The organism is Luteimonas granuli (assembly GCF_007795095.1).
GTDB lineage: Bacteria > Pseudomonadota > Gammaproteobacteria > Xanthomonadales > Xanthomonadaceae > Luteimonas > Luteimonas granuli.
Map to the genome: position 1 here is coordinate 2,644,019 of NZ_CP042218.1, position 55,472 is coordinate 2,699,490.

The following is a 55,472-nucleotide window of genomic DNA, read 5'->3' on the forward strand; positions in this document are numbered from 1 at the left end:
GAGCATCCAGTGGAAGTGGGCCAGCAGCGCGGCGCCGGCGAAGATCAGGATCGCGCGCAGCACGATCGCGCCGAGGATGCCGATCACCAGCACGCGCTGGCGCTGCTCCTCGGGCACGGCGAAGTAGGTCATCAGCATCAGGAAGACGAAGATGTTGTCGACCGCCAGCGCCTTCTCCACCAGGTAGCCGGTGAGGAACTCTAGGCCCACGCGCCGGGCCTCGTCGGGGCCGGCGGTCTGGCCGAGGTACCACCACAGGGCGAGGTTGAAGGCCATGGCCAGGGCGACCCAGCCCAGGCTCCACCACGCGGCTTCCTTGAACGTGACCCTGTGCGCGCCGCCGTGGCGCATCAGCACCAGGTCCACCATCAGCGCGACCAGCACCAGGCCGGCGAAGCCGGACCACAACCAGGGATTGCCTATCGTTTCCATCGGGGTTTCCGGGCAAGGGGAGGGGACTGCCGCGGACTCGGGCGGCACGGAACCCTTGCTCGGAGATCCGGGGACGCACCTTCGCCATCGCGGCGAAGGTCTTGCTCACAGCCCGGTGGGCTGCCGTGGGACCGGAGCATTGCTGCTCGAAATGACGGCCTGCACGTCGGGAGCTACTCCCCTTCGGCGGGCATTCTGCGGTCGGCTGCCAGGACCGGTCAAGGCCGCACGCGCTGGCGCCGGCGAGGCCTGCGCGTGCTGCCCTGGACCGGCCTCAGGGCACGATGCGCAGCACTTCGCCCGCCATCGCAGTGACGCCGCGGTTGCTGACATACAGCGCGCCGTCGGGGCCCACGGCCAGGCCGGTCGGCCGGTCGAGGCCGCCGAGCACCAGGCTGCGGCTGCCGTCGGGCGCGACCCGGATGAGCTGGCCGGGGCCGGCGAAGAACATCGGGCCGGTCGCGTGCTGCAGCACGTAAAGGCTGCCGTCCTCGCCGAAGCCGATGTCGATGATGGTCTTGAAGCCGGTGGCCCAGACCGTGGGCGCGGCGCCTTCGACGACGCGGAACACGCTGGCGGTGCCTTCGATGAAGGGCGCGCCCGTGAGCTGGCCGACGTACAGCGCGCCGTCGGGACCGCGCACGAAGCCGGTGGGTACGGCATCGGTGGGGGCCGCCGGGCGCGAGTCGAACGTGGCCACGGTGCGGATGCGGCCACTGGCGGCCACGCGCAGCAGCGAGTTGCCGGCGGCATCGGTCACCAGCCGCGCGCCGGGCTCGGCGAGCACCGCGAAGGGGTTGGTCTCGATGGCGCCGCCGGCCGGGTTCTCGGCCGCCTCGTGCGCCGAGATGTCGGCGATGACATGCCATTGGCCGGCGGGCGTGACCTGCAGCAGATGGCCCAGCGCGCGCCCAGCCGTGCCCAGCTCGGCGCGCCGTTCCGGCGCCACGCCGGCGAGGCCCACGGTGACGTAGCCCACCCCGCCCTGGAAGGAAATGTCGTTGGGGCCGCCGACCTCGGCGCCGGCCGGATCCGACAGCGAGGGCAGGCCGGTCGCCACGCGCTGCTGGCGTCCGTGGCGCAGACGGCTGATGGCACCGGTGGGGCCGTAGCAGAACGCCACGCCGCGCACCTCGAGGCAGGGATGGGTGCCACCGCGGCCGGCCTCGGCGACATACAGGTCGCCGTTGGCGGCGAAGGCGAGGCCACGGGGGTTGTCGAGCCCGGACATGACCACGTCGACCGACGTCGCGGCCAGGACGGGGGCGGGCAGGAGCAGGCTTGCCGCAAGGAACAGGGTACGCATGGCGGAACCTCCAGGGGGACGCGCGGCGGGGGATGCCGCGCAACGGGGCAAACGCCACCCTGCGGACGCAGCGGCCACGGCGTGCAGCGGCGCGCGGAGTCCAGCTCATGAGCGACGGTGGACTTCGCATCATCCAGTTCACATGGTGGGCGCGACCGCTGCATGCGTGCGCGTCACGTCGAGCACGAACGCCCCGACATCGGCGAACTCGTCCTTCTGCGCGTCGGCCGTCGAGCCGACGCCATGTCCGCTGGCGTAGTCCAGCCGGTAGATCACCGGCTGCCCGCTTGCAGCGTGCACGTCCTGTTCGATCGGCGTGCCGACGCGGTGCAGCCAGGCCTGCGAGTCCAGCCAGGCTTCGGCAGCTGGCGTATCGGGAGCCGCTTCGTTGAAGCGGTGCACCAGCATGCGCTCGTCGGTTCGGAGCCATTGGGCGCAATGCCCACGGCGACGCGCCGGCCGCTCGGGGAGGGCGCGACGCGGCCGACGCCATGCGCGCCTGGGAGGTCTCGGACATCCGGATGCGATCCCCGAACGCGCCGCACTCCGGGCCGCGCTCGGAACGTGCGGTCCGCGGTGCTGCGCTGGTCGAACAGCAGGCGCCCGGTGCCGCTGTCGCCCCAGCACGCGGCGGGCGTGGGCGGCCCGGGCCTTCATCCAGGCCTGCGTGTCCGGGTCCTTGAGATCCTCGAGGTTGCGGTACGGATCCGTGAGGTCGAAGCCGGGGTAGTGGTCGGTGGCGGGGACCGATTTCGCGGCGGGAGCGGTGGCGGACGGTTCGGCGTCGTGGAGGGTGGCCACGAGGGTCGCGGGCAGGCACAGCGTCAGGGCGGCAGCGGCAAGGCGGGGGTGGGCAGTGGACATGCGCGGCGCTCCGTTGGCAGGGCGGGGCGGAACAGGCTCCGGGACCCCGCGCAAGGGGGGAACGCTAGCGGTCCGCGGGTTCGGACACGTCGGCGTCACCCGTGCGCATGTGTCGTCTTCACGCCAACCAGGCGCCGCCTGATGGACTGGGGTGGGCGCATACTCGCTGGTGGACGGTGCAGGGGACGCTGGTCGGACAGATGAGAATGATCACGCTGCTGACGGCCCTGGCGGTTGCCGCGGGCTGTGCCGGGGTTCCTGGTCCCTTGGTCAACGACCGCAGCATGCGCGAGACCGTGCAACACCGGCTCGCCGGTGGGTCGCCGCGCACCGTGGTGCGCACGAAGGTACAGCCGGCCGGCGCTGCTCCGGCGCCAGTCGTCCCGAAGTTCGAGTACGCCTACGCGCCGCCACAATCGCCCGGCCTTGAGCAGACCTACGTCCGCGTCCGCGACGCCGACCTCCTGCGCCGCCTGCCGGAAGTGCAGGCGATCGACGGCATGTTCGTACTCCCGCGACGCCTGCGCTATGTCACCGCCGAGTGCGGTGAGTTCGGTTCCTTCTACCGCCCGGACGACACCGAGGTGGTGCTGTGCTACGAGACCCTGCACACGCTCTACGAACGCGGTCGGGCCCAGCAGGACCAGGGCGGACTGGATGACGGGCATGCATTCCGCTATGTGCGCGCCAACATCCGCTTCATCGTGCTGCACGAAACCGGGCACGCGCTGGTGGACCTGCTGGACCTGCCGGTGACCGGCCGCCAGGAGGATGCCGTGGACCAGCTGGCGGCGATCCTGATGCTGCGCTTCGCCGGCCTGGACGAGACTTCGGAGCAGGTGATCGGCAACCTGCGCATGGCGGCGGACTGGCTGCTGTCACGCAGCACCGGCGCCTACAACCTCGACGCCTATGCCGACGAGCATGCGCTGGGCGAGCAGCGCTACTTCAATCTGCAGTGCCTGATCTACGGCACCGACCCGGCCGCGTTCGCCGGCATGGTCGATGCGGGCGACCTCACGCCGGCACGCGCACGGGGCTGCGCGCGCGAGATGCGGCGGGTGACCCGGGCCTGGCTGCGCCTGCTGCTGCCGCACCTGGCGCCGGGGCTGGAACCGTACGAGGAGGAGGCGGCCCGCTACCTGGAGCGGAAGGGGTGAGCTATTCGGCTGGGGGCGCATACTCTCCCTGCGCGCGCATCCTGGAGCCCCGACATGATCGATCCGCAGCAAGCACAGCCACCGGGCCCGGAGCGGCCCGCGCGCGCCGGGGCGGGGGAGGCGGGCGGCGTGCCGGGGCGGCGGATCGCGGCCTTGGCCGGCATCGGCGCGATCGCCCTGGCGGGGGCGGCGGCCTTCGCCTGGACCGCGGGCTGGATCGGCCCCGAGCGGCTGACGTCGCAGCGCTTCCTCGACACCATGGAAGCCGGCGGACCGGGCCACCCCGGCTTCCGGCGCGCGCACCCGAAGGGGGTGTGCGTCAGCGGACGCTTCTTCGGCACGGCGGCGGGGCGCGCGCTGTCGCGCGCCGGGGCGTTCGCGGGCCCGCCGGTGGCGGTGACCGGGCGGCTGTCGATCGGCGGCGGCGATCCCCTCGGTGACGATGCCGCTGCGCGCGTGCGCAGCCTGGCCCTGCAGCTCGGGGGCAGGGGCGAGACGCAGTGGCGGATGGCGATGAACAGCTTTCCCTTCCTGGCCGTGGCCACGCCGCGCGAGTTCCATCGCCAGGTGGTCGCCAACGCGCCCGACCCGGCCACCGGCAAGCCCGATCCGGCGGCGGTGGCGGCCTTCCTGGCCGCCCATCCGCGCGCGCAGGCGTTCCAGGCCTGGGCGAAGTCGGCGCCGTGGTCCGACAGCTGGGCCAACACGCAGTACAACAGCGTCAATGCCTTCTACTTCATCGACGCCGACGGCCAGCGGCGCGCGGTGCGCTGGTCGATGCGGCCGCAGGCGCCGTTCGCCGCGCTGGATGCCGGGGCGCGGGCGGCGGCCGGGCCCGACTTCCTGGTCACCGATCTCGAGCGCCGCCTCGCCAGCGGACCCCTGCGCTGGGACATGGTGGCCACGCTCGCCGGACCGGGGGATGCCGTCGACGATCCCTCGCGGCCATGGCCGGAGGATCGCGAGGAGGTGGTGGTGGGCGTGCTGGAACTCGATGCCGCCACGCCGCAGGCCACGGGTGCCTGCCGCGACATCAACTTCGACCCTCTGGTGCTGCCGGCCGGCGTGGCGCCTTCGGGCGATCCGATCCTGTCGGCGCGCTCGTCGGTGTACGCGCGTTCGTTCAACCGTCGCCAGCGGGAGATCGCGCTGGGCGATGCCGACCAGGCCACGCATCCGGAGCCGCGCCCATGACCACGTCCGACACCACTGTCGCGCGCGCCGCGGGGCGCTTCGATCCGCTGGCGCGCGCGTTGCACTGGGCCATGGCGCTGATGATCCTGGCCATGCTGTTCGTGGGCGCAGGGATGGTCGCGTCGCTGTCGGGGCGGCCGTGGCTGCTGGACCTGCACCGGCCACTGGGCATCGCGATCCTCGTGCTGGCGCTGGTGCGGCTGGCGCATCGCCTGCGCCACCGGCCGCCCCCGCTGCCGGCTTCGGTGCCTCGCTGGCAGCAGCGGGCCGCGCGCGCCTCGCACTGGCTGCTGTACGGCCTGATGCTGGCGATGCCGCTGCTGGGCTGGGCCATGCTGTCGGCTGCGGGGGACCCGGTGCGGATGGCCGGTGACTGGGTGCTGCCACCGATCGCGCCCAGGGACACTGTGCTCTATGCCGCGCTGCGCTGGGCCCATGGAGCGCTGGGGTATCTGCTGTTCGCGACCGTGCTCCTGCACCTGTCGGCCGCCCTCCGCCACGCCTGGGTGCTGCGGGACGGCGTGTTCGAGGCGATGGCTCCGGTCGCACGTGCGGTCCGCCCGGGAGCGTCCGCTCCACCGCCGGGTTGACGGGGGCCCGTCCGCCCTCAGGTCGGCGCAAACACCTTGGGCGCGTTCTTGTCGCGCTTTTCGGCCCGCTTCTCTTTCAAGGTCTTTACGGGTTTCTTCTTCTGTTCTTTCTTCTGGTTCAGGCCCTTGGCCATTGGATCCTCCACGCGCGTTGGCGCCGACTGCGGTTGCAGTGGTTGCGCGGAGTATGCGCTTTTTCCTGCCTGCGCCGGCTCAGCCCTGTGCGGGCTTCCAGCTCTCTTCCGGAACGGTGTTCACCATCCACGGCACCCCGAACCGGTCCACCAGCGCACCATAGCCGGGCGACCAGAAGGTCTCGGCGAACGGCATCACCTCGCGGCCGCCCTCGGCCAGCTGTCCGTACCAGCGCCGCGCCTCTTCGATGTCCCCGGTGTGCAGGGTGACGTCGAAGCCGTTCTTGGGCTTGTCGATGCCGGGTGCCCAGCCGACATCCATGTCGGCGCCCATCAGGGCCTGGTCGCCGACTTCGAGCCAGCAGTGCATCAGCCACGACCTGTACTTCTCGTCGGTGATGGGCATGTCGGGCGGGGCGTCGCCGTAGGGGTAGGCGGCGGTGATCCTGCCGCCGAGCACGCGGGCGTAGAACTCGAAGGCTTCGCGGCACTGGCCCTGGAAGCTGAGGCTGGTGACGATTTTCATGGGTGTCTTCGCTGGCAACGGGCGGGCGCCCACAGGTACTCCGCGGGTCGTGACGCGGGCGTGTCAGCGGCGGCTATGGATCGAACCTCACCCAGCGCTGGAGTGAGGTGTCGTAGACGAATCGCCCGGAGGCGTTCTCCGGGACGAGCATCGCGTCCAGGAAGTCGTTCCAGTCGACGCCGCCGCCGTCGTTGGCCTGCAATTCCATGGCAGCCTCGATCAGGTATTCGCAGTAGTAGCCATCCGCGGCCTCTGCCGGCATGCAGCCCTGTTTCTGGAACTGTTTGATGGAAAGCACACTGCGGGCCACGCCGTTGTCGATTCGGGTCTCTCCGTTGCTGGCGTACATGGCGTACTCCAGCGCCGCGCGCATGTCCGCCTCCGAGGGCTCCGGCCCCCGGAGCTTCACGGCGACCGCGTTGCTGGCGCGCTCGGCGGCGTCCAGCTGCCGCAGTCGTTCGTCGATCTCGGCCAATCGTTGCTCGCCGGCGGCGATCTCGGCCTCGTTGCGGGCGAGCGCGTCGGCACGCACGTCCCCCTTTTCGGTCTCGTCATTCCATTGCGCCGCCGCTTCAGCCGAGTCGGTCCAGTCGGTGACGTCGGTGATGTCCGCGGGGTCGATGGGGTCTGTGGGTGGATCGGTGGGGTCAGTCGGCGGTCCGGATGCCGGTGCCGGCGACTGCGCCATGGCGTGCTGGGGCGATGCCGGGTCGCCGGATTGACCGCAAGCGGCCAGAAGGGCGCCGCCGAGCAGCAGCGCGAACGTCGCGATCGCAGGGGACTGCATGGTGCCTCCGGGTCCGCCACGGGGCTGGCCGCTTCGTACCGGGACGAACGCGGGCGGTGGCGGCGGTCGGACAGGTCAGGGACTGGCATGACGGCAGTCACGGTGACGAACCGCCCGTGCCTGGCACCGGTCACCTGTCTACGCTCACGCCCATCCATCTCCCGGGCCGGGCCATGCGCGTCCTGACGCTGCTGCTGTGCTGTCTGATTCCACTCTCCGCCTGCGCGCAGGACGCCCGGTTCACGCCGGATCCGGACGCGGCCCGCCTGGTCACCGAGGACCTCGATCGTTTCTGGGCGGCCTGGGACGCGGCCGCGGCCGTCGACGGCACCGAAGCGCGCAGCGCGGTCTTCCAGGCGCAGTACCTGGACGCGGGTTCGCCGGGGCTGGAGGCTTTCGCCCGGCTGCGCATCGGCGACGGCGCCAAGCTGCTGAAGGCCATCGACAAGCACCCGCGTTACTACGCATCGCTGCGCGCACGCACGGCCGCACTCGCCGCGGAGCTGCCGGACATCCGCGAGACGCTGGGACGCATGAAGGTGCTGTATCCCGAGGCCGTGTTTCCCGACGTCTACTTCCTGATGGGCCGCATGAACTCCGGCGGCACGCTCGACCGCACCGGCCTGCTGATCGGCGTGGACATGTTCGGCGGTGGTCCCGGGGCGCCACTGGAGGAACTGGGCGACTGGCACCGCGCGGTGGTGGGCGAGTCCGGCAACCTGCCGGTGATCGTGGCGCACGAATGGGTGCACTTCCAGCAGCTCTCGGACACGGGATCCCAGCCCACGCTGCTGCAGGCGGCGATCGGCGAGGGCGTCGCGGACTTCATCGCGGAGCTCGGCGCCGGCCGGCACCTCAACGACCACGTGCACGCCTGGGCCGAGCCGCGGGCGGCCACGTTGTGGACGGAGTTCCGGGGTCGCATGAACGGTACGGACTACGCCGGCTGGCTCTACGACGCCGGCGAGGGCGGCACCGACGGGCGGCCGGCGGACCTCGGATACTGGATGGGCTATCGCATCGCCAGCGGCTACTACGCGCGCGCCGCCGACAAGACGGCCGCGATCCGCGAGATGCTGCGGATCGATGATTTCGATGCATTCCTGAAGGCGAGCGGCGTGCCGGAGGAGTTCGAAGGCCGCGGCGGCTGACGCTGCCGATGCTGCCGACCGGTTGCACATACCGGTGGCCGCGCCTCACCTCTCCTCGATCAAGTCCGACGCATCCTGTCCTGCCGCGGCCCGGTCGTCCGCCGCGCCTCCGGACCACCGCCATGCACCTCGAAGGCTCCTGCCACTGCGGCAAGGTCCGCTTCCGATGCGAAGCGTATGCGCCGGTCCCGTTCCAGTACTGCTATTGCTCGATCTGCCGCAAGACCGCCGGGGGAAGCGGCAGCGCGATCAACCTCGGCGCGCGCGCCGACACGCTGGAGGTGGAGGGGCGCGGGCACCTCGGCGTGTACCAGGCGCGGATCCGCGACGACGGCGGCGGGTGCCGCGTCAGCTCGGGCCACCGGCACTTCTGCACCGGCTGCGGCAGTGCGCTGTGGCTGTTCGATCCGGAGTGGCCCGGGCTGGTGCATCCGCACGCCTCGGCCATCGACACGCCGCTGCCCCCTGCGCCGGAGCGGGTGCACATGCTGTTGGACTCGAAGCCGGACTGGGTGGTGGTGCCCGACGGTCCGGACGAGACGCGACTCGACGGCTTCCCCGACGAGTCGCTGGAGGACTGGCACCGTCGGCACGGCCTGCTGGACGGCTGAAGTGAGCGGCCGATCTGTCTGCACGCCGTGGCGCGGCCGCCGGCGTGACGCGTCGCTTCAACCCGCCGTGGCGTCCCCGCCGCCGCCGCCCAGCCGGTTGATCGCATCGTTCTCCACGACCGCGGGCGGCTGCGGCATGGCCGCCAGCGCCAGCATCGCGCGCCCGAGGTGGGCGGTGCTGGTCAGCAGGGCCGGCATCGCGCGCACGCCCAGGCCCATGACCGGGGCCGCCAGGGCGTAGAAGGGGCGCATCCAGGCGTGAGGGCTGCGCTCGCCGTGGGCGGGCTGGATGCCGCCGGGGCGCAGCATCACGGTGGTGATGGGCAGCGCCTGCAGGGCGGCTTCGGTCTCGCCCTTGATCCGCAGCGGCATGAGCACGCTGGTGGGGTCGGACTTCGCGCCGGAAATGTAGAGGAAGCGCCCCTGCGGATTGCGCGCCGCGAACACGCGTGCCACCTGCAGGGTGAGATCGAGCGTGACGTGCCGGTAGTGCGCTTCCGGTGTGCCCACCGGCGGCGCGCCGGCGCAGTAGAAGCAGGCATCGAATGGCGCGAGCCGGTCGGCCACCGGCGCCAGGTGGTCGAAGCCGCCGACGACGATGTCCTCCACCCGCGGATCGGCGTGGGCCAGCGCGCGGCGGCCCAGGACAGCCACCTTCGACACGCGGGCATCGGCCAGCGCCTCCACCAGCACGCCCTGGCCCACCAGTCCGGTGCCGCCCGTCATCAGGATGCGCATGCCAGCCTCGTCGGATGGGGTGTCCGGGAGTCTAGCGCCATTGGCCGGGCGGGTCGGGCGCGCGACCCTCCAACGGCCTATGGTGCAGGCCATGCCCACCTCCCCTCCGCTCGCCATCCGGCCGCTCGAGCCGGCTTCCATCCCCGCCGCTGCAAGACTGCTGGCCGCCAGCATGCGCGACAACCCGCTGCACCAGCGGGTCTTCGCCGGGGAAGGCACCCGCCTTGAACCGCTGTTGGCGGACGCCTTCATCCGCCTGCTGCGCCGGCAGATGCGGACCGGCCACGTGCTGGCTGCCTGCGAGGGCGACGTTCTGGTCGGGGTGGCGGCCATGGTCCCGCCCGGGCAGTGCCAGCCGGACCTGCGCGAAAAGCTGGCGATGCTGTCGATCCTCGCCCGGGGGCGGGCGCTGCGGCACCTGCCCCGGATCGCGCGCTGGCTGCGGGCCTGGGCGCGGCACGATCCGGAATGCGCGCACTGGCACCTGGGCCCGGCCGCGGTCGATCGCGCGCGCCAGGGGCAGGGCATCGGGAGCCGGTTGATGGAGGCGGTCTGCGACCGGCTGGATGTGAGCCAGGGCGTCGGCTATCTCGAAACCGACACGCCCGCGAACGTCCGCTTGTATCGGCGCGGCGGCTTCGAAGTGGTCGCCGAGGAGCCGGTCCTCGGCGTGCCCAACTGGTTCATGCAGCGGCAGCCCGGGGTATGCTCAACCCCATGCCCGGCCCGGACAACGCCCGCCTCGACCGCATCGTCGCCGACGCCCGGCGCAGCGCCGCAGAGCGCGAAAAGGGTTATCGAGAGCGCGCGCTGAAGCTGTACCCCTGGATCTGCGGCCGCTGCGCGCGTGAGTTCACCCGCGCCAACCTGCACGAACTCACCGTGCACCATCGCAACCACAACCACGACGACAATCCGCCCGACGGCAGCAACTGGGAGTTGCTGTGCCTGTACTGCCACGACAACGAGCATTCGCGGCAGCTCGACCACACCGGAGTGGGTGCGCTGGATGCCGAGGATGCGCCGGCGGCCGCGACCTCCAGTCCGTTCGCCGGCCTGAAGGATCTGCTCGGGCGCGACCGCTGATCCCGTCGGACACTCCTGGCGCGATGGTGCCCGCCCACATCCCCGGTTCTTCGTCGGGCGGGATCATTGCGGCCCTCGACCATCTGGCCGGAAATCACCAGGCCGGTATAGGCGGGATCGTTCGAGTTCGGGTTGCGGTCGAACAATGCGGCCCCCGTTCCCGCAGCCAACGGCGAAAGGTCGGCGCGGCGGCCATGGAGGATCGCGCGGCGGCGCGCGGTGGCGCGGGGAGGCGTGATTGAATATGCCTCGACGCCGGGCCGCTCCCGGCATCCAGGCTGACGACGGACATGCCGACCCTCTGGATTCCGATCTTCGCTGCCCTGCTGGTGGTGGGAACCGCCGTCTGGATGCGACACCGCGGGCGTCGTGGCCGTGGCACCGTACCGCCGGAGTCCGCGCCCGGGGCGAGTCCGACACACGCGGTTCGCGTCGAAGGCACGGACGTCCCCTCGCTCGAACCCGAGCGGTTGATCCTGCAAGGCCTGTGCGCCCGGGCCTTCGCGGGCCCGCCGGCAGCGCCCGCTGCCGCGTCCACGGCGGCGCAGTCGGCCGCGGCGACCGCGGCCGTCGAAACGCTCGAGCGCATCCACGCCCATCCGCGCTACACGCCGCGCCGCCCGCAGCTGCTGCCGCAGCTGACGCGGGCCATCAACGATCCCGACGCCAGCGCCCACTCCATCTCCGCGATCGTGCGCCAGGATCCGGCGCTGGCCGGCAACCTGTTGCGCATCGCCAACAGCGTGGCCTACCGGCGGCAGGCGGCGCCTGTGGAGCACCTCGAGCGGGCGGTGGCGCTGCTCGGCACCGAGGGTCTGCGCCGGACGGTGATGGCGGCCCTGCTGCAGCCGGTGATCCCCGACGACGGCAGCGTGTTCGCGCGCTGCGCGACCCTGATCTGGGACCACACGCTGCTGTCGGCGGACATCGCCGCGCGACCGGTGGACGGCGCGGGGCGCGACGACCTGCATGCCGCGCAGCTGCTGGCCCTGCTCCATGGGCTGGGCTCGGTGGTGGTGCTGCAGGTGCTGCGCGACAGCTGGAAAAAGAGCGGCGAAGGCGACCCGGACCCGGGCACGCTGGTGTCTCTGCTGGACACCTGGTCGGTCCCCTGCGCCCGCGCCATCTCGGTCGACTGGGGAGTGTCGGAGCGGCTGCGGCATGCGCTGGAGGAGCTGGCCGACGGCACCGACGGGGAAAGCCCGGGCAGCCTCGGCCGCTCGCTGCGCATCAGCCGCACGGAGGCCGCCGCCGCAATGATGGTCCTCGAGATCACGGACGTCCCCACCGCTTGCGACATGACCAACGGCACCGGATGACTTCCGACCGGTGCGTGGCCGGGGCGGTTCGGGAAGTCTGGGATATACGGTCCCCACCAGGAGCTCCCTCATGCGCAGGCTCTCTTCCTTCGCCGCCGTCTGCCTGTTCCCGCTGCTGTTGCTGGCGGCACCGGCATCGGCGGGGATCCGCATGGATGCCGACAGGATCGGGTCCAGCTGCAGCATCGACAGCAGCTACGGCCTGCAGATCGACGCACGCGGTCTGCGCCTCCATGCCGATGCCGATGCCGATGACGCGCGGTTGCGTCGGATCGAAGTCAGCGACGGCGCCCTCCGCATCGACGGCGAGCCGCGCGCGGTATCGGCGGCCGACGCCGCACGGCTGCGCGGCATCGAGTCGGGGGTGCGGGGCTTGCTGCCGGACATCGCGGCCATCAGCCGGGAGGCCATCGCGATCGCCTTCGACGCCCTGGGCGGGGTGAACCTGGCGCTGAACGGGAACCGCCGGGAGGCGCGCGATTTCGAGCGCATGCGCGAGCGTGCGCTGCTGCGCGTGGACGGGATGCTGGAGCGCGGAGAGTGGTCGTCGGACGCGTTCGGCGACGATTTCGAGGCCGGGATCGAGGAGGCGGCCGAGGCGATGGTCGCCAGCTTCACGCCGGTCCGCGCGATCTGGATGGTCGTGAGCGGCGGCGTCGGCCGGCTGGAGCGGCGCATGGAGAAGATGGAGAAGGAGCTCGAGCGCTCGGTCGCCGCGCGCGAAGCGGTGCTGGAGGGCCACGCCATGGCGCTGTGCGGAAAGCTGGAAGCGGTGCAGCGCCTGCAGGACGCGATGGAACTGCGACTGGACGACGGCAAGCCGCTGCGGGTGTTCGAGGTCCGTCGCGGCGAGGTGGTGATGGCGGATCGCGGATCGGCGCCGCCGCCGGGCTGACCGCGCCGGGAGCCCCCGGGCTGGCTTCAGGGCGGGTTTCCTGCCTTATGATCCGGCGACGACCTGGACAAGGATGAAGCATGGCACTGCCGGATTTCCTGAAGAGCTATCGCAAGCAGACGTCCGAACTCATCGCATCCAGCAAGCACCTCGACGCGGCGATGAGCGCCGCGGTGGGAGGCGACTACCTTGCCGTCGGGAAGCTGGAGCACGCGCTGCTCGTCCAGCACGGGCTGAAGCCGGAGCATCGCGTCATCGACGTCGGCTGCGGCAGCGGCAGGCTGGCGTCCCGGCTGGCCGGCCAGCACGCAGGGGAATACATCGGCATCGACGTGGTGCCGGAGCTCCTCGACTTCGCCAGGGAAAAGTGCGGCCGCCCGGACTGGCGGTTCTACGAAGCACCGGGGCTGACCATCCCCGAACCGGACGACTGCGCGGACTTCGTCTGCTTCTTCTCCGTCGTGACCCACCTCCTGCACGACGAGTCGTACAAGTACCTGAAGGAGGCGGGCAGGGTGCTCAAGCCCGGCGGCAGGATCGTCTTCTCCTTCCTGGAATTCCACATTCCGTCGCACTGGGCCATTTTCGAAGGCGTGCTCGCCGACGACAGGCCGGAGCGCGTGCTGAACCAGTTCATCAGCCGGGACGCGATCCTCGCGTGGGCGCAGTACCTCGAGCTGGACGTGCTCGGGATCTTCGATGGCGACAAGAACCACATCGAGGTCGACGAAGTGGTCTGGGACGACGGGCGGACGATGACCGGGTCCGGCACGCTGGGGCAGTCCGTCTGCATCCTCGGGAAGCGGGAGCGCGCGCGCTAGACTGCGCGGATGGAGACGACAGGCCGCGCCGCCCACGGCGAGTACAAGATCCCCGGCGGCAAGCTGGTGGTGGTCGACCTGGTGGTCGCCGGCGGCCGGCTCGCGGCCGTGCAGGTCAGCGGCGACTTCTTCCTCGAACCCGCGAGCGCGCTGGACGCGATCAACGCCGCGCTCGAGGGCCTGCCGGCCGCGACGAGCGGGGACGGGCTGGCGGCCGCGGTCACCGCGGCGCTGGACCCGGACACGCACATGTACGGCATCACCGCCGAGGGCGTGGCGGTGGCGGTGCGCCGCGCGGTGGATGCGCTGCCTGCGCCGGCCATCGGCGACGCCCCGGAGGCGCGCCCGTGAGCCGCAGCGACTGGCAGGACCACGCCTGGCACCTGGTCCACGCGGAACCGCAGGCGCCCGCGCTGCACATGGCCCTGGACGACGTGATGCTCGACGAGGTCGCCGCCGGGCGGCGGCCGCCGACGCTGCGGGTCTGGGAGTGGGCCGGCCCGGCGGTGGTGATGGGCCGCTTCCAGTCGCTGCGCAACGAGGTCGACGTGGAGGCCGCGGCCCGCCACGGCATCGACGTGGTGCGGCGGATCAGCGGCGGTGGCGCGATGTTCATCGAGCCCGGCAACACCATCACCTATTCGGTCCTGGCACCGCTGTCGCTGGTGCACGGGATGTCCTTCGAGGAGGCCTACGCGCACATGGATGCATGGGTGATCGAGGCCCTGGCCGGACTCGGCATCCGGGCCTGGTACCAGCCGTTGAACGACATCGCCTCCGAGGCCGGCAAGATCGCCGGCGCGGCCCAGACCCGGCGCCGCGGCGCGGTGCTGCACCACGTCACCATGGCCTACGACATCGACGCCGGGAAGATGATGGAGGTCCTGCGCATCGGCCGCGAGAAGCTGTCCGACAAGGGCACCACCAGCGCCGGCAAGCGCGTGGACCCGCTGCGCAGCCAGACCGGACTGCCGCGGGCCGAGGTGATCGCGCACATGGTGGAGACCTTCGGCCGGCGCCACGGCGGACTGGTCGGAGACATCCTGCATCCCGACGAGCTCGGGCGCGCGCAGGCGCTGGCCCGGGAGCGGTTCTCCACGCCGGAGTGGACCGCGCTGCTGCCCTAGGCGGGTCGGAGGCGGCGCGGCCCGGGACGGGCGGTGGGCGATGATCCGGCGTTCACGAGCGCCGGGTGCATATGGCAGTCCTGGACACGCCGGGAGACTCCCATGAACGCTGCGATCCGCGGTATCGCCCTGCTGCTGGCCACGGCCCTGCTCATGCTTGCCGGCTGCGCAAGCCCGGGCGGCCGGGACTATCCGGGCGGCGGCTACGGCTATCCCGATCCGGGCTACGGCTCGCCGTACGGCAGTCCGCTGCTGGGCACCGTGGATGAGCTGGACCCCGGCTACGGGCGCATCCTCCTGCTCGTGGACGATCCGCGCACCGGTCGCGCGCAGCGCATGGACGTGCGCTACGACCAGGGCACCCGGCTGTACTACCAGGGGCGCGAGTACGCGGTGGAAGGCCTGGAGCGCGGAGACCTGATCCGGGTCGACGTCGTGGAGTCCGGGCGCGATCTGCTGGCGCGCTCGATCGAGGTCGTTCGCAACGTCCGCGACGGCGGCGCCGGCGGCTATGACGGTGATTACGGCGGCGATTACGGCTACGGGGGCGACCTGCGCGGCTCGGTGGTCCGCGTCGACGCGCGGGCCCGTCTGATCCGGCTGGAAGGCGTCGGTCGCGCCTATGGCGACGACATGCAGCTGGCCTACGACGATCGCACCACGGTCGAGTACGACGGCCGGCGCTATCGCCCCGAGGATCTTCAGCGTGGGGACGTCGTGCGCATCCGCGCGCGCCAGGTCGGCGATGGCCTGTGGCTCGCCGAGCGCATCATCGTGGAGCGCTCGGGGCGCTAGCCGCTAGCCGCGCCGGTCCCGCGCGTGTGTGGCGTATGCCCGGATTGCGCTGTCGGCGCCGGACCGTTGACCCTCCGGCTACGCCAAACGTAGTGTCTGCGTGGCTACGGGAAACGTAGACATGGCGTGACCCAGGCCTGCCGGACGAACGCGAGCGGCGGGCGGGAAACGACAAGGGGAGCAGCAGGCACCGGTGGCACCACCGCTGCCTTCGGGGACACCGGACCAGTCACGGGCGGACACGCCGGCATGCGGCTGTCCGGGCTTCGGATTGCCTGTCGCTTCCCCGCCGCAGGCCGGCGCGGAACCGCCGCCGACAACCGGAGGAATCGCATGTCGAATGAAAGGGAGCTCGTCGTGGGCCCGTCGGTCCGCGAAGAGGTCACGGAAGAGCCCGCGGGACGTCGGCGGCGGCCGCGACGCCGCCGACGTCCCGGACCGCCGCTGGTGGGCAGCATGCTTGCCGCCGCTCTCGCATCCCTGCTGCCGGTGCACGGGGCCGCGGCGCAGACCGCAGCGGTGGAACGCGAGGTCCCGGACGAGCCGCCGGCCGACGCCGCCGATCCGGGCGCGCCGCCGGTCGAGCTCGAGACGGTGCAGGTCACCGGCACCCGCGTGAAAGGCGGCACCGTGCCGTCGCCGGTGGTGGTGCTCGACGCGGAGCGGATCCGGGAGGAGGGCTTCCACGACCTCGGCGAGGTGGTCCGCAGTATTCCGCAGAACTTCACGGGAGGGCAGAACCCGGGGGCTGCCAGTCTCAACATCGCGGGCGCGGGCGCCCGCAACCAGAACGTCACTGGCGGCTCGAGCCTGAACCTGCGTGGCCTCGGGCCGGATGCGACGCTGACCCTGCTCAATGGGCGACGGATGGCGTATTCGACGACCTTCCAGACCGTCGACATCAGCGCCATTCCGGTCGAGGCCGTGTCCCGGGTCGAGATCGTGGCCGACGGGGCCTCCGCCATCTATGGGTCGGATGCCGTGGCCGGTGTCGGCAACGTCGTGCTCAAGCGCGAATACGAGGGCGTGACTCTGGGGGCGCGCTACGGCGCCGCCACCGAAGGAGGCCTGGGAACGCGGGAATACACCGCCACGGCGGGCACGACCTGGGGCAGCGGCGGCCTGATCGCCACGTACAAGGACGCCTCCGTCGATCCGATCCGTGCGGACGATCGCGACTACACGCCGCGGATGACTCCCCCGGCCACCCTCTATCCGGGGAGCGACCTGGGCAGCGGGCTGGTGAGCCTGCACCAGTCGATCGGGTCCAGGACCGGGTTCACGCTGGACGCGCTGAGGACCCGACGCCGGCAGGTGTACGACGTCGCCTTCCCGGGCCTGCACATGCATGCGGCGCCCACGACGACCGTCTCGTTCGTGGCCCCTGCCATCGAGGTGTTCCTGGGCGACTCCTGGTCGCTCTCCGCCGGTGCGGCATGGGGCAGGGACCGCCATCGGCAGTACCAGACGCGCGGAAACATGATCACGCCGGACCATGTTCCCGCGCTGGACGTGTGCTACTGCAACGACAGCCGGGTCTACGAGGTGGGCGTCGAAGGCCCGGTCGCTTCCCTGGCTGCCGGAGAGGCGAGGATCGCGGCAGGCGCGGGATACCGGAGCAACGAGTTCACCGAGTTCAACCACATGACGGCGTTGCCGAGCACTCAGGGCAGCGAGAGCAGCCGCTTCGCCTACGCCGAACTGGACATTCCCCTGGTCTCCGCCGCCAACGCCCGTGCGGGCGTCGAGCGGCTGGCGCTGACCGCCGCGGTGCGTGGCGAGGACTACGACACCTTCGGCCGCGTGGCCACGCCGAAGCTGGGGCTGATCTACGGCCCGTCCGCGGATGCCACGTTCAGGGCATCCTGGGGCCGCTCGTTCAAGGCTCCGACGCTTTACGAACGGAACTTCATGACCGTGGTCGTGCTCGATCCACCGGAGTACTACGGCGGGACCGGATACCCTCCCGAAGCCGCGGTGATGTACTTCGCAGGCGGCAATCGGGACCTCGAAGCCGAGCGCGCGAGGACCTGGAGCGCATCGGCCGCGTTTCATCCCCGTGCCCTGCCCGGTCTGGAGGCGGAGCTGACCTTGTTCCACATCGACTTCACCAACCGGGTCAAGCAGCCGATCGACAATCTGGCGGACGCGCTGCGCAATCCAGCCTATCGGCAGTTCATCACCGATTCGCCGACGGCCGAGGAGCAGCAGAGGCTCATCGATTTCGCCGATCGCTTCTACAACTTCACCGACCTGCCTTACGACCCGGGCAACGTGGTGCTCCTGATCGACTCGCGCAATATCAACGCCAACCGCCAGACGGTCAGGGGACTGGACCTGTCCGGATCCTGGCGCTTCGTCGCGGGCGCGGGCGAGCTGACCCTGCGCGGGGCCGCCAGCTGGATGGAGAGCACGGAGCAGACGAGGGCGGGGCAGGATCGCCGCGATCTGGCGGGCACCCTGTTCAATCCGCCCGAGTTGCGTGCGCGCCTCGGCGCCGTCTGGGACCGGGGCGGCTTCACTGCATCCGGTTTCGCCAACCACATCGGTGGAGTGACCGACACGGTGGCGGGCGACAAGGGGAGCTCCTTCACGACTGTGGACCTGACGCTTCGCTACACCACGGGAAGGCGGGACGATGCGAGATCGGGGACGCAGTTCGAACTCACGGCGCAGAACCTCTTCAATCGTTCTCCGCCGCTGTTCATGCCGGTGACGGACTATGCGCCTCCTTACGACTCCACCAACTATTCCGCAATCGGCCGGTACCTGGGCATCTCCGTTTCCAGGCGCTTCTGAGGAGTGCCCGGCACAAAGGGGCGCACCTGCCGGTGCGCCCCCCCTTGTACTCACTCTTCGACGATTCCAGGAACGATGAGCCTGCCGTACGGCTCATTGGTGGCGCCGCCGCCGCCCTTGGTCTCCACGCTGACGGCACCGAGGACGATGACGTCCCCGCCACGATCGTCGATGTGCACGCGGTCGGTGTTCTTTTCCATGTCTTTCTCCTTCTCTGGCGTCATGGCGATCCCATGACGCATGCAGCGTAGGAAGCAGGATTTTTGATTTTCAAATGATTAATGAGTAATTGCCGACGGGCGGTCGAAGGCACGACAGGGAGCTCTGCATGAATACCCATCGTTGTGGTGAGGCGCAGGCGCGGGGAGCGATGCCGATCGCCCTGCTGGGAGTCTTGTCTGCTTTCCTGGCCTTCGGCACTCCGGCCCGGGCCGCGGACGTGCCGCCGCGGCGCCTGCTGGAGGTGGTCGACTTCGGTCTTCCTGTGCTTTCGCCGGATGGCAGTCGCGTCGCGTTCCGCACGGAGCAGGCTTCGGTGGAACGCAATACTTACGACACGGTGTGGTACGTGCAGGAGATGGACAGTCCAGGCGCACCACGCCGCGTCGCCGACGGCGGCGCGGCGCTGCGGGATTCCGCTGGCGGTTCCCTGCCGGCGGCTGCGGTCTGGTCGTCCGACGGGCAATGGATCCATTACCTCGCCCAGGTGGATGGGAGGATCGATGTCTGGCGCGCCGCCGCCGATGGCTCCGGTGCCGAACCCCTCACGCGCGAAGCGGCCGATGTCCGCGAGTTCCTTCTGGGCGACGATGGGCGAAGCGTGATCTATCGGACCGGTGCCACCCGTGCCCAGGTCATCGACGCCGAGGAGGACGAATACGACCGCGGAATCCGCATCGAGCGGCAGGTGCCCATTGGCCCGAACCTGTTCCGGTCGCTCAACCTCGAAGGCCGGTGGGCCACGCAGCGCTATCACCACATCTGGTTCGATTTCGAACCGCTTCTGGCGGATGCACCTCAGCGCTGGAAAGTTCTCGACCCGAGCAGCGGGGCGACGCGGGATCTCGCGGCGTCCCGTCTTCCTTCCCGCTCACTGGATGTGGACCTTGCCGATGGACTGCGGCGGCCATGGAAGCTGGCGGAGGAGCCCGGAGGTGGCCGGATCGCCCTGCTGACGAGAGTCGGCAATGCCGCCGGTCTGCTGGAGGCGCCGGATGTGCAGCTGGCGATGCTGGCGGACAGGACAGACCGCCGGCCCATGGTGTGCGCGGCAGAGCGGTGTACCGGCAAGGCGATCAGCGGAATCCTGTGGCGTCCCGGCACCGACGAAGTCCTGTTTACGGTGACCGATCCCGCCAAAGGCCTGGCGCAGTCGATCTTCCGCTGGAACGTGCGCACGCACGAAGTGCTCCCCGTGGTTGAGGCGGACGGGCTGCTTGGCGGCGGCCGTGACCGCTCCAGTGCGTGCGGGGTCTCGGGCGCTGCCTTGGCCTGCGTGGCTGCGGACGCCGATCGGCCACCCCGACTGGAGCGGGTCGATCTGGAGACCGGAGCCCGGCAGGTGCTGTTCGATCCGAATGCCTCACTGGCGTCGGACATGGCCCGCGGGGCGACGGCGCGCCTGCTCCGGTGGACCGATGCGAACGGAAACGCGTTCACGGGGCAGTTCTTCGAGGCGCAGGGAATGGACGGAGCGCCGGCACCGTTGTTCGTGACCTATTACAGCTGTTCCGGCTTCCTGCGCGGCGGTGTGGGAGACGAATGGCCGCTCGCATCCCTCGCCGGCCATGGCATTTCCGCCCTGTGCATCACCGCGCCTCCCGGCTATCCGCTCGATGCGATGGAGCGCTACGACCGGGGACTGTCCGCGGTCCGGACGGTCGTCGAGCTGTTGGCCGCGGAAAGAAAGATCGATCGCTCGAAGGTCGGCATGGGCGGCCTGAGTTTCGGCAGCGAAGTGACGTTCTGGACCGCCATGCGTTCGGATCTCCTCGCCGCTGCGTCGATCACTTCGCCCTCGATCGAGCCCAATTACCACCTCTTCAACGCGTTGCGGGACGATGCATTCTTCGAGAACCTGCGAGCACTCTGGGGGCTGGGGGCGCCCGACGAGACGCCGGAGCGCTGGCGGGACATCTCACCGATCCACCACGTCGATCGGATCCGGACACCGATGCTTTTCCAGATGCCGGAGCAGGAGTACCTGGGTTCACTGGGCGTGACCCTGCCGCTGGTCCGCCGCTCGCAGGGTGATCTCTATGTGTTTCCCCACGAGGCGCACCAGAAATTCCAGCCCAGGCACAAGCTCGCCGCCTACGAGCGGAACCTCGACTGGTTCCGGTTCTGGCTGCTGGGCGAGGAGGACAGCCACCCGGCCAAGGCGGAGCAGTACGCGCACTGGCGCGGCATGAGGGCGGCGCTGGCAGAGCGTGCCGGTTCCGTCCCGCAGGAAAGTCCGTGATTCCGGTGCTGGCACCGCACAGGCGCTTCAGCGCTTGCGCTTGCCCTTCTTCGCGTAGTCCGCGATCAGCTGCGCCAGCTCGTCGTCCTCGGCGTAGAAGTAGGCCACGGGCAGGCCGAGCACCTTGGCCAGGCGCGCCAGGGTCTGCAGGTCGGGCTGGTGGACGCCGGTCTCGTAGCGGTTGATGCGGGTGCTGGCGACGAAATCATCCAGGCCGGCCTCGATGCCGAGACTGCGCTGCGAGATGCCGTAGGCCTCCCGCGCCTCGCGCAGCCTCCTGCTGAAAACGGGGATCGATTTCTTCTTGTCGGCCACGCGCGCTCACGTCCGGGCATCCCTTGCAAGGAAGCTTCGGAAACGGTGCGCGGTTTCGATACTACGACGTACGTAGTCGTGTGCCTGAGTTGCGTGCTCGGCGTCGAACGCTTGACCGCATTGCTACGGCAAACGTAGCGTGTCCGAAGCTACGGCGAACGTAGCGATGATGCCGTTCTCCCGACATGCCCCGCAGCGGGACGGGTGCGAACGGCAAGGGGACTTCGGATACCGGTGGCGTCACCGGTGCCTTCGTGAACTGACGATCCGGTCACAGGCGGCCCGCCGGCCTTCGCCTGCGCGGATCCCGGGTTCGCGAGCGAATGCCCCGCCGCAGGCCGGCGCGGAACCGCCGCCGACAACCGGAGAGATCGCATGTCGAATGAACGGGAACTCGTCGTGGGCCCGTCGGCCCGCGGAGAGATCATGGAAGAGCCCGCGGGACGGCGGAGGCGACCGCGGCGACGCCGCCGTCCCGGACCGCCGCTGGTGCGCAGCATGCTTGCCGCCGCGCTCGCATCGCTGCTGCCGGTGCACGGCGCCGCGGCGCAGACCGCAGCGGTGGACCGCGAGGTCGCCGAAGATCCGCCGGCCGAGACCGACGTCGACGCCGGCGCGCCGCCGGTCGAGCTCGAGACGGTGCAGGTCACCGGCACCCGCGTGAAAGGCGGCACCGTGCCGTCGCCGGTGGTGGTGCTCGACGCGGAGCGGATCCGGGAGGAGGGCTTCCACGATCTCGGCGAGGTGGTCCGCAGCATTCCGCAGAACTTCACGGGAGGGCAGAACCCGGGGGTGACCAGCGGCAACCTCGCCGGAGCCGGTCTCGCGAACCAGAACATTACTGGCGGCTCGAGCCTGAATCTGCGGGGGCTCGGCCCCGACGCCACCCTGACCCTGCTCAACGGCCGCCGGATGGCCTACGGCACCGCGGTCCAGGCCGTAGACATCAGCGCGATCCCGGTCGAAGCCGTATCCCGGGTCGAGATCGTGGCCGACGGGGCCTCCGCCATCTACGGATCGGATGCGGTGGCCGGCGTCGGCAACGTCGTGCTGAAGCGCGAATACGAGGGCGTGACTCTGGGGGCGCGCTACGGCGCAGCCACTGAAGGAGGGCTGGGAACGCGGGAATACACCGCCACCGCGGGCACGACCTGGGGCAGCGGCGGCCTGATCGCCACATACAAGAGCGCGTCCGTCGATCCCATCCGCGCCGCCGACCGCGACTACACCGCGCGCCTGGTCCCGCCGACCAGCATCTACCCCGGAAGCGAGCTGGGCAGCGCGCTGCTGAGTCTCCACCAGTCGATCGGTTCGAGGGTGGAATTCACGCTGGACGCGTTGAGGACCCGGCGAGAGCAGAGCTACGACTTCTTCCTGCTCGGCATGAACACCCATGCCACGCCCAGGACCACGACGTCCTTCGTGGCGCCCGCCATCGAGGTCTTCCTGGCCAACGACTGGTCGCTCTCCGCCGGCGCGGCGTTGGGCAGGGACCGCCACCGGCAGTACCAGGTGCGGCAGAACCTGGGCAACGGAGCTTCCGTCCTCCAGTTGGACGAGTGCTATTGCAACGAGAGCCGGGTCTACGAGATGAGCGCCGAGGGGCCCGTGGCGTCACTGGCAGCCGGCGAGGCACGGATCGCCGTGGGCGTCGGATACAGGAACAACGAGTTCACCCAGTTCAACCACATCACCGCGCGACCGGCCACCCATGGCAGCGACGGCAGCCGCTTTGCCTATGCCGAACTGGACGTCCCCCTGGTGTCCACCGCCAACGCCCGCGCCGGAATCGAGCGCCTGGCGATGACCGCCGCCGTGCGCGGCGAGGACTACGACACGTTCGGCAGCGTCACGACGCCGAAACTCGGACTGATCTACGGCCCGACCGGGGATGTCACCTTCAGGGCGTCCACTGGGCGCTCGTTCAAGGCCCCGACGCTGTTCGAACGGAACTACATGTCCTTCGTGCAGCTCGAAGCTCCTCCGTATTTCGGTGGCACCGGGTTTCCCGCCGACGCCTCCGCGATGTACTTCGGTGGCGGCAACCCGGACCTCGAAGCCGAGCGTGCCCGTACCTGGAGCGCGTCGATGGCGTTCCACCCGCGCGCCCTTCCCGGATTCGAGGCGGAGCTGAGCTGGTTCCATATCGACTTCACCAACCGGGTCAAGCAGCCGATCACCGTCGCGTCGCAGGCGCTCCGCGACCCGGTCTATCGACAGTTCATCACCGATGCGCCGTCGGCCGAAATGCAGCAGCGCGCCATCGAACTCGCCGATGGCTTCTACAACCGCACCGGCCTGCCGTACGACCCGGCCAAGGTGGTGGCCCTGATCGACGGACGCAATCTCAACGCAAGCCGCCAGACCGCCAGGGGCGTGGACCTGTCCGGGTCCTGGCGCTTCACCGCTGGTGCCGGTGAGCTGACCCTGCGCGGTGCTGCCAGCTGGATGGAAAGTACAGAGCAGATGAGGGCAGGGGAAAGCCACCGCGACCTGGCGGGCACCCTGTTCAATCCTCCGAAGCTGCGCGCCCGGGCCGGGGCGGTCTGGGATCTGGGCGGATTCACCGCATCGACCTTCGCCAACTACAGCGACGGCGTGACCGACACGGCCGCGGACAGGAAGGGTGGCTCGTTCACGACGCTGGACATGACGCTTCGCTACGCCATCGGACGGCGGAACGAGGCAGGGGCCGGGATGCAGTTCGAGCTCACGGCGCAGAACCTGTTCAACCGGGCGCCGCCGCTGTTCACGCCCCTGCGGGACTATGCGCCGCCTTACGATTCCACCAACTATTCCCCTGTCGGGCGCTACCTGAGCCTGTCGGTGTCCAGGCAATTCTGACAGGTCAACGGAAAGGGGCGCGCCTGTCGGCGCGCCCCCCATCCCGCTCAGTCCTCGGCGATGCCTGGCAGGACGATCGCGCCGTAGGGTTCACCGTCGCCGGCGAGGCCCTTGGTTTCGACGCTGACGGCGCCAAGGATGACGACCTGGTCGTCGCGGTTGTCGATACGCATGTTGTCGTTGACCGTTTGCATTTCTGTCTCCTTTGGTCTGGCGTCATGGACGTCCCATGACACAGGCAGCGTAGGAAGGAGGATTCCTGATTATCAAATGATTAATGCTTGATTATCGACAGGCGGTCAGGGCGCGCGTTCCGTCGGAAGCGGCGGCGCGGCGCAGGCAGGTCAACGCTTGCGCTTGCCCTTCTTCGCGTAGTCCGCGATCAGCTGCGCCAGCTCGTCGTCCTCGGCGTAGAAGTAGGCCACGGGCAGGCCGAGCACCTTGGCCAGGCGCGTCAGGGTCTGCAGGTCGGGCTGGTGGACGCCGGTCTCGTAGCGGTTGATGCGGGTGCTGGCGACGAAATCATCCAGGCCGGCCTCGATGCCGAGGCTGCGCTGCGAGATGCCGTAGGCCTCCCGCGCTTCGCGCAGCCTCCTGCTGAAAACGGGGATCGATTTCTTCTTGTCAGCCACGCGTGCTCACGTTCCGGGCATCCCTTGCGGGGAAGCTTCGGAAACGGTGCGCGGTTTCGATACTACGACGTACGTAGTGTGTGCGCGAATTGCGCGGTCATTGCGGGAATCTTGACCCTCTCGCTACGTCAAACGTAGCTTTGAGGTCGGCTACGGGAAACGTAGCCATGCGCCGCTTGCGCGGACCCCGGGGGCAGGGTCCGGGCCGGATGGGGCGGCAGCAGGACACGAATCATCACTCAGCGACGCCGCCCGGGGGGATCCCCGGCGGCAAAGGGGAAGCCTTGCCGCGAGCGCAACGATCGGGTGATCGGGCGCGACGGCGAGCGAACGTCAGCCACGGGAGGCCGCATGAAGACCAGGAACCGCCGCACCGCACTTTCCATCGCTCTGCTCGCCGTCATCGCCGGAGCCTCCGGCGCGGCGCTGGCCCAGGCGCCCGCGCCCGCGGAAGCGCCGCCGGTCGACGAAGCCGTCGTCGACGATCCGGAGGAGGCCCCGGAAGCGACGGAGCTGGCCTCCATCACCGTCACCGGGACCCGCATCCGCGGCGGCGAGGCGCCATCGCCGGTGATCACGATCGGCTCGGAGCGGATCCGGGAGGAGGGCCTCGCCGACCTGGGCGAGGTGATCCGCAGCGTGCCGCAGAACTTCAACGGCGGACAGAATCCGGGAGTCAGCAGCGGCGGACTCTCCGGAGCCGGTTTCGCGAACGCGAACGTGACCGGTGGATCGTCGCTGAACCTCCGCGGCCTGGGACCGGACGCGACGCTGACCCTGCTCAACGGTCGGCGCATGGCCTACAGCGGCTTCGTCCAGGCCGTCGACATCGGCGCCATCCCGGTGGAGGCCGTGGACCGGGTCGAGATCGCGGCCGACGGCGCTTCCGCCATCTACGGTTCGGACGCGGTGGGCGGCGTGGGCAACGTGATCCTCAAGCGCGACTTCGACGGCGTCGCGCTGGGCGCGCGCTACGGTGCCGCGACCGACGGCGGGCTTGCCACCCGCGAATACTCCGCGACCGCCGGCACGTACTGGAACAGCGGCGGGCTGATCGCCAGCTACAAGGACGTCTCGGTCGATCCCATCCACGCCTCGAAGCGCCACTACAGCGACCACCTCGGCCCGCCGACCACGATCTATCCCGGCAGCGACCTGCGCAGCGGGCTGTTCAGTGGCTACCAGCGGCTGGGTGAGGCCGTGGAGCTGCGGGTGGATGCGCTTGGGAGCCGGCGCGACCAGCTCTACTTCTTCGACTTCATGGGCATCAATCGCCTGGCGCCGGAGACGACGACCTCACTGGTTTCACCGGGCGTGGAGTTTCTCCTGCCGCAGGACTGGACGCTTTCATTGGGCGGGACCTGGGCGAAGAGCGACCACGACGAGTATCAGACCAGAACGGTACCCGCCACCGGCGGGTCGGTCCTTGTGGCCGACGAGTGCTTCTGCAATGAAAGCCGCACCTGGGAGCTCGGAGGCGAAGGCCCGCTGATTCCGCTGGCTGCCGGCGATGTGCGGCTTGCGCTGGGCGCGGGCTACAGGCGTAACGAGTTCTGGCGGCGCAACGGCACGAACCCTCTGCTGTCCGTCCAGGGCGACGAAAGCGCCAGGTTCGCGTACGCCGAGGTGGACGTGCCGCTCATCGGCGCGGACTCCGCTGCGTCCGGGACGCGGCGCCTGTCGCTGACCGCGGCGCTGCGCCGCGAGGACTACAGTCGCTTCGGTGGCGTGACCACACCCAAGGTGGGAATGATCTTCAGCCCCGTCGGGAGCTTCACGGCGAAGGCGTCCTGGGGCCGGTCGTTCAAGGCGCCGACCCTGCTCCAGGTCCACCAGGGCCAGGTTTCGCAGCTGGCCTTCCCGAGGGCCTTCGGTGGACCGGCGGACTCCGGCGACGACATGGTGATCCGGATCGGCGGTGGCAATCCCGACCTGAAGCCCGAGCGGGCCGAGACCTGGACAGCCTCCTTCGGCTTCCATCCGGAATCGGTGCCCGGCCTGGAGATGGAGCTCGCCGCATTCCACGTCGACTACGTCGATCGCGTGGTGCAGCCGATCATCAACTATTCGCAGGTGCTGAACGATCCGACCGCGGCCCGGCTGGTGGACCGCCAGCCCTCGGCGGCGGAACTCGAGAGGATCATCTCTACCACGCGGTTCTTCAACGCCACGGGCCGCTCTTACGATCCGGACAACGTGGTCGCCGTCATCCACGGCGAGTACGTGAACGTTGCACGGCAGAAGATCAAGGGCGTCGACCTTTCGGCGTCGCAACGATTCGAACTGGATTCGGGCAGACTCACGGCTCGTGGCTCGGTCGCCTGGATCGACAGCGTGCAGCAGGCCACGACCGCGCATGAGTTCCTGGACCTGTCGGGAACCCTGTTCCATCCGGCGAAGCTGAGCGGCCGCCTCGGAATGGTCTGGGAACGGGGCAATCTCACGAGCTCGGCCTTCGCGAATCACATCGGCGGCGTGACCAATCCCGTCGACGGGAAGAAGAGTGCATCGTTCACCACGCTCGACGCCACGCTCCGCTATGCCAGCGACCGGAGTGTTGGCGCCTGGTCGGGAGTGGTGCTCGCGCTTTCGGCGCAGAACCTTCTTGATCGGGCGCCTCCCCTGTACACCACGACGGGCACCGCGATCTATTCGGCGCCCTTCGACTCGACCAATTATTCCGCGATCGGCCGGTTCCTGAGCCTTTCTGTCTCCAGGCACTTCTGAGGTGGGGCAGATGGAAGTTTCCCATCGCCTGGGCGGACGTACAGGCGCATGCAAGGGCAGTGACGGCGTCAGGCGGGCTCCAGTCAAGCGGATTCTGCAGGCGGCCGCAGTCCTTGGAATCGCCGTGATGCCGGTCCTCGGCAACGCGTCCCGGGCCGTGGAGGTCCCGCCGCGCCGACTTCTGGAAGTGGTCGATTTCGGCCCGCCGGTGGTGTCACCGGATGGAAAGCGTGTCGCGTTCCGCACCGAGCAGGCCTCGATCGAGCGCAATGCCTGGGACACGGTCTGGTATGTGCAGGACATGGACGGCAACGCGCCGCCGCGCCGCGTGGCGGATGGGGGCATTCCGCTGCGCGACGCGGCCGGCGGACCGCTGGCAACGTCCGTGGTCTGGTCGCCCGACGGGCGATGGATCCACTACATCGCGGTGATGGACGGGAAGATCGACGTCTGGCGGGCCGCCGCGGATGGCTGGGGGGCCGAACCGGTCACGCGCGACGCCGCCGACGTCCGCGGCTTCTCCTTGAGCCGGGACGGACGAAGCATGATCTATCGCGTGGGTGCCACGCGCGCGCAGGTCGTGGCCGCGGAGCAGGACGAGTACGACCGCGGCATACGCATCGACAGGAAAGTGCCCGTCGGCCACAACCTGTTCCGATCACTCGACATCCAGGGGCGACGCGCGACACAGCGCTACGAGGGAATGTGGTTCGGGCTCGCGCCGCTTCTGGCCGACTTGCCGGACCAATGGAAGATCATCGACCTGCCGGGAGGCGAGGCGAAGGATCTCACCGCGTCCGCCCGGCCAGCGCCGCCGCTGGAGCCGTCCGGCCTCGCCGGCGTGCTGCCACGGCCCTGGAAGCTGGCCGTCGAACCCGAGGGAAGCCGTATCGCCCTGCTGACGCGCGTCGGCGAGGCAGAGGGCATGCGCGAGCCACCCCATGTACAGCTTGCGGTGCTGTCGGACAGGACCAGCACGCAGCCCGTGATCTGCGGTTCGGCGCTGTGCACGGGCAGGGCGGTCAGCGGGATCCAGTGGCGGCCGGGCAGTGACGAGGTGCTCTTCACGGTGACCGATCCGGAGGCAGGCTTCGCGCAGTCGATTTTCCGCTGGAATGTGCGGACCGGCGAGGCGCATCCCGTGGTGGCGGCGGGTGGCTTGCTTAGCGGTGGCAGGGACCGCTTCAGCGCCTGCGGCGTGTCGGCAGTGGCGCTGGCCTGCGTGGCCGCGGAAGCGGACCGGCCGCCGCGACTGGAGCGCGTGGATCTCGCCACCGGGGCCCGCCAGGTCCTGTTCGAGCCGAATGAGTCGCTGGCCTCGGACATGGCCTCCGCCGCGCCGGCACGCTTGCTCCGCTGGACGGATGCGGAAGGCAACGCGTTCACGGGACAGCTCTTCGAGGCACAGGGCGTGGGTGGACCGGCGCCCTTGTTCGTGACCTACTACAGCTGCACCGGCTTCCTGCGGGGCGGCACCGGTGATGAGTGGCCCCTGGCATCCCTGGCCGCGAACGGCATTTCCGCGCTGTGCATCACCGATCCTCCGGGCTACATCCTCGATCCGGTCGAGCGATACGGTCGCGGTGTCTCCGCGGTCCGTGCTGCGGTCGATCTGCTGGCTTCGGAGGGGAAGGTCGATCGTTCGAAGGTCGGCATGGGCGGCTTCAGCTTCGGCAGCGAAGTCACGTACCAGACGCTCATGCGGTCCGACCTGCTCGCCGCAGCGTCGGTCGCTTCCACGTCGATCGAGCCCAACTACGTTCTCTTCAGCACGCTGCGCGACGATGCCTTCTTCGGGTCGCTGAGAAGCCTGTGGGGACTCGGCACCCCGGAAGAGACGCCCGATCGCTGGCGCACCCTTTCGCCGATATACCATCTCGATCGGATCCGTGCGCCGATGCTCTTCCAGCTGGCGGAGCAGGAGTATCTCTTCTCGCTCGGCCTGTCACTGCCTCTGGTCCGGAGGTCACAGGCCGAACTCTATGTCTTCCCCAATGAGCCCCATCAGAAGTTCCAGCCCAGGCACAAGCTCGCCGTCTACGAGCGGAACCTTGACTGGTTCCGCTTCTGGCTGCGAGGCGATGAGGATTCCCACCCGGCAAAGGCGGAGCAATATGCACGTTGGCATGCGATGAGGACGGCGGGCGACGAGCGCGCGAAGGTGGAGGGGCTGGGCGGCCCCTAGCCCTGGTGGCGGATCCAGTTCTCGATCATGCACAGGTCGAACACCCGCATGAAAGACGTGTCGCGGGGCGGCAGCGAGGTGTCCACGAACGTTTCCAGGGCGATCGGCTGCAGCAATCCGCGTTCCCGCAGATGCCCGGTCAGCAGGTAGTCCCGCATCTGTCGTTTGTTGCGCTGGTAGATGGCGCCGTAGTAGTTCATGAAGGTGCCTTTGCTGCGGCGTTCGAGGACATTGCGGGGCAGCAGGTCCGCGAACGCCGAGCGGGCGAGTGCGCGGTTCTCGCCGCCGGCGATCCACATCCACGTCGGTGCCTTGAGGCAGGCCTCCACCACCGGTTGTGATAGCAGGGGCAATCGGAGCCAGTGCGTGGATCCGCGCGGGGCGCTTTCGCGAAACACCTGCGTACCTGCCAGGTCGGCGATCCGTTCCTGATCGCCGGGCAGGATTTCTTCCGGAGGAACGGCGAACCACGGATGGTGTACGTCCGGGACCGCGAAAGACGGAGCCAGAAGCGAAGTGTCGGCCTTGCAGGGGATCTTCGATCCCCGAAGCAGCTTCCTGAGCGTCAGCCATCCTGCCTTCCAGTAGGTGCACTGATGCAGCATGGACAGGTGCTGGATTGCGGTGACCGCTGCTCGCACTCCCCGTTCGCGGAAGGCATCCGCCGCTGGCACCGGACCTTGCAGATAGGAGAAGACGGTGTCGCCTCCACCACCCGAGAAGAAGCTGGTGGAGCCGTGTTTGCACGCGGCGACGTGAACAGCCTCATGGGCGACGAATTGCAGCACGGACATCCGGGGCCTGGCGGTCAGCACGGGGGGAGTGAAGTCGAAGCGAGCGTTCCCGAAGCCGAGGGTCTCGACGTGCAGTTCGACGCCGAGCGCATCTGCAACCTCTCGCGCGTACGGACGTTCGTCGGCGCCGGGCACCGGCGTCACCATCGTGCAGCAGGTCACTTCGGCGCTGGTGCCCCTCAGGCTCATGGCGACGATCGAGGAGTCCAGGCCACCGGAGAGCTCCACCATGATGTTCCTGTCCGTTTCCGCCCAGGCCCTGACAACGGAAGCGATCGTGGTCCGGATCTCGGCAGCCGCCTCGCGCGGATCGTGGTGCCGGTGCGGCTCGCGTACGAATGCCCAGGGCAACCAGGCGTCCCGGACCTCAGCGCGGCCGCTGCTCCACGTCAGCGAGCAGCCGGGCAGCAGCTCCTGCAGGCCCGACAGACCGGTGCGCGCGGTCTGCAAGTGCGGATAGGCCACTGCCTGCGCGATGAAGCTCCAATCGACCCGCCGGCGTGCGAGACCGAGCCCGGTGGCCAGGGAGATGTCCGACGTGACGAAGCCGACGGCTTTCTCGAAGGAGTACAGGCAGGGAACACCGCCGGAGGGTTCGCGAAGGATGCGAAGCCCCGTCGCAAGACCCGTCGCGACTTGTAGCAGGAGGTACTCGCCCCAGTACTCGGTCAGAAGATGCGTGGCGAATCGTTCCTGGCTGGCCAACCCCGGCAATCCATCCGGCTTGGCCGGCGAGCCGTCCCGCGCGAACAGGTGGCCGATCACCACTCCGCCAGGGACCGGCAGCACAGGCGTCTCCGGTGAGGCGAAGAGGACAGCCGGGCCGGCCGAGAACACAGACTGCATTCCTTGGCCGCGCAGGGAGCGGACCTGCTCTTCATCCGGCCAGGGCGGGCTTCCGGAAGTATCACTCCCGACCAGCGCAATGTAGTGGTAGCCCATCAGACCCTCCGGATCGGCGTATGGGCGACGACATTGCCCACGGTGTCATTGAGCACCCAGTCACCGCTCTGCACCCAGCAGTGGGCTGCGAACGGGTCCAGCGTCACGCCGAAGGTGATCGCCGCCGGGATCCGACGTCGCGCGAGGAACCTCACCATGGCGATCGAGTCCAGAAGGCAGCAGGGTTCGATGGGTACATAAGCGCGTGATTGGCGGAACCGGGCAGTCGTCGCCAGCAGTTGCGCGGTCGGGGTTGCAACAGTCGACAGCCGTCCTGCTGTCATGCGGTCCCGATAGGCGACCAGCGAGCCCAGGATGCGGGCAAGTCTGCGATTCCGCAGCTGCATCTGCGTCGAGAAGACGAGGGCGGTGGCCTCAAGAACCGTGAGGACATGGAGCCCGGGGGTACTGTTCCGTTGCTCGAGGGCACTGCGCGTCGGTACCGTGATCGGAGCATCCGGGGGGTAGGGGAATGCCGCGGGCGATTGAACAAGGATCCTTTTCGCGACCAGCGCTTCGACATCCGTGCCCGATTGCCGCTCGCCGCCCAGTGCGGCCGCAAGCGCTCGGCTGAACCGATCCGCCAATCGAAAGTAGCGGTCTGCTTCCAGATCAAGAAAGACGAGGCCGCCATCCACCTCGCAGTACGACAGGCCTTCACGCAGACGATAGGACATGGCCTTTGCTCCATGAAGAAGGCGCGCCGCGATGCGGCGCGCCTCCGGCGTTCACTCTTCGGAAATTCCGACGCCGATGTTCAGGCCCATGTGTTCACCGGTTTCGAAAACGCCGCCCTTGGTCTCGACGCTGGCCACGCCCAGCTCGACGATATCTTCCGGGCCGCTGCTGCGGATGTCTTCGTTCGCGTTCATCTCGGTCTCCTTGGGATACGTCATGGGGATCCATGACGCAGGCAGCGTAGGAGCCTGGGTTTTTGATTATCAAATGATTATTGCGTTGTAACCGGATGATTATCCGCGGCGGCGTTCAGTGCAGCCGGTCGATCAGCATCGCCACGATCCCCGGGACCAGGCGCTTGCGCCGCTCGTGGTACGCGACCACCCCGGACCTCAGCGCGGGGATGTCGCGCCGCTGCCAGTGCCGCTGCAGAACGGCGAGCTCGTCGGGAGCGCCGTCGATCAGGCCCTGCTTGGCCCGTCGCACCGGCGCGAGGCGGTCGTTGGTCTGCTGCACCGCACGGTGCAGGGAGCGGTGGTCCGTGGCGCGGGCGATCGCATCGAACAGCTGCCAGGTCAGCCTGGTCTGATCGCCGTTGCCTTCGGCAGCGGCGCGCTGCGGCCGCGCGCCGGGGAATTCCGTTTCGTCGAAGCCGATGTCGCATGCCAGCAGGAGCAGACGCTGCATCCAGTCGTACCGGTCGCGCAGGACGATCTCGGTCGGCAGGGGCACGTGCATCCCGGCGCGGGCGTGGTCCGTGACCAGTCCTTCGCCGACCAGGCGATAGAGTGCGAAACGGACCGGCGTCGGGCTGGTGCGGAACTCGCCCGCGAGCGTGGTGGGATCGAGCCGCTGTCCGGGCGCGTAGTCTCCGGACTGCAGTGCCCGGCGAACCTGCCTGTACAGGAAGGCGCTCTTGGAGTGGCTCGCATTCATCGCGGGCCTCCTGGTTGCATAGAACATCCCTGGTGCTGGATGGTACAAGTGGCTGGCGGATCGGGTTGTCCGGGATTTCCCCGATCCGATGTCAGACTTCTTAACCCCCCAAGCGGAGGCGCTCATGTCCACGGTCCGTGCAAGCACCCGGCCGCGCCGGCCCCGCAATCGCCTGCGTCCGTGGCTCTGGGGCGGCGCCGCCTGCCTGCTGCTGCTTCCCGCCGTCGCCATGCGCTTCGACACCGGCGTGGACTGGGGCGCCGGCGACTTCATCGTGATGGGTGCGATGCTCGCCATCGCCTGTGGCCTGTACGAGCTGGCCACGAGGCTCAGCGACCGCACGTCCTGGCGCGCAGGCTTCGGACTGGCGGTGGCGACCGGCTTCCTGACGGTCTGGGTCAACCTGGCCGTGGGCATGTTCGGCAGCGAAGACAACCGCTTGAACCTGATGTTCGGCGGCGTGCTGCTGGTGGCCGCGCTGGGTGCGCTGCTGGCCCGCTTCCGGGCCCGTGGCATGGCCTGGGCCATGGTCGCGGCGGCCGCGGCCCAGCTGGCGGCGGCCGCGGTCGGGCTCGCAGTGGGACTCGCGGCGGACGCGTACGCGCCACCCGGGCCGATGCTGGTCCGCGAGACTGTGCTCACCGCGTGCTTCGCGCTGCCCTGGCTGGCGTCGGCCCTGCTGTTCCGACGGGCCGCGCAACAGGACCCGCAGGCAGGTCGCGCGGGTTCGACCGGCTGACCAGGCTGCGCGAGGGAGGACGGATCCCGAGTGCGGCCGGTGTCGAAGCCGGACCGCGTCATCCGTCAGTGGAAGCGTGGGGACCGGAAGGCCCTGCGCACTCCCCCATCACTGGAGCACACCCATGACCTACGTGACCGGCTTCCTGACCCCCGTCCCGACCGCCAACAAGGACCGCTACATCAAGTCCGCCGAGGAGGCCTGGCCGCTGTTCCAGAAATATGGCGCCCTGAAACAGGTCGAGGCCTGGGGCGAACGCATCGAGGACGGCAAGACCACCGACTTCAAGCGCGCGGTCAAGCTGGAGGACGGCGAGCAGGTCGTCTTCTCCTGGCTGGTCTGGCCCGACCGCGCGACTGCCGACGCGGCCTGGGAAAAGATGCAGGACGATCCGGCCATGAAGGACTTCGACATGCCCTTCGACGGCAAGCGGATGATCTGGGGCGGTTTCGAGACCGTGTTCGAGCGCTGAGCGCGGCTGGCAGCGGGGTCAGGGCCGCCTGCCCGCGATCCACCTGTCCAGCTTCTCACTCCCTCAGCCGCGCCGCGCCGCTTCAATGGTGGCGATGTCGATCCGGCGCATTCCCATCATCGCTTCGAAGGCGCGCTTCGCCGCCGCCGGGTCGGGGTCGGCGATGGCCTCGGTCAGGGCGCGCGGGGTGATCTGCCACGACAGGCCCCATCGGTCCTTGCACCAGCCGCACGCGCTTTCCTCGCCGCCGTTGCCGACGATCGCGTCCCACAGGCGGTCGGTCTCGGCCTGGTCGTCGGTCGCGACCTGGAAGGAGAACGCTTCGCTGTGCCGGAACGCCGGGCCGCCGTTGAGGCCAAGGCAGGGGATGCCGAGCACCGTGAACTCCACCGTCAGTACGTCGCCGGCCTTGCCGGAGGGATAGTCCGCGGGTGCGCGGTGCACGGCCTTCACCGCGCTGTCGGGGAAGGTTGCGGCGTAGAAGGTGGCGGCTTCGAGCGCCGCGCCGTCGTACCACAGGCAGATCGTGTTCTTCGGGATCATCGTCGGCCTCCGGGTGGGGAGAGATGGGCGCGATCAGGCCTCGGTCAGCCGGGCCAGGAAAATCAGCAGGGTGGCGAACCCGAGCATCCAGAAATAGATGTAGCCGACCACCAGGTACTTGGTCACCGTCAGCCACCAGGCCTGGCCGTACACCCGCTTCTGCATCACCAGCAGGTAGATCGGCATCCACAACAGCACCGCCGCCAGGCCGAGCTTGGACAGCACGCCAACCGCGACCGATGTGGTCCAGTTGTCCAGCGCCGACAGGGCGAAGGCCAGCGTCAGCATGATCAGCAGGAATGCATGGCTGTAGAGCGCCACCACAAGGTGCTCGAGGTACATCCGCCGGGTGAACAGGTAGGCCAGTTTGAGCAGCCCGGTGAACACCGGCACCAGCAGGAACAGCGCCGAGGGCGCCGCGGACATCACCGCCTGCACCCAGGTGTCCGGGGAGGTCTCGTCCAGGGACTGCATGTTCTTTTCGAGGTTGCCGATCTTCCGGTTGAGCCAGTCGTTGGCGAACCGCGGCCACCAGCCGATCACCAGCGGGTTGTCCTCGGCGTCCCAGACGCCCGTGTGGCCGAACAGGTTGATCCGCAGCCCGGTGGCCCCGGGCGGTGCCGGGGCGGTGCCTTCCGCGGCTTTTCCGGCGCCGCCGCTCAGCTCGATGATGCGGTTGGCCGCGGCCCCGCGGACGCGGATCTCCGCCGCCACCAGGGCCGGGTCGACGCCCGGCGTGTTGCCTGCTTCGGCGCGCGCCCGTTCGATGTCGGCGACCAGGCGGTCGCGGATGCGCTGGACCTCTTCGACGGTGCCGGCGGCTTCGATGTCGCGGATGCCGGAGACGTCGACCACACCGCCTTCCACGTGCACCGCCGCCGAGCCGATGAAGAACGTCAGCAGGCTGAGGACCACGAACAGGCGCAAGGGCGCGATGTAGCGCGCACGGTGGCCGGCGAGGTAGTTGCGCGCCACCCGCCCCGGCACCCACAGGTCCCGCAGGGTGCGGAACACGCGGCCGTCGAGGTGCCAGAAGGCCTCGAAGAACTCCTCGACCGCGTGGCGGATGTGCCGGATCGGGTTGTGCACCGACTGCCCGCAGTCGTGGCAGTAGACGCCGTGAAGGGGGGGCCGCGCAGTTCTCGCACGCGGCCGGCTCCGGGTGGGCTTCCGTGGTGGTCGTCTGTCCGTTCACCGTGCGTCCCGATGCAGGCGGGCGCACACGATACGGCGAGCGCCGCCGGCGCGCCAGCGTTCCGCGCGGGCGCGCCGGCCGCCCCGGGCTTGCCCGGCTACACTGTCCTCGACCGACTGCACCGCACGAAGACATGCCCACCATCGTCCTCACCGAGTTCGCACGCCGGCGGCTGTTCCGCGAGGCGCGCCGCAACACCATCCAGGACATCACCCCCGAGGAGTTCGAGCGGCACCTCAACGCCGTTGCACCGTTGAAGGTGCTCGACGGCTACGCGCCGTTCTGCAAGCTCCACGTGCACCGCAACTGGACCTCGACGCGCTGCCTTGCGGTGCCGGTCACGGACGCCAACCGCCACCTACTGCGCTCCGACTACGAGGCCCGCACCGACGACGAGCTGCCGGTGCTGGTGCGCTGGTTCGAAGGCCTGGAGCCGCCGGTGGCCGATTACCTGGTGGTGATCCTCTACGACCGCGGGCAGCTGGCGAAGGAAGGCACGGCCATCGATGCCGACTGGGGCGTGGTCGGCTGCATGTACACCGCGGAACCGGTGGAGACGCCGATGGCGCCGGTCACCATGATGCGGAACGCGCTGGGCGTGGAGGAGGGCGGTTCGGGCGTGCCGCTGGATCGCGACGCTTACCGCCGCAGCGTGGAGTTCTGGCGCACGCACGCCAACTGGCGCGGCTAGCCGCGGCGCGACGTCACGCGGAGCCGGGCGCCCACGTACCAGGCCGCGGCCAGCGTCGCCGTCAGCGCTCCGGCCAGCGAGGTGGCGATCGCGGCGTGGACGCGGCGCGGGCTGGAGAGGGTGAAGTTCGCATGCCGCGCATGGAAACCGTTGAACTCGCGGAGCGCCTCCGCGAGTGCCATCAGGTCTTCCCCCGCGAGCTCGAGACGCCGCTCGTCGGGGCGGTGGCTGGCGCGGGCCGGATAGAGCCTGCCGTTCGCATCCAGGTCGATCCGCCCGCCGAGAACGTGCGCGATCGGCCTGTCCTGCAGGAATTCCACGATGCGCGCGGCGCTGTCGCGGTATGCGCGCAGATCCCTCGACCCGCAGGCGGCCGGGCAGCAGGAAACCACCGGTGAACAGGATCCCGGTCAGGCGGTCATGGAAGACGAGGCCGGCGGGATGGTGTCCGGGTGCCGGGAGCACATCCACCGTCCGTCCGCCCAGGTCCAGCTCGGCCGCACCGCGGGGCCACTCATCCAGGCCGAAGTAGGCCTGCACGCCTCCAAGCGATGGGGGAACGATCTCGACCGGCAACGGGAAGCCGGGGAACACGGCGTCCTCGGCGGGCTGGTCCCGGTAGCCGCGTGAAGGAGCGACGAGGCGCTGGACGCCGGCCGACCATTCGTCCAGGTCGAAGGACGCCTTCATGCCGTCCAGCGGCAGCATGGTCCGGGTGCCTGTGCCCGCGATGGACCTGGAGTCGCCCGCGGACCGGTCGCGATGGCTGTGGGTCGGGGCGACCACCAGCGACAGGTCCGGCGCATCCTGCTCCGCCAGCAGCCCGAGCACGGTGGCCGCCAGCGTCATCGCGACGGGGTCCGCGGCGTCGCCGGCGCCGATCAGCAGCGCCCGTTCGGAGCCGACGAGCAGGTACATGAACCTGGCCTGGAAGTCCACGCACGGGTTCTGGCGCAGGATCCAGGTCCGGCGCTCATAGGCGTGCGCCTGCAGAGGCGGCTGGGGCGTCGCCGCACAGTCGGGTGCACCTTCGTTCCAGCGGACCGCCATGGATCCGGGCAGCAGATGCGCCGACGCGTCCAGGGCGAATGCCATGGCCAGCAGCGCCATGGACGGCGGGCATCTCACCTCATCGTTCCGGGATGTCCCCTTGGCACGGCGGCACCAGGGCGCAGCACGCACGGATGGGCGAAGACATCTTCGATCTTCATCGGATTCCTCCAGGTGTGCGGCCATTTTCCGTGCGGCGCTGTCCCGGGTCTTGGCCGGAATTGACGCCTTGCGCGAGATCCGCGGAAGGCGCTGGGCTATTCTCCGGGCGTTCGAACTGCCGGCATCCGGAGGACACAGGCCATGCATGCATCGGGGTGGGGAAGGCGCAGGTTCATGGGAGCGATGGTGGCGGGGACCGCCTGCGCGGCGCTGCCGTCCTTGCCGGGCCGGGCCGCGCCGGACGGGCGGCTGTCGGGCTGGCTGCTGCGCGACGTGCTGCTGGTGGACGGCAGCGGCAGTCCGGCCCGGATCACCGACGTGCTGGTGCGCGGCGATCGCGTCGAGCGCATCGGCCGGCTGTCCGCGGCCGATGCGCGCGGCCTGCGGGTGATCGAGGGCGGCGGCCGCGTGCTGGCGCCGGGTTTCATCGACCTGCATACCCATGGCGATCCGCTGGAGCGGGCCTTCACGCCCTTCCTCGCGATGGGTGTGACCACCGTGGTGCTGGGCCAGGATGGCGGCAGTCCGGCGCTGTCCGGGGCGCATGCGGCGGCCGGCAGCCTGCCGGACTGGATGGATGCGGTGGCCCACGCGGCGCCGGACATCAACGTCGCCACGCTCTCCGGCCACGGAGCCCTGCGCCGACGCGCGGGCATCGACGACGGCATTCGCCAGCCGTCCGACGAAGCGCTCGCGCGCCTGTGCGCGATCCTCGAGGCCGACCTGCGCGCCGGCGCCTTCGGCATGTCCACCGGCCTGGAATACGTGCCCGGCCGCTACGCCGAGCCGCGTGAGCTCGCGGCCCTGGGGCCGGTGCTTGCCGGCGTCGATGCCGTGGTGATGAGCCATATGCGCTCGGAGGATGCCGGCGACGTGCGCGAGTCCATCCGCGAACTGGTCGCCGCCGCCGGCCCGGCGCGGGCGCATGTCTCGCACCTGAAAATGGTCTACGGCAGGGGCGAGGACGCGGCCGGCGACCTGCTCGATTTCCTGCAGTCGCTGCGCAGTCCGGGCCAGCCGCTGACCGCGGACGCCTATCCCTACGAGGCCAGCTACACCGGCGTCGCGATCCTGTTTCCCGAATGGGCCCTGCCGCCGACCGACTACGCGACGGTGCGCGCGGCGCGCGTGGACGAGCTGCGCGCGCATCTGCAGCAGCGCATGATCCTGCGTGGCGGCCCGGAGGCCCTGCTGTTCGGAACCGGGCCACACGCGGGCAGGACGCTGGCGCAGGTGGCGGAAGCGCGCGGAATGCCCTTCGCCGACGTGCTGCTCGACATCGGCCCGGGTGGCGGACAGGCCGCGCACTTCGTCATGGACCGCGCGCTGCAGGATCGCCTGTTGCTGGACCCTCGGGTGGCCGTGGCCAGCGACGGCTCGCCGGGCGGCAGTCATCCGCGCGGGGCGGGCACCTTCGCCAAATGGATCGAGGAGTTCGCGGTGCGTGCGCCGCGGGTCCCGCTCGAGGAGGCTGTGCGCAAGGCGACGGCGCTGCCGGCCTCGATCCTCGGCCTGTCCGATCGCGGCATCGTGCGCCCCGGTGCGCGGGCCGACCTGCTGCTGTTCGATCCCGCACGCATCCGCGCGAAGGCCGACTACGTGAACCCGACTGCGCTGGCCGAAGGCTTCGACCTGGTGCTGGTGAACGGGCAGCCGGCGCTGGAGGACGGCGCGGCGATCGCGCGCGCGGGACGCCTGCTGCGACGCGGCGGTGCCTGAGCACGATCCTCCTGACCCGCTCTCTGCGCAGCGGCCGTGAAGCGGACACAAAGGGTTTTTTCACGTCCGGCGAACCGCGCTGCTGCTGTCCTGCCCGTCCCGGGACATCCCCATCCCGGGCACGAGGGAGCCGCCATGATCGCCAGAGTCCTGAAACTCGCCCTGCTCGCGGGCGCCGGCATGGCCGCCTGGAAGGCGATGCAGCCACGGCGGTCCGGTCCGTTCTTCGAACGCGCCCTGCGCGACGGTGCGGCTGAAGTGCAGGCCGCGCGCTCGGCCCAGCTGCGCGGCGCGTCGGCGGAGCTGCGCAGGTTCGCCCAGCAGCTCGAGCACGACCACGCCGCGCTCAACGCACGCCTGGCGGAGGCGGGCGGGCTGCAGGTTCCGGAACCGGACGCGCGCCAGCAGGCCGGATTGGCGCGGATCGATGCCTGCCAGGGGGAGGCCTACGACCGGGCATGGCTGCGGCACATGGCGCGCGGACACGCCCGGGCGATCCGCATGTTCCAGCGCGAGGTCGACCAGGCCGGCGCCGGCGCGTCGCTCGCCGCGCAGGCGCTGCCGACGCTGCGCGGCCATGCCCGCAGGATCGGTGCACTGAGGGAGTCCGGCGGTGCCCGCGCTGCGGCGGATGCCGGCCGGGCTGCCGGCGACACCCCCACGCGACGGCCACGATGGCCTGAAACCAGGGGCGCGGGGCTGGTCCGGCGTGTCGTCGATCGTGTGCTAATGTCGCGATTCCGGCGGCCGCGCAGGGGATTGCATGCGGCCAGGGGGCACGGGGAAGGCTCCGTCGTGCACCCCACGGCGGCGACAGGCAGGCCCGGTCATGGGGGTAGGACGTGTCGAAACTGCTCGAATTGATGAGGAACCTCGGCAGCGATGCCGCCCTTGCGGCCGAATATGCGCAGGATCCCGAGGCGGTGATCCGCCGCGCCGGGCTGACCGGCGAGGAGCGTCGCGCGATGCTCGACCGCGACTATGGGGCCGTCCAGCGGCTCAGCGGGCTGGCGGACGGGGCGTTCGCCACCAACCACATCATCAAGGCCTACGAGTAGCGGCGGCAGACGCCGGTCGCCGTGGCGCTCCGCCTGTCCCTGTGCCGACCGGCAGCCTTCGCCGTCCTGTGGCTGGCGCTCGTCTGCGGGTCCGCGTCCGCGAATGAAGCGCTGGAGCCGGAGGTCGCCGAGATCGAGCGGATGGCGGTCACCGAACACTGGGAGGTGTCGGAGGCGAAGATCCGTGAACTCTCCGCGCAGTCCGACGCGCTCGGCCCGGGACAGCGCCATCGCATCGAGTACGTCCATCTGCGCAACCTTGCCCGCGCCGGCAGCCAGGAGGCCGCCCTCGAAGGGATCGGTGCGCTGCTGCGCGAGGACCTGGCGCCGGCGCTGCGGCTGCGCGTCTACACCACGGGCATCAGCATCGCCGCCAACGTCGAGGACTGGCCGCTGGCATTCGGATGGCTGAGCGAAGGCCTGTCGAGCCTGTCGGAGGCGCCCGCGGAGTCGCCGAGGCTGCTCGGTGCCGCCAGCTATCTGCACACGTTGGTCGGCGAGACCGGCAAGGCGCGCGAACTGGCGCTGCAGGCGCTGGCCGTGATCGAAGCCGGCGACGACGCCAGGGCCCTGTGCCATGCGTTCGCCGACGTGGCGCTGGCCGAGGACCATGCCGGCAACTTCGGCGAGGCGCTGGCCTGGCGGAATCGCCAGATCGGCGCCTGTACGCGGGCCGGCGACCTGATCTTCATCGCCAACGGCAAGTACGGCGTCGGCAAGATGCTGGCCGCGCAGGGGCGCCATGCCGAGGCGCTGGGCTGGGCACGACAGGCACTGTCCGAGTTCGAGGCCGCCGGCTTCATGGCAGGCGTCTGGAGCGCGCGGCTGGTCCTGGCGGACAGCCTGATCGCGTTGGACCAGGGGCTCGACGAGGCCGAAGCGCTCCTGGCCGACACCCTCGGCTATTACCGCGCGCAGGAGTCGCACCGCGCGATCGCCGAGACCCGGCATCTGTTCGCGCGGCTCGCCGAGCGTCGCGGCGATCCCGATGCGGCGCTCGCGCACCTCAAGCTGGCGGTTTCGGCCACCGGCGATGCCGAGCGCGAGGCCCACGAACGCCGGCTCGCCTATCTGCAGGTCGAGTTCGATACCCGGCTGAAGGAGCAGCAGATCGCCCTGCTCGAAGCCGAGCGGGAACTGGCGGCACTGCACGCCGAGGCGGCCGGGCGCCGACAGCTGCTGCTCTGGGCCGGCATGTCCGCGCTGCTGTTGACCGCGATCCTGCTGGCGCTGCTGCTGCGCCACACGCGGCGCGAACGCCGGCGTTACCGCTGGCAGTCCGAGCACGACAGCCTGACCGGTCTCTACAACTATCAGCAGGTGCGCAGGCGCGGCGAGGCGGCGTTCGCGGCCGCGCGCGACCGGGGTCGCCCGTTCACGGCCATCGTCGCCGACATCGATCGCTTCAAGCAGGTCAACGACCGCTACGGCCACGCGGCGGGCGACGAGGCGCTGCGTGCGCTGGGCGCCTGGATCGGAGCGGTGGTCGGCGAGCGGGGCATCGCGGGGCGCAGCGGCGGCGACGAGTTCACCATCCTGCTCGAGGCGGACGCCGCCGAGGCCGAAGCGCTGCTGCAGCGGCTGCGCGACCGGATCGGGCCGATCACCGTGTTCGGGCGGACCTTCCGCATCGACCTCAGTACCGGCGTCTGCCAGCACGACGGACGCGCCGCCACGCTGGAACACCTGATCCACGAGGCCGACCTGGCCCTGTACCGCGCCAAGCACGAGGGTCGCGGCCGCATTGTCCGCACCGGGGCCGCCGGCGGGTCGCGGGGAGGGCTGGTGGTGGTCGGCAGCGGCATCCAGTTCGGACGCCACGCCAGCGAGCGCTGCATGTCGGAAATCCGCGAGGCCGAGGTGGTCTTCTGCCTGGTGGACCCGGTCGCGCTGGGCATGATCCGCGCGTTCCGGCCCGACGCGGTCAACCTGGGCGAGCATTACGCCGAGGGCAAGGACCGGCGCGCCACCTACCGCGAGATCGATGCCGCGATCATGGCCGAGGTCCGGGCCGGAAAACGCGTATGCGCGGTGTTCTACGGCCATCCGGGCGTATTCGCCGACGTCCCGCACGCGGTCCTCCGAAAGGCGCGGGCGGAAGGCATCCCGGCGCGCATGGAGCCGGGGATCTCCGCCGAGGCCTGCCTCTATGCCGACCTCGGCATCGACCCGGGCCAGCGCGGCGTGCAGTCGATGGAGGCCACGCACTTCCTGGTGTACGAGCGCCAGCTCGACGCCGCCGGTCTGGTGCTGTTGTGGCAGGTGGCACTCTCGGGCGACCTGTCGTGCACCCGTGTCCATGCCGAGCGCGCGGGCCTGCAGGCGCTGGTCGATCGGCTGCTGCGCTGGTACCCGCCCGACCACGAGGTGATCCTCTACGAGGCGGCGCGGCTGCCGATCGAGGAGCCGCGTTCCGATCGCCTGCCGCTGGGCGAGCTGCCGACGGCCCGCTACGAGGAATACACCACCCTGGTGATCCCGCCGCTGGGCGAACTGTGCCGTGCGCCTGCCAGCGCCGCCGGACACGTTATCCTTTCCGGCCCTTGAACCCTCCGGAAGGGAGCTGGATGGACACGTCACGCCCGTCACGGCCCGTCATGCGGGGCCGTCGATGAGCCGGCTGCGCGCGGCCCTGGTGCTTCTGTTCACCGTGGCCAGCATCCTCGTGCATGCGCTGCCCCTGCTCGCGGTGGCCGTCTTCAAGGCGCTGCTGCCGCTGGCGCCGGTGCGGCGCGCCTGCAACGCGGTGCTGGCGCGCATCGCCGAGAGCTGGATCGGCGTCAACAACGCGATGATCGACGGCCTGACCTCCACGCGCTTCCATGTCGGCGGCGACGAAGGGCTGCTGCCGGACGGCCACTACCTGGTGCTCGCCAACCACCAGAGCTGGGTCGACATCCTGGTGCTGCAGAAGGTGTTCAACCGCCGTATTCCGCTGCTGCGCTTCTTCCTCAAGCGGCAGCTGTTCTGGGTGCCGGTGCTTGGACTGGCGTGGTGGGCGCTCGATTTCCCGTTCATGGGCCGCTACACGCACCGCCAGGTGGCGAAGAACCCGGAGCTGGGCAGGCGCGACATGGAGGCCACGCGCCGCGCCTGCGCGAAGTTCAGGGACATGCCGGTATCGATGATGAACTTCGTCGAGGGCACGCGCTTCACGCCGGAGAAACATGCGGCGCAGGCCTCGCCCTTCCGCCACCTGCTGAAGCCGCGCGCCGGGGGCGTGGCCTTCGTGGTCGATGCGATGGGTGAAGGGCTGCACGCGCTGCTGGATGTCACCATCGCGTACCCCGGCGGGCGGCCGACGATGTTCGACCTGATGGCCGGGCGCATCCCCGAAGTGCGCGTGCACCTGCGCCAGCGGCCGATCCCGACCGATGTCGCCGGCGGTCGTTACCAGGAGGACCGCGCCGCGCGTGCCCGCTTCCAGCAGTGGCTCAACCGCCTCTGGGAGCAGAAGGACGCGGACATGGAGCGTATGCTCCGCGGCTAGGCGCCGGGGCGGCGGGGAGAGGGGGAAGTCATGGTCAACGTGCTGCGCAACGTTTCCGCAGTGGTCCTCGGCCTGGCCGTCGGCAGCGTCGTCAACATGGCGATCATCGCGCTGGGCCCGTCCCTCGTGCCGCCGCCCGCCGGCGTGGACACGACGACCGCCGAAGGACTGGCCGCGGGCATCCATCTGTTCGAACCACGGCATTTCGTCGCGCCCTTCCTTGCCCATGCACTGGGGACGCTGGCCGGTGCCTTCGCGGCCTGGCTGGTCGCGGGGAGCAGCAAGGCGGTATTCGCCTGGACGATCGGGGCGGTCTTCCTCGCCGGGGGCATGGCCGTGGCCTTCATGATCCCCGCGCCGGCCTGGTTCATCGCGGTCGATCTCCTGCTGGCCTACTTGCCGATGGCGTGGCTGGCGATCGTCGCCGGCACGCGGCTGCGGCGCGGCGGCACGGGCGTCCTCTGACGCGAGGATCCGGCCGTGGGCCTGGCGGTCGCGGCCGCTCAGCCCACCTCGACGCCCGCTGCGCCCGGGCGCACCTCGCCGACGACCGTCGCGTCGATGAAGCCTTCGCGATGGAAGACCTCGAGGACTCCGCCCAGCGACTGCGGCGCGCAGGACACCAGCAGGCCGCCGGACGTCTGCGGATCCGTGAGCAGGTCGCGCCGTGTCTTGTCGATACCGTCGCCCAGGCGCACGCCGTCGCCATAGGCGGCCCAGTTGCGGCCGGAGGCGCCGGTGATGACGCCTTCCGCGGCGAGGTCGCGCACGCCCGGCAGCCAGGGCAGGTCATCGAAGCGGATGCGCACGGTCACGCCGGCGCCGCGGGCGAGCTCCAGCGCGTGGCCGAGCAGGCCGAAGCCGGTGACGTCGGTGATCGCGTGCACGCCGCGCATCGCCGCCAGCGTCGGGCCCGGGGTGTTGAGCCGGGTGGTGGTGGCGATCATCGCTTCGTAGCCCGCGGCGTCGAGCAGGCCGCGCTTGAGCGCCGCGGACTGGATGCCCACGCCCAGCGGCTTGCCCAGCACCAGCAGGTCGCCGGGCCTGGCGTCGGCGTTGCGGCGGATGCGGTCGGGGTGGGCGATGCCCATCGCGGCCAGGCCGTAGATCGGTTCGACCGAGTCGATGCTGTGGCCGCCGGCGACCGGGATCCCGGCCTTCGCGCAGGCGTCCTCGCCGCCGCGCAGGATGTCCGCGATCACGTCATGCGGCAGCACGTTGACGGGCATGCCGACGATCGCCAGCGCCATGACCGGCGTGCCGCCCATGGCGTAGACGTCGGACAGGGCGTTGGTGGCGGCAATGCGGCCGAAGTCGTAGGGATCGTCGACGATCGGCATGAAGAAATCGGTGGTGGCGATCAGCGCCTGCTCGTCGTTGAGGCGGTAGACCGCGGCATCGTCCGAGGTGTCGGTGCCGACCAGCAGTTGCGGCCAGACCGGCGCCGGTGCGGCGCGCTTCAGCAGGTCCGCCAGCACGCCCGGCGCGATCTTGCAGCCGCAGCCGCCACCATGGGACAGCGAGGTGAGGCGGGGTGGAGTGGCTTCGGCATGGTCGGTCATGTCGTCCGCTGCGTATCGGGGGAACCCCCAGTATCGCAGCCCCCGAAGTGGAAACGCCCTGCGCGCTACAGCGGTGCGACAACTCGCCAGGGCCTCCAAAGGCCGGTGGGGCAGCCCTTGGCGGGACTGTCGGCGCCAAGGATGGCGCCGACAAGCCTCCATGGATGGATTCACGGCGTGTCCCGGCAAGGGCTGCCCCGCCGGCCCGCGGGGCGCGACTGCTCTTCCGCCCTAGGTCCGTGCGGCGGCGAACGCGGGAACCGCCTCGGTATCGCCACCGGCCACGGGTTCGCTCGCACGTGATTCCATCGACGCCAGGAAGCGCCATACGAACAGCAGAGTGACCAGCAACAGGCCCGGATAGCCCACCGAGGCCATCACGTAGGGCAGGGTCGGATTGCCGGCCTGGACGCTGGCCAGGTTGAAGCTGAGCAGGCCGAAGGTGATCACCGCGCCGAAGAACCACATCGCCAGCAACCACAGGGACGTTTCATAGCCGGTGAGGTAGCGCGCCCAGCCGGCCGCGGCCGGCACGCCGACGGATCCCGCATGCGGATCGGCATGGGGCGCGATGGCCGGGCGCCGCGGGGCGCCCGCCGCCGAAGCCGCCGGCGAGCGGTATCCCACGGTGGCCAGGTCGAAGACGATCAGGACCGTGCCCACGGCGAAGACGGTGCCGAACAGCGGGACCAGCACCTTGAAGAAGTTCATCGCCGGGAAGATGTCGCCGCCGAACCAGTCCAGCCCGAGGGTGCGGTAGGCGAACACCTGCACGGTGCCGCCGAGGGCGAAGGCGAAGCCCATGCCGAGCATGCCGGTGAACACCAGCCAGAACGCGATCTTGCCCAGGCGCTCGTCGAAGCCGGGCGCGCCACGCATCAGCGGGATCGCGTAGTACGCCGCCGCGATCACGACCATGCCGAAGGTGCCGAACAGCGCCAGGTGGCCGTGCGCGGGCGTGACCCAGGTGCCGTGCGACCAGACATTGGTCAGGGCGAAGGTCATGGTGAAACCGAGGATGCCGGCGCCGACCTGCTCCAGCACCACCGAGCCGAGGATGAAGTAGAACGCGGGCGCGTTCTTCAGCGGCTTGCGGTCGTGGTGCGCGTCGAGGTAGATGTGCCAGAAGCAGAAGATCAGCGGCAGCGGCTCGAGCGCGCTGAACAGCGAGCCCCAGAACTGCCAGAACTCGGGCGTGCCGATCCAGAAGTAGTGGTGGGCGTTGCCGATCAGTCCCGACAGCCACACCAGCGACACGCCCCAGAACACCGCGTAACCGACGGTCTTGACCTTGGCGTCGAACAGCAGCACCAGCAGGAAGGCGACCATCGCGATGTGCAGCACTTCCCACACGCCTTCAACCCAGTAGTGGACCACGTACCAGCGGAAGTACTCGCTCATGTCCAGGCGTTCGATGAAGAACATGCCGAAGACCCAGACGACCGTGAGCGCGACCACGCCCAGCCCCAGCGCCCAGTGGATCTCGTTCCACTCCTTGCGCGGCGGGAAGGTCCGCAGCACCACGTAGGCCAGGATCGAGAAGCCGATCAGGATCACGACGTCGGCGACGCGCCCGGCCTCGATGTATTCCAGGCCCTCGTGCAGCCACGGTTGCCCCATCCACCAGCCGGACGTGCCCGTGCGCGCGAAGCCCTGGGCGAAGATGTTCCACAGGGTGACCGCGACCAGGGCGACGAACAGGAATCTGATCAGCCACGGCGCGGCCAGTTCCCGCTTCGACAGCAGCGGCCCGATGAACAGGATCGTGCCGATGAAGCCCGACAGGATCCAGATGATGCCGAGGTTGAGGTGCTCGGCGCGTGCGATGTTGAAGGCGAGCCTGCCGGCCAGCAGCGCAGGGTCGATGTGCTGCAGCGCGAGCAACATCCCGAATCCGACCTGGACGATGAACAGCACCAGCATCAACATGAAGAAGCGCATGCTCAGGCGCTGGGTGTCGTACTGGATCTGGATCATTGTCCTTCTCCCGACAGCGTGCGGATGTAGGCGACGATCGCCGCGACCTGGTCGTCGTCGAGCATGGTGTCGTAGCTCGGCATCGTGCCCGCCGCATAGCCGGCCGCGATGTGCTCGTTGGGGTTGCGGATCGAGGTCGCCACGTAGGCGTCGTCGACTTCGATGGTGCTGCCGTCGCCGAGCGTGATCGTTGAGCCATGCAGGCCGCCCCAGCCGGGTCCGACCATGCTGCTCGAGTCGCTGGCGTGGCAGGCGACGCAGCCGAACTCGCTTGCGATCCGCTTGCCGAGGGCGGCGGGATCGTCCGGCGCGGCGGACGCTGCGACCATGGCGACCGTGCCCGCGGAGGCATCGGCGACGCCCGGCATCGGCGTGGCCAGCGCGAACCGGAGTCCGTCCACCCTGGGCTTCGGTGGCCAGCCTTCGGTGTTCATCTCCGAGGTGTACTTCAGGAAGGCGATCAGGCGACCAACCTCGCCCTCGCGGAAGGGCAGGTTGGGCATGTGGCTGGCGCTTCCGCCGCGGCGCCGCACGCGCTCGGCCGCGGCGGGATAGCGCCTGAAGTACTCGTCCAGCGAGCTGGTTCCGCTGGCCGCCGCCACTTCAGGCCGCTGCAGCTGCACCTGCACGGCCGGACCGGTGGGCCAGCCGGCGGGCGAGGGCAGGAACGCCTCCAGCCAGGCAGGGCCGGCGGCCTGCCAGGTGTTGGTCAGGTCCGGGCCGAAGTACGCGCCATTGCCCACGATGGTGTGGCATCCCATGCAGTTGTAGGCCTGGAACACGCGTTTTCCTTCCACCGCGTCGTGGGCGCCATAGCTGACGTTGGCGGGAACCAGCTGTCCCCGCGAATCGAGGAAGGAGAACACGGACAGCGCGCCGAAGATCAGCGCCATCAGGAGCAGGACCCACAGCGCCCTGCGGCGCTTGAGTCCTTCCTCGCAGGGCTTGCCCGGGGCGCAGGTCATGGCCCGTCCTCCCCGGTGGTGGCGGCGCCGGCTGCGGCTGCGGCGGCCGCTGCGGCCTCGGCGTGCTCGATCGCGTCGTGCTCGAACAGCGTGCGCAAGGCACCGATGAAGACGTAGGACACGTAGGCCGCCAGCAGGAGGCCGATGGCGAAGTAGGCCAGCCAGGCCAGGCGTGATTCGGGCCAGTACTGGTGATCCCGCCAGTAGGGCCAGGACAGCAGGAGTGCTCCCGCGCTGGCAAGGATGGATACGACCAGGTCGATGATGCGGACGCGCATGAGCCCCCCCTGCCCGGCGGCCCCTTCGTCGATTGCCGACGCGGTCTTCGCGAGCGCTTGTCAATCCCTGGGCTGAAGCTGATCCCCAACGCGCCGGCTTTCCTTGACCTGGGTCAAGTGGAGGGCAGATCGGCGGACGTCCGCGGGATCGCGGGGAGATGGCGGAAGACAACAGGAGTCGAACCTGCCTGGGAGCGGCTGACGCCCCCAACCGGGTTTGAAGCCCGGCCGCGCCACCGGGCGCGCTTGCCTTCCAGGAATGCTTCGACGGCGCGGCGTGGCGCCGGAAGCGATGAGGGCCAAGCTATCACACGCCGTCGCGCAGGGACTGCAGCCAGGCGCTGTCCTCGCGCAGCACGTGGCTGTCGCGCACGCGGCGGGTGAGGCCGGCGCGGTCGAGGTACTCGAGGATCTGGATGGCGCGCTTGCGGCCCAGTCCCGTGGCGTCCCGGAAGCGCGCGGCTTCCACGGCCCCGTCGCGCTCGGCGATGTCGCGGGCCAGCGTGGCCAGCTCGCGCACGCGGTCGGGGTGGTAGAAGAGGTCGCGCACCACCTGCACAGCCAGGCCCTGCAGCGCGAGCGTGCGCAGCAGCCGGCGCACGCGCTCCTCGGTCACGGCCTCGGTGCCGGCCAGGTCTCGCACCCAGGGCGGGCTGTAGCCGGCCTCGGCCAGGCGAACGAGCAGGCGCCGGGCGAGCTCGGCGTCGGCCTCGTCCAGGGTGATGCTGTGGCCGGGCAGGTGCAGCCAGTGGCCGTTGCGGCGCAGCCGGCCTTCGGCGACCAGACCGTCGAGCAGCACCTGCCACAGCGCCGCCGGCGCGATGGGCAGGGCGATGCGGCGCAGGCGCGCGGCCTCGGGTCCGGGTTCGTCGGGGGAGTCGATGTGGAAGCCGGCCAGCGCCTCTTCGACGCGCGACCGCAGCGCCTCGAGATGTGCGCCGGCGATGGCGATCCGGGGACCGTTGCGCGGTGCCAGCCAGTGCGCGCCCTCGGGCAGCCGAAGCCGCTCCGGCGGCTGGCCGGCGAGGCGCAGCAACGCGGCCTCGTCGACGCCGTGCTCCGCGTGCCGCAGCAGCGGTTCGAGGCCTTCGCCGTCGAGCATCGCCGTGATGCCGTCCAGCCAGGCGATCCGCTGCGGCGAGCGCCGCCGGCGCGCAGGGGCGTTCGGGTCGAGGACGCGGCCCCCGCCGATGGTGCGGCTGGCCCGGGCGTCGCGGACGATGAAGCGGTCGCCGGGCGCAGCGCACAGGGCCTCGTCGAACACCAGCTGCACCCGGCCTTCGTCCCCGGGCACGAGTTCGCCGTCGGACAGCGGCACCGCGTGAGCGAGCCGGCGCGCGGTGCCGAGGTGCACGTGCAGCGGCGCCCAGTTGCCCACCGCGGCGCCGGCGTCGGAGAGCAGGCGCAGCTCGACGTCGATGTTGCGCGTGGGCAGGAAGGCGCGCGCGTCGGCGATCCAGTCGCCGCGTCCGATGGCGTCCTTGTCGACGCCTGCGAGGTTGAGCGCACAGCGCTGGCCGGCGTGGCCCTCGGCGCTGGGCCGGTTCTGGGCGTGGATCGAACGTACGCGCACCGGCCGGCCCGCGGGCGCCAGCACCAGCCGCGCATCCTCGTCGCCGACGGCCACGCGGCCGCCGTGGACGGTGCCGGTCACCACCGTGCCGTGGCCGGCCAGGGTGAAGGCGCGGTCCACGGCGAGCCGGAACAGGCCGTCGGCGTCGCGCGCGCGCCAGGCTGCGGCCTGCGCGTGCAGGTGTGCGCGCAGGGCGTCGATGCCGGGATCACGGGCGGCGGTGGCGCTGACGGCGAAGACCGGCGCATCGGCCAGCGGCCCGCCCTGCAGCAGGGCCTGCAGCTGCACCCGCACCTCCCCCAGGCGCGCGGCGTCGGCGCGGTCGGCCTTGGTCAGGGCCACGGCGCCCCGGCTGACGCCGAGCAGGCCGAGGATCGCCAGGTGCTCGCGGGTCTGCGGCATCACGCCGTCATCGGCGGCCACCACCAGCAGCCCGAAGTCGATGCCCGAGGCCCCGGCGGCCATGGTGTGCACCAGCTTCTCGTGGCCGGGCACGTCGATGAAGCCGAGCACGTCGCCGTCGGCCAGGGGCGCGTAGGCATAGCCGAGTTCGATCGAGATGCCGCGCGCCTGTTCCTCCTTCAGGCGGTCGGTCTCGACGCCGGTGAGCGCGCGCACCAGGGTGGTCTTGCCATGGTCGATGTGGCCGGCGGTGCCGACGATCACGCCCGGAGTTCCTCCAGCTGCGAGGCGAAAACCGCTTCGTCGGCCTCCTCGAGGCAGCGCAGGTCGAGCCACAGCGCGTCGTCGGCGATACGTCCGATCACCGGTCGCGGCAGGTCGCGAAGCGCCTTCGCCAGGCCCTCGAGCGCGCGGCCGCGGCTGCCCCTGCCGGCGAAGCGCAGCGCCAGGCCGGCGCTGGGCAGCGCCTCGACCGGCATTGCGCCGCTGCCGATCTGGCTGGACATCGGCGCGATCGCCACGGCCCACGCGTCGCCCAGTGCACGCTGCACGGGGGCGAGCAGCCGCTGCGCCTGCCCGTGGATCGCCGCCTGCGGCCGCAACATCAGCCGCAGCGTGACCAGCCGCTCCGGCAGGAACTCGGGTGTGCGGTACAGGGCCAGCACCGGCTCCAGCGCCGCCAGGGTGAGCTTGCCCACGCGCAGCGCGCGCTTGAGCGGGTTCTTGCGGATCTTCGCGATCAGGTCGGCGCGGCCGACCAGCAGCCCGGCCTGCGGGCCGCCCAGCAGCTTGTCGCCGCTGAAGGCGACCAGGTCGGCGCCGGCCGCCAGGGTTTCGCGCACCGTGGGCTCGTGCGGGAGCCCCCAGCGCGCCGGGTCGACCAGGCTGCCGCTGCCGAGGTCCACGGCCAGCGGCAGGCCGTGCGCATGGGCGATCCCGGCGACCTGCACGGAATCGACGCTGCGGGTGAAGCCCGTGATCGCGTAATTGCTGCAATGGACCTTCATCAGCATCGCGGTGCGCGGGCCGATGGCATTGGCGTAGTCCGCCGGATGCGTGCGGTTGGTGGTGCCGACCTCGACCAGCTTCGCGCCGGCGCGGGACATGATGTCGGGGATGCGGAACGCGCCGCCGATCTCCACCAGCTCGCCGCGCGACACGATCACTTCGCGGCGGTTGGCCAGGGCGTTGAGCATCAGCAGCACCGCGGCGGCGTTGTTGTTGACGACGGTCGCGGCCTCGGCGCCGGTGAGCTCGCACAGCAGGCCCTCGACGAGCTCGTCGCGATCACCGCGGCCGCCGCGCTCGAGGTCGAACTCCAGCGCCACCGGTGCGGTCATCGCGCGCAGCACCGACTGCACCGCTTCGTCCGGCAGCAGTGCGCGGCCGAGGTTCGTGTGCAGCACGGTCCCGGTGAGGTTGAAGACGGTGCGCAGGCGCGGCCGCGAGGCCTCGTCCAGCGTCCGCCCGAGCCCGGCCGCGAGCGCCGCCGGCTCGAGCGCGTCGCGCCGCAGCGTTCCCGCGCGCGCTGCGCCGCGCAGTTCATCCAGGCGCGCGCGCAGGGCGTCGGTCACCCGGGACGTGCCATGGCGTGCCGCCAGTCCGCCGAAGGACGGATCCTTCAGCAGGCGGTCGAGCGAGGGAATGTCGCTCGCCGCGGCTCCTGCACCGCCTTCACCCGCCGCTGCCACCGCTCAGTCTCCGGTGTCCTGCCAGAGCAGGGGATTGCCGCTGCGGCGCTCGAAGCCCTCGTCGCCCATCAGCACGTCCAGGGCCAGGCTGCCGAGATCGTCGGCCACCGGCTCCATGAACGGATCCTTCTCCTGGTAGAAGATCTTGCGATAGCTCTTGCAGCCCTTGCAGGATTCGGCCTTGACGCCTTCGCGACCGCCTTCGATGAAGTGGTAGGCGATGCCCTTGGTGCTGGCGCAGTGCGAGCACTTGACCCGCTCCAGGTGCCATTCGCAGCTGCACAGCGGGCAGCACAGGTAGCGGAAGCCGTCGTGCGCGCCGCCGATGCGCACCATGCTGGCCACCGGCGGCGTGCCGCAGGTGGGGCAGAGGCCGAAGGCTCCGACCGGAAGCTGCGATTCCTCGAGGCCCGCGGCCATCGCCGTCCAGTACACCTGCAGCGCGGCCATCACGAAGGGCGCCGGCGCGACATCGGCGCCTTCGACGCGGCCGGCGAGAAGGGCGTCGGCCATGCCCTCGATGCGCCCCGGGGATTCTTCGAGGGTGCGGCGCAGTGCGGTGCAGGCCTCGACCGCCTGCGCCGGCGTGTCGGCGTGGCCGGCGACTTCGGCCAGCAGCCTGTCCAGCAGTCCACGCCAGGCCGGATCGCGCGCCAGGCCGGTGGCCGGCAGGGGGGCATGTCGTGCTTCTTCGCCTGCGCGAGCGTGTCCGGCCCGATCGCCGGCGGCGTGAACTCCCTGAGCGCGCGCTGCTGGGCGTCGGCCAGGCAGGCCATCAGCCGGAGGTAGTCGGCGATCGCGCTCGTTTCCGCCAGGCTGCGCAGGCGCGCGGCGCGGTCCGAGAACACGCCGGCGCGCTCGGGCATGCGCAGGCGGGGGATGCGGGTGTGGTCGAGATTCTCGATTTCGCCTCGCGGCAGGATGCGTGGCACGGTGCCTCCATCAGGAGCGTGGAAATAAGACGGCGCGCCGCAGGGCGCGCCGGTTGGCCCCCGAAGGGGCAGGTTAGGGCATCGGAGCCGGCCACGGCAAAGCCGCGGCCGGCCCGGGACTCACTTCCGGCCGGCTTCGCGGTCGATGTCGCGCAGCCACCCGCGGTGGTGCTTCCAGGCCCAGCCGCGGCTGACCCGGCCGCGCACCATGGCGCCCATCGAACCCTTGACCCAGAACGCGGAGTAGGCGTGGAAGATGATCATGCAGATGATCACCGTGGCCAGGATCGCATGGACCACCGAGGCGAAGCGGATGACCGTGACCGTGAACGCCGGGGCGAACCACGGCTGCCACATCACGATGCCGGTGGCGAGCAGCCCGAGCATGCACAGCACCAGGCCCCAGAACAGCACCTTCTGGCCCGCGTTGTAGCGGCCCACCTCCGGCAGCTTCTCCTCGCGGCCGGCGGCGACGTCGTCGATCTGGCGCAGCCACTGGCGGTCGCGCGCGTCGATCCGGTTCGAGCCCAGCATGCGGAACGCGAACAGGAAGAACACCAGGAACATGAAGACGCCGATGAAGGGATGCAGCACGCGCGTCCATGGCCCGCCGCCGAACAGGGCGTAGAGCCAGCTCATGGCGGGGTGGTACAGGGCCAGGCCGGACAGCGCCGCCAGCACGAAGCTGATCGCGATCAGCCAGTGGTTGGTGCGCTCGTTGGCGCTGTAGCGGACGATCTCGCGCGGATGCCCGCGTTCCGTGCGGATGGGCTCAGCCATGGCGATGCTCCTCTTCGCGCGCGCGTTCCAGGGTGCCGGGCGGGTATTCGCCCGCCGGCGGGCCATCGGCCAGGGACGCCTCGGCCTCGCGCTCGTCCACCTCGCTCACCGTGTTGCGACCAGTGCGGATGAAGTGGAAGAAGCCGATGACCGCGGTGAACGCCATCGCCGCCAGGCCCAGCGGCTTGGCCGCGCCCTTCCACAGCGCGACCATGGGGCTGATCGTGGGATTCTCCGGCAGGTCGCTGTACAGCCCCGGCTTGTCGGCGTGGTGCAGCACGTACATCACGTGCGTGCCGCCGACACCCGCCGGGTCGTACAGGCCTGCGTTCTCGAAGCCGCGCGAATTGAGATCGACGATGCGTTCCGCGGCGTGGTCGGTCATCGCCTCCTTGGTGCCGAACATGATCGCGCCGGTCGGGCACACCTTGGCGCAGGCCGGCGACTGGCCGACGGCCACGCGGTCCGAGCACAGGGTGCACTTGTAGGCCTTGTTGTCCTTCTTCGAGATCCGCGGGATGTCGAAGGGGCAGCCGGTGATGCAGTAGCCGCAGCCGATGCAGTTTTCCTGGTGGAAGTCCACGATGCCGTTGGTGTACTGGACGATCGCGCCCGGCGAGGGGCAGGCCTTCAGGCAGCCGGGGTCCTCGCAGTGCATGCAGCCGTCCTTGCGGATCAGCCACTCCAGGTTGCCGTCGTCGGTCTCGTGCTCGGCGAAGCGCATCAGCGTCCACGACTGCGCGGTGAGGTCGGCCGGGTTGTCGTAGACGCCGACGTTGTCGCCGATGTCGTCGCGCAGGTCGTTCCACTCCATGCACGCCACCTGGCAGGCCTTGCAGCCGATGCACTTGGTGGTGTCGATCAGCTTGGCCACCGAGCCGCCGGCGTGCGGCTCGCGCACGCCGGGCGGTTCATACGTGGTCGCGGAGCGCCGCTTGATGTCGAGGGATTGCAGTGCCATGGCGGGGCTCCTATGCCTTTTCCACGTTCACCAGGAACGACTTGAACTCGGGTGTCTGCGAGTTGCCGTCGCCCACCGATGGCGTGAGGGTGTTGGTCAGGTAGCCCGGCTTGGTGATGCCGGTGAGCCCCCAGTGCAGCGGGATTCCGACGTGGTGCACGGTCTTCCCGTCGACCTTGAGCGCGCGGATGCGCTTGGTCACCACCGCCACCGCCACGATGTGGCCGCGCTTGGACGAGACGCGGACGCGGTCGCCGTGGGACACGCCGATCTCGTTCGCCAGGCCTTCGCCGATCTCGACGAACTGCTCGGGCTGGAGGATGGCGTTGAGGCGGACGTGCTTGGTCCAGTAGTGGAAGTGTTCGGTCAGGCGGTAGGTGGTG

At 70.1% G+C, this 55,472-nt stretch carries 54 protein-coding genes, 1 tRNA gene and 1 pseudogene (2 of these 56 running past the window's edge); 28 read left to right on the plus strand and 28 right to left on the minus strand.

Annotation, left to right across the window (positions count from 1 at the left end):
* From FPZ22_RS12260 to FPZ22_RS14130, 3 genes are all read right to left on the minus strand, one after another.
* A protein-coding gene (locus tag FPZ22_RS12260) for a TerC family protein (RefSeq protein WP_144893371.1) crosses the window boundary here: on the minus strand, positions 1–432 show its 5' portion. Its footprint begins 525 nt before the window's first position; the window shows 432 of its 957 coding nt (coding positions 1–432); the start codon lies at positions 430–432; its stop codon lies off the left edge, out of view.
* Between the two features lie 274 nt (positions 433–706).
* Positions 707–1,738, minus strand: a complete 1,032-nt coding sequence (locus FPZ22_RS12265) for a ScyD/ScyE family protein (protein WP_144893373.1) — start codon at positions 1,736–1,738, stop codon at positions 707–709.
* 138 nt (positions 1,739–1,876) lie between these two features.
* Positions 1,877–2,146 (minus strand): hypothetical protein, encoded by a 270-nt coding sequence (locus FPZ22_RS14130; RefSeq protein WP_246120736.1) that lies wholly within the window; start codon positions 2,144–2,146, stop codon positions 1,877–1,879.
* A gap of 662 nt (positions 2,147–2,808) precedes the next feature.
* On the opposite strand from FPZ22_RS14130, the gene FPZ22_RS12275 reads away from it, so the two are divergent.
* From FPZ22_RS12275 to FPZ22_RS12285, 3 genes are all read left to right on the plus strand, one after another.
* Entirely contained in the window at positions 2,809–3,762 is a 954-nt protein-coding gene (locus FPZ22_RS12275) for a DUF4344 domain-containing metallopeptidase (RefSeq protein WP_246120737.1), read from the plus strand.
* Positions 3,763–3,906: 144 nt separating this feature from the next.
* Positions 3,907–4,956 carry a catalase family peroxidase gene (locus FPZ22_RS12280; RefSeq protein ID WP_246121109.1) on the plus strand — a complete coding sequence of 350 codons (1,050 nt, stop codon included), beginning with the start codon at positions 3,907–3,909 and terminating at the stop codon, positions 4,954–4,956.
* Complete coding sequence (locus tag FPZ22_RS12285; protein ID WP_144893379.1) at positions 4,953–5,546, plus strand: cytochrome b; 594 nt, start codon at positions 4,953–4,955, stop codon at positions 5,544–5,546. The genes FPZ22_RS12280 and FPZ22_RS12285 overlap by 4 nt, the downstream gene beginning before the upstream one ends.
* Before the next feature lie 213 nt (positions 5,547–5,759).
* Here the strand turns inward: FPZ22_RS12285 and FPZ22_RS12290 are convergent, their stop codons facing one another.
* Positions 5,760–6,206, minus strand: a complete 447-nt coding sequence (locus FPZ22_RS12290) for a VOC family protein (protein ID WP_144893381.1) — start codon at positions 6,204–6,206, stop codon at positions 5,760–5,762.
* A gap of 73 nt (positions 6,207–6,279) precedes the next feature.
* A complete protein-coding gene (locus tag FPZ22_RS12295; RefSeq protein ID WP_168198880.1) occupies positions 6,280–6,993 on the minus strand; it encodes a hypothetical protein in 714 nt (237 codons plus the stop codon).
* A gap of 173 nt (positions 6,994–7,166) precedes the next feature.
* Here FPZ22_RS12295 and FPZ22_RS12300 point away from each other — a divergent pair, with 173 nt between their 5' ends.
* Positions 7,167–8,144, plus strand: a complete 978-nt coding sequence (locus tag FPZ22_RS12300) for a DUF2268 domain-containing putative Zn-dependent protease (protein ID WP_168199000.1) — start codon at positions 7,167–7,169, stop codon at positions 8,142–8,144.
* Positions 8,145–8,266: 122 nt separating this feature from the next.
* Positions 8,267–8,755 (plus strand): GFA family protein, encoded by a 489-nt coding sequence (locus FPZ22_RS12305; protein WP_144893387.1) that lies wholly within the window; start codon positions 8,267–8,269, stop codon positions 8,753–8,755.
* 57 nt (positions 8,756–8,812) lie between these two features.
* On the opposite strand, the gene FPZ22_RS12310 is transcribed toward FPZ22_RS12305, so the two are convergent.
* Entirely contained in the window at positions 8,813–9,493 is a 681-nt protein-coding gene (locus tag FPZ22_RS12310) for an NAD-dependent epimerase/dehydratase family protein (RefSeq protein ID WP_144893389.1), read from the minus strand.
* A gap of 91 nt (positions 9,494–9,584) precedes the next feature.
* On the opposite strand from FPZ22_RS12310, the gene FPZ22_RS12315 reads away from it, so the two are divergent.
* From FPZ22_RS12315 to FPZ22_RS12355, 9 genes are all read left to right on the plus strand, one after another.
* The gene (locus tag FPZ22_RS12315; protein ID WP_168199001.1) at positions 9,585–10,307 is read left to right on the plus strand and encodes a GNAT family N-acetyltransferase; all 723 of its coding nucleotides are present in this window, start codon (positions 9,585–9,587) and stop codon (positions 10,305–10,307) included.
* The gene (locus tag FPZ22_RS12320; protein WP_144893393.1) at positions 10,211–10,579 is read left to right on the plus strand and encodes a YajD family HNH nuclease; all 369 of its coding nucleotides are present in this window, start codon (positions 10,211–10,213) and stop codon (positions 10,577–10,579) included. Before FPZ22_RS12315 ends, FPZ22_RS12320 begins: the two co-directional genes overlap by 97 nt.
* A 470-nt stretch (positions 10,580–11,049) precedes the next feature.
* Positions 11,050–11,898, plus strand: a complete 849-nt coding sequence (locus FPZ22_RS12325) for an HDOD domain-containing protein (RefSeq protein WP_246120739.1) — start codon at positions 11,050–11,052, stop codon at positions 11,896–11,898.
* Between the two features lie 70 nt (positions 11,899–11,968).
* A complete protein-coding gene (locus FPZ22_RS12330; RefSeq protein ID WP_144893397.1) occupies positions 11,969–12,793 on the plus strand; it encodes a DUF2884 family protein in 825 nt (274 codons plus the stop codon).
* A gap of 80 nt (positions 12,794–12,873) precedes the next feature.
* Entirely contained in the window at positions 12,874–13,614 is a 741-nt protein-coding gene (locus FPZ22_RS12335; RefSeq protein ID WP_144893399.1) for a class I SAM-dependent methyltransferase, read from the plus strand.
* A 9-nt stretch (positions 13,615–13,623) separates the two neighbouring features.
* The gene (gene lplB / locus FPZ22_RS12340; RefSeq protein WP_144893401.1) at positions 13,624–13,965 is read left to right on the plus strand and encodes a lipoate-protein ligase small subunit; all 342 of its coding nucleotides are present in this window, start codon (positions 13,624–13,626) and stop codon (positions 13,963–13,965) included.
* A complete protein-coding gene (locus FPZ22_RS12345) occupies positions 13,962–14,741 on the plus strand; it encodes a lipoate--protein ligase family protein (protein ID WP_144893403.1) in 780 nt (259 codons plus the stop codon). The genes lplB and FPZ22_RS12345 overlap by 4 nt, the downstream gene beginning before the upstream one ends.
* Before the next feature lie 102 nt (positions 14,742–14,843).
* Entirely contained in the window at positions 14,844–15,536 is a 693-nt protein-coding gene (locus FPZ22_RS12350) for a DUF5666 domain-containing protein (protein WP_144893405.1), read from the plus strand.
* 456 nt (positions 15,537–15,992) lie between these two features.
* Entirely contained in the window at positions 15,993–18,335 is a 2,343-nt protein-coding gene (locus FPZ22_RS12355; RefSeq protein WP_144893407.1) for a TonB-dependent receptor plug domain-containing protein, read from the plus strand.
* A 50-nt stretch (positions 18,336–18,385) separates the two neighbouring features.
* On the opposite strand, the gene FPZ22_RS12360 is transcribed toward FPZ22_RS12355, so the two are convergent.
* Positions 18,386–18,535: a benenodin family lasso peptide gene (locus tag FPZ22_RS12360; protein WP_168199002.1), complete on the minus strand. Its 150-nt coding sequence runs from the start codon at positions 18,533–18,535 to the stop codon at positions 18,386–18,388.
* 128 nt (positions 18,536–18,663) lie between these two features.
* Between FPZ22_RS12360 and FPZ22_RS12365 the strand changes: the two genes are divergently transcribed.
* Positions 18,664–20,796, plus strand: coding sequence for an Atxe2 family lasso peptide isopeptidase (locus FPZ22_RS12365; RefSeq protein ID WP_144893411.1), 2,133 nt, complete (start codon positions 18,664–18,666; stop codon positions 20,794–20,796).
* Between the two features lie 27 nt (positions 20,797–20,823).
* Here the strand turns inward: FPZ22_RS12365 and FPZ22_RS12370 are convergent, their stop codons facing one another.
* Complete coding sequence (locus FPZ22_RS12370) at positions 20,824–21,111, minus strand: helix-turn-helix domain-containing protein (RefSeq protein WP_144893413.1); 288 nt, start codon at positions 21,109–21,111, stop codon at positions 20,824–20,826.
* 498 nt (positions 21,112–21,609) lie between these two features.
* Here FPZ22_RS12370 and FPZ22_RS12375 point away from each other — a divergent pair, with 498 nt between their 5' ends.
* Entirely contained in the window at positions 21,610–23,955 is a 2,346-nt protein-coding gene (locus FPZ22_RS12375; RefSeq protein WP_210412753.1) for a TonB-dependent receptor plug domain-containing protein, read from the plus strand.
* A gap of 47 nt (positions 23,956–24,002) precedes the next feature.
* Here the strand turns inward: FPZ22_RS12375 and FPZ22_RS12380 are convergent, their stop codons facing one another.
* Both FPZ22_RS12380 and FPZ22_RS12385 read right to left on the minus strand, forming a co-directional pair.
* Positions 24,003–24,149 carry a benenodin family lasso peptide gene (locus FPZ22_RS12380; RefSeq protein WP_144893415.1) on the minus strand — a complete coding sequence of 49 codons (147 nt, stop codon included), beginning with the start codon at positions 24,147–24,149 and terminating at the stop codon, positions 24,003–24,005.
* Positions 24,150–24,299: 150 nt separating this feature from the next.
* The gene (locus FPZ22_RS12385; protein WP_144893417.1) at positions 24,300–24,587 is read right to left on the minus strand and encodes a helix-turn-helix domain-containing protein; all 288 of its coding nucleotides are present in this window, start codon (positions 24,585–24,587) and stop codon (positions 24,300–24,302) included.
* Positions 24,588–24,938: 351 nt separating this feature from the next.
* Between FPZ22_RS12385 and FPZ22_RS12390 the strand changes: the two genes are divergently transcribed.
* Positions 24,939–27,314, plus strand: a complete 2,376-nt coding sequence (locus FPZ22_RS12390; protein ID WP_144893419.1) for a TonB-dependent receptor plug domain-containing protein — start codon at positions 24,939–24,941, stop codon at positions 27,312–27,314.
* Between the two features lie 127 nt (positions 27,315–27,441).
* Positions 27,442–29,499, plus strand: coding sequence for an Atxe2 family lasso peptide isopeptidase (locus tag FPZ22_RS12395; protein ID WP_168199003.1), 2,058 nt, complete (start codon positions 27,442–27,444; stop codon positions 29,497–29,499).
* On the opposite strand, the gene FPZ22_RS12400 is transcribed toward FPZ22_RS12395, so the two are convergent.
* The 4 genes from FPZ22_RS12400 to FPZ22_RS12415 all read right to left on the minus strand — a co-directional run bounded on the left by FPZ22_RS12400 (position 29,496) and on the right by FPZ22_RS12415 (position 32,849).
* Positions 29,496–31,235, minus strand: coding sequence for an asparagine synthase-related protein (locus FPZ22_RS12400; protein WP_144893423.1), 1,740 nt, complete (start codon positions 31,233–31,235; stop codon positions 29,496–29,498). The two genes, FPZ22_RS12395 and FPZ22_RS12400, sit on opposite strands and share 4 nt — an antisense overlap.
* Positions 31,235–31,912: a lasso peptide biosynthesis B2 protein gene (locus FPZ22_RS12405; RefSeq protein ID WP_144893425.1), complete on the minus strand. Its 678-nt coding sequence runs from the start codon at positions 31,910–31,912 to the stop codon at positions 31,235–31,237. Before FPZ22_RS12405 ends, FPZ22_RS12400 begins: the two co-directional genes overlap by 1 nt.
* A gap of 51 nt (positions 31,913–31,963) precedes the next feature.
* Positions 31,964–32,107, minus strand: a complete 144-nt coding sequence (locus FPZ22_RS12410; RefSeq protein ID WP_168199004.1) for a benenodin family lasso peptide — start codon at positions 32,105–32,107, stop codon at positions 31,964–31,966.
* A 115-nt stretch (positions 32,108–32,222) separates the two neighbouring features.
* Complete coding sequence (locus FPZ22_RS12415) at positions 32,223–32,849, minus strand: GntR family transcriptional regulator (protein WP_144893429.1); 627 nt, start codon at positions 32,847–32,849, stop codon at positions 32,223–32,225.
* Between the two features lie 124 nt (positions 32,850–32,973).
* Between FPZ22_RS12415 and FPZ22_RS12420 the strand changes: the two genes are divergently transcribed.
* Entirely contained in the window at positions 32,974–33,588 is a 615-nt protein-coding gene (locus FPZ22_RS12420; RefSeq protein ID WP_210412673.1) for a hypothetical protein, read from the plus strand.
* A 124-nt stretch (positions 33,589–33,712) separates the two neighbouring features.
* Positions 33,713–34,060: a DUF1428 domain-containing protein gene (locus FPZ22_RS12425; protein ID WP_144893431.1), complete on the plus strand. Its 348-nt coding sequence runs from the start codon at positions 33,713–33,715 to the stop codon at positions 34,058–34,060.
* A 63-nt stretch (positions 34,061–34,123) separates the two neighbouring features.
* Here FPZ22_RS12425 and FPZ22_RS12430 read toward each other — a convergent pair whose 3' ends face one another.
* Together FPZ22_RS12430 and FPZ22_RS12435 are read right to left on the minus strand one after the other, a co-directional pair.
* Complete coding sequence (locus FPZ22_RS12430) at positions 34,124–34,603, minus strand: VOC family protein (protein ID WP_144893433.1); 480 nt, start codon at positions 34,601–34,603, stop codon at positions 34,124–34,126.
* A 33-nt stretch (positions 34,604–34,636) separates the two neighbouring features.
* Positions 34,637–35,692 (minus strand): DUF3667 domain-containing protein, encoded by a 1,056-nt coding sequence (locus tag FPZ22_RS12435; RefSeq protein WP_144893435.1) that lies wholly within the window; start codon positions 35,690–35,692, stop codon positions 34,637–34,639.
* Between the two features lie 239 nt (positions 35,693–35,931).
* Between FPZ22_RS12435 and FPZ22_RS12440 the strand changes: the two genes are divergently transcribed.
* Entirely contained in the window at positions 35,932–36,489 is a 558-nt protein-coding gene (locus FPZ22_RS12440) for a DUF3228 family protein (protein ID WP_144893437.1), read from the plus strand.
* Here the strand turns inward: FPZ22_RS12440 and FPZ22_RS12445 are convergent.
* A complete protein-coding gene (locus FPZ22_RS12445; protein ID WP_144893439.1) occupies positions 36,486–36,809 on the minus strand; it encodes a hypothetical protein in 324 nt (107 codons plus the stop codon). The two genes, FPZ22_RS12440 and FPZ22_RS12445, sit on opposite strands and share 4 nt — an antisense overlap.
* 1 nt (position 36,810) lies before the next feature.
* Here FPZ22_RS12445 and FPZ22_RS12450 point away from each other — a divergent pair, with 1 nt between their 5' ends.
* The 7 genes from FPZ22_RS12450 (at position 36,811) to FPZ22_RS12480 (ending at position 44,433) form a co-directional block, all read left to right on the plus strand.
* On the plus strand, positions 36,811–37,119 hold the full coding sequence (locus FPZ22_RS12450; RefSeq protein WP_144893441.1) for a hypothetical protein: 309 nt from the start codon (positions 36,811–36,813) through the stop codon (positions 37,117–37,119).
* Positions 37,120–37,875: 756 nt separating this feature from the next.
* Positions 37,876–39,420, plus strand: a complete 1,545-nt coding sequence (locus FPZ22_RS12455; protein ID WP_168199005.1) for an N-acyl-D-amino-acid deacylase family protein — start codon at positions 37,876–37,878, stop codon at positions 39,418–39,420.
* A gap of 198 nt (positions 39,421–39,618) precedes the next feature.
* On the plus strand, positions 39,619–40,284 hold the full coding sequence (locus FPZ22_RS14455; RefSeq protein ID WP_425463047.1) for a DUF4142 domain-containing protein: 666 nt from the start codon (positions 39,619–39,621) through the stop codon (positions 40,282–40,284).
* The gene (locus FPZ22_RS12465; RefSeq protein ID WP_144893447.1) at positions 40,263–40,478 is read left to right on the plus strand and encodes a hypothetical protein; all 216 of its coding nucleotides are present in this window, start codon (positions 40,263–40,265) and stop codon (positions 40,476–40,478) included. The genes FPZ22_RS14455 and FPZ22_RS12465 overlap by 22 nt, the downstream gene beginning before the upstream one ends.
* A gap of 21 nt (positions 40,479–40,499) precedes the next feature.
* Positions 40,500–43,025 (plus strand): diguanylate cyclase, encoded by a 2,526-nt coding sequence (locus tag FPZ22_RS12470; RefSeq protein WP_210412675.1) that lies wholly within the window; start codon positions 40,500–40,502, stop codon positions 43,023–43,025.
* A gap of 64 nt (positions 43,026–43,089) precedes the next feature.
* Positions 43,090–43,968, plus strand: coding sequence for an acyltransferase (locus FPZ22_RS12475; protein ID WP_144893449.1), 879 nt, complete (start codon positions 43,090–43,092; stop codon positions 43,966–43,968).
* A gap of 30 nt (positions 43,969–43,998) precedes the next feature.
* Positions 43,999–44,433 carry a hypothetical protein gene (locus FPZ22_RS12480; protein ID WP_144893451.1) on the plus strand — a complete coding sequence of 145 codons (435 nt, stop codon included), beginning with the start codon at positions 43,999–44,001 and terminating at the stop codon, positions 44,431–44,433.
* A 38-nt stretch (positions 44,434–44,471) separates the two neighbouring features.
* Here FPZ22_RS12480 and selD read toward each other — a convergent pair whose 3' ends face one another.
* From selD to fdnG, 11 genes and pseudogenes are all read right to left on the minus strand, one after another.
* On the minus strand, positions 44,472–45,530 hold the full coding sequence (gene selD, locus FPZ22_RS12485) for a selenide, water dikinase SelD (protein WP_144893453.1): 1,059 nt from the start codon (positions 45,528–45,530) through the stop codon (positions 44,472–44,474).
* Between the two features lie 231 nt (positions 45,531–45,761).
* The gene (locus FPZ22_RS12490; RefSeq protein ID WP_246120747.1) at positions 45,762–47,507 is read right to left on the minus strand and encodes a cbb3-type cytochrome c oxidase subunit I; all 1,746 of its coding nucleotides are present in this window, start codon (positions 47,505–47,507) and stop codon (positions 45,762–45,764) included.
* Positions 47,504–48,472: a c-type cytochrome gene (locus FPZ22_RS12495; RefSeq protein ID WP_144893455.1), complete on the minus strand. Its 969-nt coding sequence runs from the start codon at positions 48,470–48,472 to the stop codon at positions 47,504–47,506. The genes FPZ22_RS12490 and FPZ22_RS12495 overlap by 4 nt, the downstream gene beginning before the upstream one ends.
* Positions 48,469–48,750 (minus strand): hypothetical protein, encoded by a 282-nt coding sequence (locus tag FPZ22_RS12500; protein WP_144893457.1) that lies wholly within the window; start codon positions 48,748–48,750, stop codon positions 48,469–48,471. The genes FPZ22_RS12495 and FPZ22_RS12500 overlap by 4 nt, the downstream gene beginning before the upstream one ends.
* Before the next feature lie 159 nt (positions 48,751–48,909).
* Positions 48,910–49,005: transfer RNA gene (locus FPZ22_RS12505), tRNA-Sec, on the minus strand.
* 52 nt (positions 49,006–49,057) lie between these two features.
* Positions 49,058–50,989, minus strand: coding sequence for a selenocysteine-specific translation elongation factor (gene selB, locus FPZ22_RS12510; RefSeq protein ID WP_144893459.1), 1,932 nt, complete (start codon positions 50,987–50,989; stop codon positions 49,058–49,060).
* Complete coding sequence (gene selA, locus FPZ22_RS12515) at positions 50,986–52,416, minus strand: L-seryl-tRNA(Sec) selenium transferase (protein ID WP_144893461.1); 1,431 nt, start codon at positions 52,414–52,416, stop codon at positions 50,986–50,988. The genes selB and selA overlap by 4 nt, the downstream gene beginning before the upstream one ends.
* A gap of 3 nt (positions 52,417–52,419) precedes the next feature.
* A pseudogene (gene fdhE / locus FPZ22_RS12520) lies at positions 52,420–53,282 on the minus strand (formate dehydrogenase accessory protein FdhE).
* Between the two features lie 186 nt (positions 53,283–53,468).
* Entirely contained in the window at positions 53,469–54,128 is a 660-nt protein-coding gene (locus FPZ22_RS12525) for a formate dehydrogenase subunit gamma (RefSeq protein WP_144893464.1), read from the minus strand.
* On the minus strand, positions 54,121–55,089 hold the full coding sequence (gene fdxH / locus FPZ22_RS12530) for a formate dehydrogenase subunit beta (RefSeq protein ID WP_144893466.1): 969 nt from the start codon (positions 55,087–55,089) through the stop codon (positions 54,121–54,123). Before fdxH ends, FPZ22_RS12525 begins: the two co-directional genes overlap by 8 nt.
* A gap of 10 nt (positions 55,090–55,099) precedes the next feature.
* Positions 55,100–55,472, minus strand: partial view of a formate dehydrogenase-N subunit alpha gene (gene fdnG / locus FPZ22_RS12535; protein ID WP_144893468.1) — the 3' portion only. 2,696 nt of this gene lie beyond the right edge of the window; only the last 373 of its 3,069 coding nucleotides appear in the window; its start codon lies off the right edge, out of view; the stop codon is at positions 55,100–55,102.

What these genes read in the sequence shown, in the direction of transcription:
- lplB (WP_144893401.1), top strand. Translation starts at nt 13,624, where the DNA reads ATGGAGACGACAGGCCGCGCCGCCCACGGCGAGTACAAGATCCCCGGC.
- FPZ22_RS12415 (WP_144893429.1), bottom strand. Translation starts at nt 32,849, where the DNA reads ATGAATGCGAGCCACTCCAAGAGCGCCTTCCTGTACAGGCAGGTTCGC.
- FPZ22_RS12525 (WP_144893464.1), bottom strand. Translation starts at nt 54,128, where the DNA reads ATGGCTGAGCCCATCCGCACGGAACGCGGGCATCCGCGCGAGATCGTC.
- FPZ22_RS12440 (WP_144893437.1), top strand. Translation starts at nt 35,932, where the DNA reads ATGCCCACCATCGTCCTCACCGAGTTCGCACGCCGGCGGCTGTTCCGC.
- FPZ22_RS12380 (WP_144893415.1), bottom strand. Translation starts at nt 24,149, where the DNA reads ATGCAAACGGTCAACGACAACATGCGTATCGACAACCGCGACGACCAG.
- FPZ22_RS12365 (WP_144893411.1), top strand. Translation starts at nt 18,664, where the DNA reads ATGAATACCCATCGTTGTGGTGAGGCGCAGGCGCGGGGAGCGATGCCG.
- FPZ22_RS12425 (WP_144893431.1), top strand. Translation starts at nt 33,713, where the DNA reads ATGACCTACGTGACCGGCTTCCTGACCCCCGTCCCGACCGCCAACAAG.
- FPZ22_RS12450 (WP_144893441.1), top strand. Translation starts at nt 36,811, where the DNA reads ATGCGCGCGGCGCTGTCGCGGTATGCGCGCAGATCCCTCGACCCGCAG.
- FPZ22_RS12375 (WP_210412753.1), top strand. Translation starts at nt 21,610, where the DNA reads ATGCTTGCCGCCGCGCTCGCATCGCTGCTGCCGGTGCACGGCGCCGCG.
- FPZ22_RS12320 (WP_144893393.1), top strand. Translation starts at nt 10,211, where the DNA reads ATGCCCGGCCCGGACAACGCCCGCCTCGACCGCATCGTCGCCGACGCC.
- FPZ22_RS12295 (WP_168198880.1), bottom strand. Translation starts at nt 6,993, where the DNA reads ATGCAGTCCCCTGCGATCGCGACGTTCGCGCTGCTGCTCGGCGGCGCC.
- FPZ22_RS12275 (WP_246120737.1), top strand. Translation starts at nt 2,809, where the DNA reads ATGATCACGCTGCTGACGGCCCTGGCGGTTGCCGCGGGCTGTGCCGGG.
- selD (WP_144893453.1), bottom strand. Translation starts at nt 45,530, where the DNA reads ATGACCGACCATGCCGAAGCCACTCCACCCCGCCTCACCTCGCTGTCC.
- FPZ22_RS12430 (WP_144893433.1), bottom strand. Translation starts at nt 34,603, where the DNA reads ATGATCCCGAAGAACACGATCTGCCTGTGGTACGACGGCGCGGCGCTC.
- FPZ22_RS12410 (WP_168199004.1), bottom strand. Translation starts at nt 32,107, where the DNA reads ATGAACGCGAACGAAGACATCCGCAGCAGCGGCCCGGAAGATATCGTC.
- FPZ22_RS12310 (WP_144893389.1), bottom strand. Translation starts at nt 9,493, where the DNA reads ATGCGCATCCTGATGACGGGCGGCACCGGACTGGTGGGCCAGGGCGTG.
- FPZ22_RS12355 (WP_144893407.1), top strand. Translation starts at nt 15,993, where the DNA reads ATGCTTGCCGCCGCTCTCGCATCCCTGCTGCCGGTGCACGGGGCCGCG.
- FPZ22_RS12305 (WP_144893387.1), top strand. Translation starts at nt 8,267, where the DNA reads ATGCACCTCGAAGGCTCCTGCCACTGCGGCAAGGTCCGCTTCCGATGC.
- FPZ22_RS12315 (WP_168199001.1), top strand. Translation starts at nt 9,585, where the DNA reads ATGCCCACCTCCCCTCCGCTCGCCATCCGGCCGCTCGAGCCGGCTTCC.
- FPZ22_RS12360 (WP_168199002.1), bottom strand. Translation starts at nt 18,535, where the DNA reads ATGGAAAAGAACACCGACCGCGTGCACATCGACGATCGTGGCGGGGAC.
- FPZ22_RS12455 (WP_168199005.1), top strand. Translation starts at nt 37,876, where the DNA reads ATGGGAGCGATGGTGGCGGGGACCGCCTGCGCGGCGCTGCCGTCCTTG.
- FPZ22_RS12350 (WP_144893405.1), top strand. Translation starts at nt 14,844, where the DNA reads ATGAACGCTGCGATCCGCGGTATCGCCCTGCTGCTGGCCACGGCCCTG.
- FPZ22_RS12500 (WP_144893457.1), bottom strand. Translation starts at nt 48,750, where the DNA reads ATGCGCGTCCGCATCATCGACCTGGTCGTATCCATCCTTGCCAGCGCG.
- FPZ22_RS12490 (WP_246120747.1), bottom strand. Translation starts at nt 47,507, where the DNA reads ATGATCCAGATCCAGTACGACACCCAGCGCCTGAGCATGCGCTTCTTC.
- FPZ22_RS12480 (WP_144893451.1), top strand. Translation starts at nt 43,999, where the DNA reads ATGGTCAACGTGCTGCGCAACGTTTCCGCAGTGGTCCTCGGCCTGGCC.
- FPZ22_RS14130 (WP_246120736.1), bottom strand. Translation starts at nt 2,146, where the DNA reads ATGCTGGTGCACCGCTTCAACGAAGCGGCTCCCGATACGCCAGCTGCC.
- FPZ22_RS12300 (WP_168199000.1), top strand. Translation starts at nt 7,167, where the DNA reads ATGCGCGTCCTGACGCTGCTGCTGTGCTGTCTGATTCCACTCTCCGCC.
- FPZ22_RS14455 (WP_425463047.1), top strand. Translation starts at nt 39,619, where the DNA reads ATGCAGCCACGGCGGTCCGGTCCGTTCTTCGAACGCGCCCTGCGCGAC.
- FPZ22_RS12290 (WP_144893381.1), bottom strand. Translation starts at nt 6,206, where the DNA reads ATGAAAATCGTCACCAGCCTCAGCTTCCAGGGCCAGTGCCGCGAAGCC.
- FPZ22_RS12475 (WP_144893449.1), top strand. Translation starts at nt 43,090, where the DNA reads ATGAGCCGGCTGCGCGCGGCCCTGGTGCTTCTGTTCACCGTGGCCAGC.
- FPZ22_RS12495 (WP_144893455.1), bottom strand. Translation starts at nt 48,472, where the DNA reads ATGACCTGCGCCCCGGGCAAGCCCTGCGAGGAAGGACTCAAGCGCCGC.
- FPZ22_RS12335 (WP_144893399.1), top strand. Translation starts at nt 12,874, where the DNA reads ATGGCACTGCCGGATTTCCTGAAGAGCTATCGCAAGCAGACGTCCGAA.
- FPZ22_RS12400 (WP_144893423.1), bottom strand. Translation starts at nt 31,235, where the DNA reads ATGGGCTACCACTACATTGCGCTGGTCGGGAGTGATACTTCCGGAAGC.
- FPZ22_RS12420 (WP_210412673.1), top strand. Translation starts at nt 32,974, where the DNA reads ATGTCCACGGTCCGTGCAAGCACCCGGCCGCGCCGGCCCCGCAATCGC.
- FPZ22_RS12405 (WP_144893425.1), bottom strand. Translation starts at nt 31,912, where the DNA reads ATGTCCTATCGTCTGCGTGAAGGCCTGTCGTACTGCGAGGTGGATGGC.
- FPZ22_RS12265 (WP_144893373.1), bottom strand. Translation starts at nt 1,738, where the DNA reads ATGCGTACCCTGTTCCTTGCGGCAAGCCTGCTCCTGCCCGCCCCCGTC.
- FPZ22_RS12395 (WP_168199003.1), top strand. Translation starts at nt 27,442, where the DNA reads ATGCCGGTCCTCGGCAACGCGTCCCGGGCCGTGGAGGTCCCGCCGCGC.
- FPZ22_RS12330 (WP_144893397.1), top strand. Translation starts at nt 11,969, where the DNA reads ATGCGCAGGCTCTCTTCCTTCGCCGCCGTCTGCCTGTTCCCGCTGCTG.
- fdxH (WP_144893466.1), bottom strand. Translation starts at nt 55,089, where the DNA reads ATGGCACTGCAATCCCTCGACATCAAGCGGCGCTCCGCGACCACGTAT.
- FPZ22_RS12390 (WP_144893419.1), top strand. Translation starts at nt 24,939, where the DNA reads ATGAAGACCAGGAACCGCCGCACCGCACTTTCCATCGCTCTGCTCGCC.
- FPZ22_RS12285 (WP_144893379.1), top strand. Translation starts at nt 4,953, where the DNA reads ATGACCACGTCCGACACCACTGTCGCGCGCGCCGCGGGGCGCTTCGAT.